At 46.4% G+C, this 57,671-nt stretch carries 53 protein-coding genes and 1 riboswitch (2 of these 54 running past the window's edge); of the genes, 30 read left to right on the top strand and 23 right to left on the bottom strand.

Annotated elements, in window-relative coordinates; all coding sequences use genetic code 11:
- The 4 genes from BTR1S_RS01955 to BTR1S_RS01940 all read left to right on the top strand — a co-directional run.
- Positions 1–466: the 3' portion of an ABC transporter permease gene (locus BTR1S_RS01955; RefSeq protein ID WP_006639639.1), read on the top strand. Its footprint begins 293 nt before the window's first position; only the last 466 of its 759 coding nucleotides appear in the window; its start codon lies beyond the left edge, outside the window; it ends in the stop codon at positions 464–466.
- Between the two features lie 11 nt (positions 467–477).
- Positions 478–1,215: an ABC transporter permease gene (locus tag BTR1S_RS01950; protein WP_081723765.1), complete on the top strand. Its 738-nt coding sequence runs from the start codon at positions 478–480 to the stop codon at positions 1,213–1,215.
- Between the two features lie 204 nt (positions 1,216–1,419).
- Positions 1,420–2,730 carry a PTS sugar transporter subunit IIC gene (locus BTR1S_RS01945; RefSeq protein WP_034326814.1) on the top strand — a complete coding sequence of 437 codons (1,311 nt, stop codon included), beginning with the start codon at positions 1,420–1,422 and terminating at the stop codon, positions 2,728–2,730.
- 36 nt (positions 2,731–2,766) lie between these two features.
- Positions 2,767–4,203 (top strand): glycoside hydrolase family 1 protein, encoded by a 1,437-nt coding sequence (locus BTR1S_RS01940; protein ID WP_006639636.1) that lies wholly within the window; start codon positions 2,767–2,769, stop codon positions 4,201–4,203.
- A gap of 66 nt (positions 4,204–4,269) precedes the next feature.
- Here the strand turns inward: BTR1S_RS01940 and BTR1S_RS01935 are convergent, their stop codons facing one another.
- The 6 genes from BTR1S_RS01935 to argR form a co-directional block, all read right to left on the bottom strand.
- A complete protein-coding gene (locus BTR1S_RS01935) occupies positions 4,270–4,947 on the bottom strand; it encodes a Crp/Fnr family transcriptional regulator (protein ID WP_006639635.1) in 678 nt (225 codons plus the stop codon).
- Between the two features lie 118 nt (positions 4,948–5,065).
- Positions 5,066–6,016: a carbamate kinase gene (gene arcC, locus BTR1S_RS01930; RefSeq protein ID WP_006639634.1), complete on the bottom strand. Its 951-nt coding sequence runs from the start codon at positions 6,014–6,016 to the stop codon at positions 5,066–5,068.
- Between the two features lie 30 nt (positions 6,017–6,046).
- Positions 6,047–7,456 carry an arginine-ornithine antiporter gene (gene arcD / locus BTR1S_RS01925; protein WP_006639633.1) on the bottom strand — a complete coding sequence of 470 codons (1,410 nt, stop codon included), beginning with the start codon at positions 7,454–7,456 and terminating at the stop codon, positions 6,047–6,049.
- 56 nt (positions 7,457–7,512) lie between these two features.
- A complete protein-coding gene (argF, locus tag BTR1S_RS01920) occupies positions 7,513–8,520 on the bottom strand; it encodes an ornithine carbamoyltransferase (RefSeq protein ID WP_006639632.1) in 1,008 nt (335 codons plus the stop codon).
- 28 nt (positions 8,521–8,548) lie between these two features.
- On the bottom strand, positions 8,549–9,784 hold the full coding sequence (gene arcA / locus BTR1S_RS01915) for an arginine deiminase (RefSeq protein WP_006639631.1): 1,236 nt from the start codon (positions 9,782–9,784) through the stop codon (positions 8,549–8,551).
- A 283-nt stretch (positions 9,785–10,067) separates the two neighbouring features.
- Complete coding sequence (gene argR, locus BTR1S_RS01905; RefSeq protein WP_006639629.1) at positions 10,068–10,508, bottom strand: arginine repressor; 441 nt, start codon at positions 10,506–10,508, stop codon at positions 10,068–10,070.
- Between the two features lie 162 nt (positions 10,509–10,670).
- Positions 10,671–10,776, top strand: a riboswitch (guanidine-I (ykkC/yxkD leader).
- A gap of 69 nt (positions 10,777–10,845) precedes the next feature.
- On the opposite strand from argR, the gene BTR1S_RS01900 reads away from it, so the two are divergent.
- The 9 genes from BTR1S_RS01900 to BTR1S_RS01860 all read left to right on the top strand — a co-directional run bounded on the left by BTR1S_RS01900 (position 10,846) and on the right by BTR1S_RS01860 (position 20,367).
- Positions 10,846–11,682 carry a YitT family protein gene (locus BTR1S_RS01900; protein WP_006639628.1) on the top strand — a complete coding sequence of 279 codons (837 nt, stop codon included), beginning with the start codon at positions 10,846–10,848 and terminating at the stop codon, positions 11,680–11,682.
- A gap of 347 nt (positions 11,683–12,029) precedes the next feature.
- Positions 12,030–12,575 carry a YfjD family protein gene (locus tag BTR1S_RS01895; RefSeq protein ID WP_006639627.1) on the top strand — a complete coding sequence of 182 codons (546 nt, stop codon included), beginning with the start codon at positions 12,030–12,032 and terminating at the stop codon, positions 12,573–12,575.
- 302 nt (positions 12,576–12,877) lie between these two features.
- Complete coding sequence (gene ltaS, locus BTR1S_RS01890; RefSeq protein ID WP_029419720.1) at positions 12,878–14,797, top strand: lipoteichoic acid synthase; 1,920 nt, start codon at positions 12,878–12,880, stop codon at positions 14,795–14,797.
- A 200-nt stretch (positions 14,798–14,997) separates the two neighbouring features.
- Complete coding sequence (locus BTR1S_RS01885; RefSeq protein WP_006639625.1) at positions 14,998–15,426, top strand: YwqH-like family protein; 429 nt, start codon at positions 14,998–15,000, stop codon at positions 15,424–15,426.
- A 51-nt stretch (positions 15,427–15,477) separates the two neighbouring features.
- On the top strand, positions 15,478–17,334 hold the full coding sequence (locus BTR1S_RS01880) for a ribonuclease YeeF family protein (protein WP_006639624.1): 1,857 nt from the start codon (positions 15,478–15,480) through the stop codon (positions 17,332–17,334).
- A gap of 21 nt (positions 17,335–17,355) precedes the next feature.
- Positions 17,356–18,147: a hypothetical protein gene (locus BTR1S_RS01875; RefSeq protein ID WP_006639623.1), complete on the top strand. Its 792-nt coding sequence runs from the start codon at positions 17,356–17,358 to the stop codon at positions 18,145–18,147.
- 238 nt (positions 18,148–18,385) lie between these two features.
- A complete protein-coding gene (locus tag BTR1S_RS01870; RefSeq protein WP_236834721.1) occupies positions 18,386–18,907 on the top strand; it encodes a hypothetical protein in 522 nt (173 codons plus the stop codon).
- A 166-nt stretch (positions 18,908–19,073) separates the two neighbouring features.
- On the top strand, positions 19,074–19,343 hold the full coding sequence (locus BTR1S_RS01865; RefSeq protein ID WP_006639621.1) for an excalibur calcium-binding domain-containing protein: 270 nt from the start codon (positions 19,074–19,076) through the stop codon (positions 19,341–19,343).
- A gap of 169 nt (positions 19,344–19,512) precedes the next feature.
- Complete coding sequence (locus tag BTR1S_RS01860; RefSeq protein WP_029419718.1) at positions 19,513–20,367, top strand: glycerophosphodiester phosphodiesterase; 855 nt, start codon at positions 19,513–19,515, stop codon at positions 20,365–20,367.
- Positions 20,368–20,406: 39 nt separating this feature from the next.
- Here BTR1S_RS01860 and cimH read toward each other — a convergent pair whose 3' ends face one another.
- Positions 20,407–21,759 (bottom strand): citrate/malate transporter CimH, encoded by a 1,353-nt coding sequence (gene cimH / locus BTR1S_RS01855; protein WP_006639619.1) that lies wholly within the window; start codon positions 21,757–21,759, stop codon positions 20,407–20,409.
- A 563-nt stretch (positions 21,760–22,322) separates the two neighbouring features.
- Here cimH and BTR1S_RS01850 point away from each other — a divergent pair.
- On the top strand, positions 22,323–22,508 hold the full coding sequence (locus BTR1S_RS01850) for a hypothetical protein (RefSeq protein WP_029419716.1): 186 nt from the start codon (positions 22,323–22,325) through the stop codon (positions 22,506–22,508).
- Between the two features lie 93 nt (positions 22,509–22,601).
- On the top strand, positions 22,602–22,742 hold the full coding sequence (locus BTR1S_RS22365; protein ID WP_006639618.1) for a hypothetical protein: 141 nt from the start codon (positions 22,602–22,604) through the stop codon (positions 22,740–22,742).
- Between the two features lie 126 nt (positions 22,743–22,868).
- On the opposite strand, the gene BTR1S_RS01845 is transcribed toward BTR1S_RS22365, so the two are convergent.
- Complete coding sequence (locus tag BTR1S_RS01845; RefSeq protein WP_029419715.1) at positions 22,869–23,417, bottom strand: pyridoxamine 5'-phosphate oxidase family protein; 549 nt, start codon at positions 23,415–23,417, stop codon at positions 22,869–22,871.
- 94 nt (positions 23,418–23,511) lie between these two features.
- Here BTR1S_RS01845 and pdxR point away from each other — a divergent pair, with 94 nt between their 5' ends.
- Positions 23,512–24,918: a MocR-like pyridoxine biosynthesis transcription factor PdxR gene (pdxR, locus tag BTR1S_RS01840; RefSeq protein WP_081723764.1), complete on the top strand. Its 1,407-nt coding sequence runs from the start codon at positions 23,512–23,514 to the stop codon at positions 24,916–24,918.
- A 94-nt stretch (positions 24,919–25,012) separates the two neighbouring features.
- Positions 25,013–25,828: a polysaccharide deacetylase family protein gene (locus BTR1S_RS01835; RefSeq protein ID WP_034326804.1), complete on the top strand. Its 816-nt coding sequence runs from the start codon at positions 25,013–25,015 to the stop codon at positions 25,826–25,828.
- A gap of 36 nt (positions 25,829–25,864) precedes the next feature.
- Here the strand turns inward: BTR1S_RS01835 and BTR1S_RS01830 are convergent, their stop codons facing one another.
- The 7 genes from BTR1S_RS01830 to BTR1S_RS01790 all read right to left on the bottom strand — a co-directional run bounded on the left by BTR1S_RS01830 (position 25,865) and on the right by BTR1S_RS01790 (position 32,068).
- The gene (locus BTR1S_RS01830; RefSeq protein ID WP_006639614.1) at positions 25,865–26,116 is read right to left on the bottom strand and encodes a hypothetical protein; all 252 of its coding nucleotides are present in this window, start codon (positions 26,114–26,116) and stop codon (positions 25,865–25,867) included.
- A 304-nt stretch (positions 26,117–26,420) separates the two neighbouring features.
- Positions 26,421–26,630 (bottom strand): hypothetical protein, encoded by a 210-nt coding sequence (locus tag BTR1S_RS01825; RefSeq protein WP_029419713.1) that lies wholly within the window; start codon positions 26,628–26,630, stop codon positions 26,421–26,423.
- Positions 26,631–26,745: 115 nt separating this feature from the next.
- Positions 26,746–27,099, bottom strand: a complete 354-nt coding sequence (locus tag BTR1S_RS01820; RefSeq protein WP_006639612.1) for a YxeA family protein — start codon at positions 27,097–27,099, stop codon at positions 26,746–26,748.
- 6 nt (positions 27,100–27,105) lie between these two features.
- Complete coding sequence (locus BTR1S_RS01815) at positions 27,106–28,983, bottom strand: FtsX-like permease family protein (RefSeq protein ID WP_029419712.1); 1,878 nt, start codon at positions 28,981–28,983, stop codon at positions 27,106–27,108.
- Positions 28,958–29,893, bottom strand: coding sequence for an ABC transporter ATP-binding protein (locus BTR1S_RS01810; RefSeq protein ID WP_081605406.1), 936 nt, complete (start codon positions 29,891–29,893; stop codon positions 28,958–28,960). Before BTR1S_RS01810 ends, BTR1S_RS01815 begins: the two co-directional genes overlap by 26 nt.
- Positions 29,894–30,401: 508 nt before the next feature.
- Positions 30,402–31,382, bottom strand: coding sequence for a sensor histidine kinase (locus BTR1S_RS01795; RefSeq protein ID WP_029419709.1), 981 nt, complete (start codon positions 31,380–31,382; stop codon positions 30,402–30,404).
- Positions 31,379–32,068 (bottom strand): response regulator transcription factor, encoded by a 690-nt coding sequence (locus BTR1S_RS01790; protein WP_006639608.1) that lies wholly within the window; start codon positions 32,066–32,068, stop codon positions 31,379–31,381. Before BTR1S_RS01790 ends, BTR1S_RS01795 begins: the two co-directional genes overlap by 4 nt.
- A 197-nt stretch (positions 32,069–32,265) precedes the next feature.
- Here BTR1S_RS01790 and BTR1S_RS01785 point away from each other — a divergent pair, with 197 nt between their 5' ends.
- Positions 32,266–33,312 carry a lactonase family protein gene (locus BTR1S_RS01785; protein ID WP_006639607.1) on the top strand — a complete coding sequence of 349 codons (1,047 nt, stop codon included), beginning with the start codon at positions 32,266–32,268 and terminating at the stop codon, positions 33,310–33,312.
- Between the two features lie 74 nt (positions 33,313–33,386).
- On the opposite strand, the gene BTR1S_RS01780 is transcribed toward BTR1S_RS01785, so the two are convergent.
- Positions 33,387–33,740 carry a helix-turn-helix domain-containing protein gene (locus tag BTR1S_RS01780; protein ID WP_006639606.1) on the bottom strand — a complete coding sequence of 118 codons (354 nt, stop codon included), beginning with the start codon at positions 33,738–33,740 and terminating at the stop codon, positions 33,387–33,389.
- Between the two features lie 203 nt (positions 33,741–33,943).
- Here BTR1S_RS01780 and BTR1S_RS01775 point away from each other — a divergent pair, with 203 nt between their 5' ends.
- The 4 genes from BTR1S_RS01775 to BTR1S_RS01760 all read left to right on the top strand — a co-directional run bounded on the left by BTR1S_RS01775 (position 33,944) and on the right by BTR1S_RS01760 (position 39,371).
- Complete coding sequence (locus BTR1S_RS01775) at positions 33,944–34,933, top strand: asparaginase (RefSeq protein WP_006639605.1); 990 nt, start codon at positions 33,944–33,946, stop codon at positions 34,931–34,933.
- Positions 34,934–34,953: 20 nt separating this feature from the next.
- Positions 34,954–36,378, top strand: a complete 1,425-nt coding sequence (gene aspA / locus BTR1S_RS01770; protein WP_029419708.1) for an aspartate ammonia-lyase — start codon at positions 34,954–34,956, stop codon at positions 36,376–36,378.
- 240 nt (positions 36,379–36,618) lie between these two features.
- Positions 36,619–38,016, top strand: a complete 1,398-nt coding sequence (gene nhaC, locus BTR1S_RS01765) for a Na+/H+ antiporter NhaC (RefSeq protein ID WP_006639603.1) — start codon at positions 36,619–36,621, stop codon at positions 38,014–38,016.
- A gap of 35 nt (positions 38,017–38,051) precedes the next feature.
- Positions 38,052–39,371, top strand: a complete 1,320-nt coding sequence (locus BTR1S_RS01760; RefSeq protein ID WP_006639602.1) for an NAD-dependent malic enzyme — start codon at positions 38,052–38,054, stop codon at positions 39,369–39,371.
- Between the two features lie 18 nt (positions 39,372–39,389).
- Here the strand turns inward: BTR1S_RS01760 and BTR1S_RS01755 are convergent, their stop codons facing one another.
- Entirely contained in the window at positions 39,390–39,779 is a 390-nt protein-coding gene (locus tag BTR1S_RS01755) for a DUF1259 domain-containing protein (protein WP_029419707.1), read from the bottom strand.
- An 84-nt stretch (positions 39,780–39,863) separates the two neighbouring features.
- Positions 39,864–40,652 (bottom strand): formate/nitrite transporter family protein, encoded by a 789-nt coding sequence (locus tag BTR1S_RS01750; RefSeq protein ID WP_006639600.1) that lies wholly within the window; start codon positions 40,650–40,652, stop codon positions 39,864–39,866.
- A gap of 208 nt (positions 40,653–40,860) precedes the next feature.
- Here BTR1S_RS01750 and BTR1S_RS01745 point away from each other — a divergent pair, with 208 nt between their 5' ends.
- The 7 genes from BTR1S_RS01745 (at position 40,861) to BTR1S_RS01715 (ending at position 50,267) form a co-directional block, all read left to right on the top strand.
- Entirely contained in the window at positions 40,861–41,730 is an 870-nt protein-coding gene (locus BTR1S_RS01745; protein WP_006639599.1) for a fructosamine kinase family protein, read from the top strand.
- Between the two features lie 374 nt (positions 41,731–42,104).
- A complete protein-coding gene (locus tag BTR1S_RS01740) occupies positions 42,105–43,511 on the top strand; it encodes a cytochrome ubiquinol oxidase subunit I (RefSeq protein ID WP_006639598.1) in 1,407 nt (468 codons plus the stop codon).
- Positions 43,498–44,514, top strand: coding sequence for a cytochrome d ubiquinol oxidase subunit II (cydB, locus tag BTR1S_RS01735; RefSeq protein WP_006639597.1), 1,017 nt, complete (start codon positions 43,498–43,500; stop codon positions 44,512–44,514). The genes BTR1S_RS01740 and cydB overlap by 14 nt, the downstream gene beginning before the upstream one ends.
- Positions 44,514–46,238, top strand: a complete 1,725-nt coding sequence (cydD, locus tag BTR1S_RS01730) for a thiol reductant ABC exporter subunit CydD (protein WP_029419705.1) — start codon at positions 44,514–44,516, stop codon at positions 46,236–46,238. The genes cydB and cydD overlap by 1 nt, the downstream gene beginning before the upstream one ends.
- Entirely contained in the window at positions 46,235–47,974 is a 1,740-nt protein-coding gene (cydC, locus tag BTR1S_RS01725) for a thiol reductant ABC exporter subunit CydC (protein ID WP_029419704.1), read from the top strand. Before cydD ends, cydC begins: the two co-directional genes overlap by 4 nt.
- Before the next feature lie 125 nt (positions 47,975–48,099).
- Positions 48,100–49,329, top strand: a complete 1,230-nt coding sequence (locus BTR1S_RS01720) for a DUF418 domain-containing protein (protein ID WP_006639594.1) — start codon at positions 48,100–48,102, stop codon at positions 49,327–49,329.
- Between the two features lie 95 nt (positions 49,330–49,424).
- Positions 49,425–50,267: an NAD(P)H-hydrate dehydratase gene (locus BTR1S_RS01715; RefSeq protein ID WP_006639593.1), complete on the top strand. Its 843-nt coding sequence runs from the start codon at positions 49,425–49,427 to the stop codon at positions 50,265–50,267.
- A 47-nt stretch (positions 50,268–50,314) separates the two neighbouring features.
- Here BTR1S_RS01715 and BTR1S_RS01710 read toward each other — a convergent pair whose 3' ends face one another.
- The 4 genes from BTR1S_RS01710 to katA all read right to left on the bottom strand — a co-directional run bounded on the left by BTR1S_RS01710 (position 50,315) and on the right by katA (position 54,689).
- Positions 50,315–51,340 carry a pectate lyase family protein gene (locus BTR1S_RS01710; RefSeq protein WP_006639592.1) on the bottom strand — a complete coding sequence of 342 codons (1,026 nt, stop codon included), beginning with the start codon at positions 51,338–51,340 and terminating at the stop codon, positions 50,315–50,317.
- A gap of 423 nt (positions 51,341–51,763) precedes the next feature.
- Positions 51,764–52,714 carry a ferrochelatase gene (hemH, locus tag BTR1S_RS01705; RefSeq protein WP_006639591.1) on the bottom strand — a complete coding sequence of 317 codons (951 nt, stop codon included), beginning with the start codon at positions 52,712–52,714 and terminating at the stop codon, positions 51,764–51,766.
- 7 nt (positions 52,715–52,721) lie between these two features.
- Positions 52,722–53,147 carry a Fur family transcriptional regulator gene (locus BTR1S_RS01700; protein ID WP_006639590.1) on the bottom strand — a complete coding sequence of 142 codons (426 nt, stop codon included), beginning with the start codon at positions 53,145–53,147 and terminating at the stop codon, positions 52,722–52,724.
- An 84-nt stretch (positions 53,148–53,231) separates the two neighbouring features.
- Positions 53,232–54,689 (bottom strand): catalase KatA, encoded by a 1,458-nt coding sequence (katA, locus tag BTR1S_RS01695; protein ID WP_006639589.1) that lies wholly within the window; start codon positions 54,687–54,689, stop codon positions 53,232–53,234.
- 193 nt (positions 54,690–54,882) lie between these two features.
- On the opposite strand from katA, the gene BTR1S_RS01690 reads away from it, so the two are divergent.
- Positions 54,883–56,481, top strand: a complete 1,599-nt coding sequence (locus tag BTR1S_RS01690; RefSeq protein WP_006639588.1) for a catalase — start codon at positions 54,883–54,885, stop codon at positions 56,479–56,481.
- Between the two features lie 91 nt (positions 56,482–56,572).
- Here the strand turns inward: BTR1S_RS01690 and BTR1S_RS01685 are convergent, their stop codons facing one another.
- Positions 56,573–57,671: the 3' portion of an MFS transporter gene (locus BTR1S_RS01685; RefSeq protein ID WP_029419701.1), read on the bottom strand. The gene runs 113 nt beyond the window's last position; only the last 1,099 of its 1,212 coding nucleotides appear in the window; the start codon falls outside the window, past its right edge — the gene reads right to left on this strand; the stop codon is at positions 56,573–56,575.

Raw genomic sequence — 57,671 nt, 5'->3', positions numbered from 1 at the left:
GCCGGTTTCAAGAATAAAGATTTACTTTAGTAAATTTATATGGCTGTTTAATAGTTTGCTTGTAACCGCAACTATCTTTGTAATTGGCATGGTCGCACTGGGAAAGGCGCTGGGATTTGAAGGACCGGTACCATGGGGGCTTTTAATCGGGGACAGTTATGTCATGCTGCTTACGGCTATGCCGATCATGTCATTGCAATTATGGCTGTCGATCACATATAAAAACCAGGCATTTTCGATTCTTATTGGTACGGTCAGTTCAATCGTCGGTCTGTTTTTGGCAGCCGGAACGGCGACGCGGTGGCTTCCGCTCGCTTATCCGAGCCAGTCATCGACCGTCATCTTGCAATATGACGGGCTGGGAATCAATCCGGATTTACCGGTTTTTATTGTGGCGAATGTTTTTGTCGGAATGCTGCTATTGATCATTGGCGCCTTTCATTTTAAAAAGCGGGACGTGCTGTAGGAGGATGTATCATGCTGAAAAATTTATTAGCTGCTGAAAGGTTGAAATTAAAGCGTTCGAACATGTGGGTATTGTATGTATCGGCTCCTTTTATCAGCGTCTTATTGGCTTACACGAACTTTCGGAACAATTATAAACAATTTGTACAGCCAGGTGACAACGAGTGGGTCGAAGCCTGGACACAGGTGGCCGTATTTATGGGTTCTTTTGTGCTGCCGATTCTTGTAGGCATTTATGCTGCATTTGTGTGCAGAGGCGAACATGCGGGCGGGGGATGGAAGCAATTGCTGGCCCTTCCGGTTTTGAGGTCTCGGGTTTTCTTTGCAAAAGCCGCCGTGGTTGTGATGATGGTTGCCGTGACAATGGGCAATTTATATACACTCTTTATTGTATTCGGATTCCTTAATGGGCTGAAAGGAGATCTGCCTTTTTTTGCGGTTTTAGGATACGTTGTTCAGGGTTCAATTGCCTGCCTTCCGCTTATCGTGCTGCAGTTGATCATTTCCGTCAGGCATCAAACATTCGGTCTACCGCTGGCGGTCAGCATAGGTTTTACCCTGCCGTCCATACTTGCCGCAAATACACCGTTAGGTCAAATCTATCCTTGGACTCTTCCCATGCTGGGGATGTCTCCTCCTGATGAGTCGCCAATTGATTCATATCCGCTCTTTTATAGTATATTGATGGTTTTGGGTACAGTGCTTACGGTATGGGGGATCAGGAGCTTTTCAAGACGGGATATGGTGTAGGAAGATCGCAGAAAAGAGAGAATCAGAGCATGTAAGGCTTTGATTCTTTTTTATGCTGAAGGCCGGTCCAAGCCGGTGAGAAGCCGAGATGTCAATTTAAAAATTTCCTCTCCCTAAGGAAAAAATATGCACCCAAAAGAAAGCGTTTTCAATATAAGGTGAAAACATATAAATATAAAAAGGGGGAGAGAACACGTGAGTAAGATGACGAAAGTGACGCAGGCCTTTGAACAGATAGCCTATAAAATTACAAGCTTCAAGTATATCATGGCCATTAAATCGGCGTTTGTCACATTGATGCCGGTCATCATTGCCGGAGCGTTTGCGGTTTTGATGCAGAATATGGTGATGAGTCCTGAAACGGGTCTAGCAAGCTTTCAACCTTTTAGGTTTTTGGCTTCATTGGAGCCGATCATGGCGTCCATCAATTATGCCACATTGAATTTTATCACGATCGGTGCGGTGTTTTTGATTGGAATAGAATTGGGGAAATTAAACGGGTATGATTCGTTTTTTCCGGGTGTCATGGCATTAATGTCTTATATCTCCGTCATTCCTTCGACAGTGCTGCTGGAAGTCAACGGTTCCATGCAGGAAGTGGTCAACGTTCTCGCTAAGGAATTTACGGACCCGAAATCATTGTTTTTAGGTATGTTTATTTCAATTGTTTCCGTTGAAATTTTCAGCAAGCTTGTAAACTCGGACCGGCTTAATATTAAAATGCCGGATAGCGTGCCGGCCAATGTCGCCGTATCATTCGGCTCCTTATTTCCATCCATTATTACCATTACCATCATCGCCAGCTTCGGGTTTGCTTTTCATAAGCTGACAGGTGTCTATCTGCATGAAGCCGTGTACAATATCGTGCAAAAACCGCTGGAAGGCGCCGTTCAAGGTCTTCCCGGCATCCTGCTTTTAGTGTTTGTCGCGCAGTTTTTCTGGGTGATCGGCATCCACGGCAACCAAATGGTGAAGCCGATAAGGGAGCCTTTGCTGCTGGCTTCCATCACCGTCAATATGAATGCATATTCAGCGGGAGAATCGATTCCCAATATTATTACGATGCCGTTCTGGGATGTGTATATGAGCATCGGCGGCTCAGGCGTTACCATCGGTTTGTTGATCGCGATTTTGATTGCGGGAAAACGGGAGGATATGCGCAGCATCACAAAGATTTCGTTTGGCCCTAGTGTTTTTAATATCAATGAACCGGTGATTTTTGGAGTCCCTGTCATGCTGAATCCGTTAATGGCGATTCCGTTTATTTTGACGCCGCTAGTAACGGGGACGATCGGCTATATTGCGACGGTGACCGGCTTTGCGGGAAAAGCCGTTGTCATGGTGCCCTGGACGACACCGCCGATTATCAATGCCTGGCTTTCGACAGGCGGCAGCCTCGGCGCCGTCCTGACGCAAATCGTTTGTATCATCGTGTCCGTCATCATTTACCTTCCGTTTGTGATTCTTTTGAATCGCAGCTACAGCATTAGTTCTGAAAAAAATGTTTCCGTATAATACCTTACTTTCAAAACAAAGAAGGAGGCCATCGAAATGAACAAGCAAACGTGGAAAATTCCCGGCGGCTTTATTTTGGGCGCCGCTGCGTCCGCCTGGCAGACGGAGGGATGGGACGGAAAGCGGCCGTCGCAGGACTCTTATTTGGATATGTGGTACAAGAATGATCCTCATGTATGGCATGAAGGATACGGGCCGGCGGTCGCCACCGACTTTTATAACCGCTACAAAGAAGATATACAATATATGAAAGAAATCGGGTTGACCCATTACCGCACGTCCATCAACTGGTCCCGTTTTTTGCTGGACTATGAAACAGCAGAGGTTGACGAAGTGTACGCAGGCTATCTCGACGACGTCATCAATGAGCTGATCAGATGCGGGGTAGAACCGATGATTTGCCTTGAACATTATGAAATTCCCGCTGTTTTATTTGAGAAGTACGGCGGGTGGGGTTCGAAAGATGTGATCGACTTATTTGCGGCATATGCGGAAAAAGCATTTGAACGGTACGGAGACCGGGTGAAATATTGGTTTACCTTTAATGAACCGATTGTTCCGCAGACGCGCATATACCTTGATGCGCTTCGTTATCCATATGAGCAAAACACGAAAAAATGGATGCAGTGGAATTTTAATAAAGCACTGGCGACGGCGCGTGTTATCAAGCTTTTTCAAGCCGGGAAGCATGTCTATAGAGAAGATGCAAAAATAGGCGTCATTTTGAATCAGGAGGTCGCGTATGCGAGATCAAGCGCGCCTCACGATCAACAGGCCGCCTTCATTTATGATTTGTTTTTCAACAGGGTATTTTTGGATCCCAGCATTAAAGGCGTCTATCCTGATGAATTAATGGAGCTTTTGATCAAGCACGACATCCTTTTCGACCATGATAAAGAGGAGCTGGACATCATCAGGAAGCACACAGTCGACTTTGTCGGGATCAATCTGTATCATCCCCAAAGAGTGAAAGCGCCGTCAAGACAATGGAATGAATCGACGCCTTTTCACCCGGCTTATTATTACGAACATTTTCAGCTTCCCGGCCGAAAGATGAATCCGTACAGGGGCTGGGAGATCTATCCGCGCATTGTGTATGATATGGGGATGAGGCTCAAAAATGAATACGGCAATATCGGATGGCTGATTGCTGAAAACGGTATGGGAGTAGAACAGGAAGAACGTTTTAAAAATGAAGAGGGAATCATTCAGGACGACTACAGAATCGCTTTTATTTCTTCACACTTGGCAGAAGCGATGAAAGCGATCGCCGCCGGCTCAAACTGCAAAGGCTATATGCTGTGGGCGTTTACAGACAACGTCTCTCCGATGAACGCCTTTAAAAACCGCTACGGCCTTGTCGAGATTCAATTGGAGGAAAACCGTAATCGCGTGCTGAAAAAATCGGCTGATTTCTATCGGAACATCATCGAAAACAGACAGTTTGAAACAGATGAATTCACGTATAAATAAAAGCCAGACGGCGGCGGGGGAATCATCCCGGTTGTAAACGGGATGATTTTGGCAGGGCTGAAATCATTACATAAAATACTCCGGCCGGTTGATCATGATCTGTTTGTTCATCTGGCTGATGACGCCCTCGCAGCGGAGCTTTTTCATGACGGCGCTGACGGTTTCCCGGGAAGTGCCGGAGATTTTGGCGATTTCAGCCGCTGTGATCGGGCAGCTGATGATGGTTGAATTTCTTTCTTTTTGGCCGAGGCTTTCAGTCAGGTAATAGATGGCTTGGGTTACCCGTTCGTGTGCATGGGAGAGTGTAATTCGTTTGAGCCTTTCTTCATGAAGGGCGAGTATATCGGATAATTGATTGAGAACATCAAAAAGCAGTGATTTATTTTCCCTTACGAGATCTTCAAATATGTTCATGGGAATATAGTAGAGTTCAATATCTGTCAAGGCTTCGGCGGAATAATGATAGTGTTCATCGCGAAACAAGCCGCCGAATGGAAAGAGCGTATGGGGGCGTACGTAGTCGGTATAAAACATTGATCCCGTTGCATTGGTTTTTTCGAGTTTAATAAAGCCGTCAAGGAGAAGATACATTCGTTCCCGGGGGTCATCTTCCATAAATAAAATCTGGCCTTTATGATACGTGCGCCAATAGATGAACTGTTTGATATTTTCCAGTTCCTTTTTATTCAGGGAAGCGAATAGAGAAAATTTTTTCAGATGATGTAAGATGTCTTTGTTTTTCATATGATACGACCACCCTTATCTATTTTACTTTTGATTGTGGCTTATATATTTTAAATTTTACTTGTTTTTGGCGATATACAAAAGGAAGAACCCTTTTCCGAGCCCTTCCTTCTGCCGTTTACGCCTGCTCGACGATGGTGCCGGCTTTGCCTTCCAGGGCTTCCTTGGCTAATTGGAGGGAGGTAATCACCGCTTTGTTTCCTTTATTGGCTTCGGCAAACTGGATGGCTGCTTTTACTTTTGGCAGCATGCTCCCTTCTGCAAATTGGTTTTCTTTTATATACGTTTTCAGTTCTTGGGTGGTGACGTGTTTAAGCGCCCGTTCAGTCGGTTTTAAATAATCGATGGCGACATTATCGACTCCGGTTAAAATAATCAGTTCGGTCGCTTGCACCAGTTCGGCTAATTTACAAGCGGCAAAATCTTTGTCAATCACGGCATCGATCCCGCATATAGATTGAGTGTCTTCGACGATAGGAACGCCTCCTCCGCCGGCTGCGATGACGATATGGCCTTTTTCAACCAAATCATTGATAACATCATGCTCAAGGATGGATACCGGCGTCGGAGACGGTACAACGCGGCGCCAGCCTCTTCCTGCATCTTCTTTAAAGACGATGTCTCCATTTTGGCTGTTCATCAGCTCTTTTGCTTCCTGTTCACTGTAAAATGGTCCGATCGGCTTCGTCGGATTGCGGAATGCTTCATCATCGCTGCGGACGGCGACACGGGTAATGATAGTTGCCGCATGCTTGTCCTTTCCTTTCGCCTGGAGCGCTTCATCGATGGCGTTTTGCATCCAGTAGCCGATCATTCCTTGTGTCATGGATACACAGGTTTCAAGCGGCATTGCCGGCGTTTTTGGAGAATCAGCTTCTTTTTGCTGAATCATCAGGTTCCCGACTTGCGGGCCGTTTCCATGTGTAATAATTAATTCGGTGCCGCTGTCGATCATATCAGCCAAATATGCGGCTGTTTCTTTCAAGGCCCGCTGCTGTGCTTCCGCGCTTGGGTCTCCGGTTTGAATCGCGTTCCCGCCTAGTGCGACAACGATTTTTCTTTTTTTCATAGTAAAACACCTCTGATTCAGTGAAGTTTGTTAAATGGAAATGCCTCCTGATGCCAGTTTCACAATGGCAACGACAGCCAAGACCAGGATGATGGCGGCTATGACAAGCTCTGCCCTGTTGAATACCGAACCTTCTTTTTTACCTTTCCGGACAGCCCGGAATACGAGAATGCCAGGCGCATATAAAATCATCGTCAACAGCAGGTAGTCAAGACCGGCAGCATACACAAGCCAAATACCGTAAATGCTTGCGATGATCCCGATGACCACGTTTTTGAACCGGTCAGGCTCCTTGTGAATCCAGCTGTATTTGAGCTGATAAAGTCCGGAAAATAAATACGGGATTAAGATTGCTGAAGATGCCAAGGAAAAAGCGAATTGGTAAGCCGCATCTGAGATGATAAACGTCAGCAGAAACAGCTGGATAATGGCGTTTGTCAATGTGAGCGCGTTTGAAGGCGCGCCGTTTTTATTTACTTTTCCGAACCACTTTGGAAAGACTCCTTCCCGCGCGGCAATCAGCGGCAGTTCCCCGGCGAATAATGTCCATGCCAGCCAGGCGCCCAATACAGAAATAATTAATCCCAAGTTGATCAGGACAGCGCCCCATTTGCCGACGATATGCTCCATGATCGCGGCCATTGAAGGGTTTGGAAGGCCGGCCAGGTTTTCCTGATTCATCACGCCGAGAGAGAGCATGGTAATCATCACATAAATCGCAAGCACGCTGATCAGACCGATAACGGTGGCTTTACCGACATCGCTCGATTTTTTGGCCCTGCTTGAAAAAAGCACGGCGCCTTCAATACCTGTAAACACCCAAACGGTGACAAGCATCGTGCTCTTGACCTGCGCCCCGATTGACCCGAGCGAAAGCCCTTTCCCCCAAAAATCCTGAGTAAATAAATCAAGATGAAAAACAAAGATGATGGCGACGATAAATGCAAAAATCGGCACCAGTTTTGAAATGGTCGTAATTAAGTTAATCATGGCAGCGGATTGGACTCCCCGCAGAATCAAGAAGTGTACGATCCAAAGAATCACGCTCGCCCCGATAATAGATGCGATATTTTGCCCGTTTCCAAACGCGGGGATGAAATATCCGACTGAGCTGAACAGCAGCGTCCCGTATGCGACGTTTCCGAGCAGGGCTGCGAACCAGTATCCCCAGCCGCTGTTAAAGCCCATGAAATGACCGAATCCTTCCCGTGCATACGTAAAAATGCCGCCGTCTAAATCAGGCCTTTTCGTCGTGAGATTTTGAAAAGAGAAAGCCAGGGCGATCATGCCGATTCCGGTAATGACCCAGCCGATCAAAATCGCTCCGGCCCCGGCTCCGGAAGCCATGTCGCTTGCGAGGTTGAATGCCCCGCCGCCGATCATCGATCCTATGACAAGCGCTATGAGCGCAAACAGACCCAGTTTTTTTTCTTCCGCCATTTTGGTCACCTCATTCGGTTTAAGGGTGGAAAAGGGAGAAAGGCTCCCTTTTTCCGTCAGTCAAGCTCGCCCAGTGTCGCCGCCATGACTGCTTTAATCGTGTGCATGCGGTTTTCCGCTTCATCAAATACTTTAGAATGTTTGCTGCGGAAGACTTCATCTGTTACTTCCATCTCTTTGAGGCCGTGCTCTTTATATACATTTTGTCCGTATGTTGTATGGAGATCGTGGAAAGCTGGCAGACAGTGAAGGAAGATGACCTCGTCATTTCCGGTTTTCTTGACCAGATCCATATTGACTTGATAAGGTTTCAGCAATTTAATGCGTTCAGCAAATTTGTCTTCTTCACCCATGGACACCCAGACATCTGTATACAGCGCGTCAGCTCCTGAGACCGCTTTATCTGTATCGCTTGTTACGGTCACCTTTCCTCCGGATTCTTTTGCGAAAGCCTCTGCCATTTCCACGATTTCTTGATCAGGGAAAAGGTCTTCAGGCGAGCAGATTCTGACATCCATGCCGACTTTCGCTCCGCCGATGAGCAGGCTGTTGGCAACATTGTTCCGGCCGTCGCCGATATAGGTCAGTTTGATGCCTTTCACACGTCCTGTGTGCTCCTTGATTGTCATGAAGTCGGCAAGCATTTGTGTTGGATGCCATAAATCGGTTAAGCCGTTCCATACCGGTACGCCTGAATGTTCGGCCAGCGACAGAACTTTTTCATGTTCAAAACCGCGGAATTCAATACCGTCAAACATCCGGCCGAGAACTTTTGCCGTATCTTCGATCGATTCTTTTTTGCCGAGCTGAATATCGTCTTTGCCAAGGTACTCAGGATGGGCGCCGAGGTCGATGCAGGCCGTTGTGAAGGCACAGCGCGTTCTGGTTGACGGTTTCTCAAATAACAAGGCGATGTTTTTGCCTTCTAAATAGCGATGTTTGATGCCTTGTGCTTTTTTGTCTTTTAATTCTTGGGCAAGATCGAGCAAATAAAGGATTTCCTCTTCTGAAAAGTCTTTTTCGGCTAAATAGCTTCTGCCTTTTAAATCGATTGTTTTCTCCATTTTGTTCTCTCTCCTTTTTCTAAAACGGCTATTTGATATCTTCACGGTAAAGCGGCATGCTCATGCAGCGCGGGCCTCCGCGTCCTCTTGAAAGCTCTCCGCTCGGGATTTCGATGACTTTGATGCCCTGCGCTCTCAAGCAGGCGTTGGAAATGTAATTTCGGTCATAAGTGACCACAACACCTGGAGCGATGGCGAGGGTATTGGAGCCGTCGTTCCACTGTTCGCGGGCTGAAGCGATTTCATCTCCGTCTCCGCAGAAAATCAGGTTCACATCTGAAAGGCCGAGCGTTTTTTTCAGGACCTCAAGCAGATTGTGCTCTTCAGTAATATGAATGTCTTCATCGGTTTCTCCTCGTTCAAGGATAAAGATCCGCATGTCTCCTTCAGGACCTTGAATTGCCGGATGGATCGTGAATTGATCGCGGTCAACCATCGTAAATACAGTATCTAAGTGCATAAAGGCTCTGGTTTTTGGAATTTCTACGGCCAGTACCCGGCGAATTTGGTTTTGGCGTTTCAATAAATTTCGGCCGAGGCGTTCAATTGCCTGGGCGGACGTACGTTCTGAGACGCCGATTGCCACCGTTTCCTCATTAAGTACAAGCTCGTCTCCGCCTTCGATATTGAAGCTGGAATCGCGATCAAGCCAGATCGGAATATCCAGGCCTTTAAATCGCGGATGGTGCTGCACGATATAGCGCATAAACAGCGACTCTCTCCGGCGGGCTGGTTCCTTCATTCTATTGATGGTTAGTCCGTTGCCGATTGCGGCTGCCGGGTCTCTTGTGAAATAAAGGTTTGGCATTGGATCGAGATAGAATGGATAAGGATCCTCCATCAACTCATGCAAGTTGGTGCGCGTCCCTTTTTCCAATTCATTTTTTCGAATGCCGCTCATGACATGTTCGATCATTGAACTGGTATCCATCGAAAGTAAGTATTCGTTTAATTTCTCATAAGCCCCGTGTATGTCTGCTTTGCTTTCAGACAAAAGATCGCTGATAAACTGCTTGCGGACGGCTGCGTCCTCCAGTGCTTCGGCTGTCAGCTGCTCTAAATAAAGAACCTCCACTCCTTGTTGTTTTAGTGCTTCTGCAAATTGGTCATGTTCCTGTTGAACGGCTGTCAAATAAGGAATATCGTCAAACAGAAGCCGTCCAAGATACTCGGGTGTGAGATTTTCCAATTCCCGCCCGGGCCGCTTCAGCATGACGGTTTTCAGATTGCCGATTTCTGAGTAAACGTGTATCGGTGTCGTCATGATCATCCCGCCTCCTAAGCTCTTTTTTACTACATGTTCAGCTTAAAGCAGCGGGAGAAGAAGCGCTGTGAGAGCGCTAACAGCAAGAATGAGAACTATTTCACATATTTTTTGATGAAGCAAAAGCAAAAATGAATAAATATGATAATTTGAAAATGAACGGCTGTCAGGACAATAAAAAAAACGTATAAATTCTGTATATTTTTTAAGGGGATTTATTTTTGAACAATGTTTGAACATGAAAAAGCCGGCCCTCCAGCGGGACCGGCTATTGCAAACGGCTTCAGCACAAATTCTCACAAAAGGACTGCGCCGTTTCGGGAGATTCAGAGATCACCAGACAGGTATCATTGCCGCAAATGCAGCCCAGCATCTCGGGCCGTCCAAGCTGATCAAGCAGAACCCCGATCGCATGGGCATTTCCGGGCATCGTCTTAATGATGACCATGTTTCCGGAGCGGGTGACCTGTAAGACGACATCTGACATTTTCTCCTTTAGTATTTTTGTGGTGTTAAGTGATAAAGTAGGGTTTGTAAGATAGACAAGTCTTCCATTTTCATTGCTTTGTTTGACAAGGCACATCTCTTTTATATCCCTTGAAATGGTAGATTGAGAAGCGGTTACACCGCGGCTCTTCAGCAGGCTGACTAATTGTTCCTGCGTTTCAACGGGATGTTCGAGTATGGTTTGTCTAATGATCCATTGCCGTTTCTGTTTATCCATCGGAGCGCCTCCCTCAGGCAAGCACGTATATTTTTATTATAGAACGTTTTTTTGTTTATACATGGAAGCTATTTTACAGAAAATCAAATCTTTTATGGGGTTGATAGGCTTCTGAAATTCACTTATAATGCTTGAAGATGACAAATTGATAGAACGAAAGAAAAAGTGGTTTTCTAGGGTTCCGCAGATGCCCCGCATTTGGCCTGGTCCGAGAGAAAACACATAACGATAAATCGTTATGACACGGTGGGATAAAAGCCCAGGAGTTTATGCTCTTTATAGAGCGCTCTCCTGGGTTTTTATTGTGATGATCAATCTTTGAAAAGGAGCTGGTGATATGAAAAAGAAAGTCATTGATATTGTTCTGATCATCGTAGGAGCATTTTTCTTTGCATTGGCTGTTAATCTGTTTGCGATACCGAATGATCTGGGAGAAGGGGGCGTTACCGGGATCACGCTCATTTTGTATTATCTGTTTGAATGGTCCCCAGGCATAACAAACTTTGTGCTGAACGGGATTCTTCTGATCATCGGCTATCGGTTTTTGGATAAAAAAACAACGGTGTATACGATCATCGCGGTAGCGGCCAATTCATTTTTTCTTCATGTGACGGAAGAGTGGGTCATCCCTTCTGAGGAAGTGATCATCAGCTCGATTTTTGCCGGCGTATTTGCCGGTGTCGGCATCGGCATGATCATCCGCGTCGGGGGAACGACCGCCGGTTCGGCGATCCTTGCCAGAATCGCGAATAAATACTTTGACTGGAACATCAGCTATGCTTTATTAATGATTGATTTGGTTGTCGTATTCAGTTCCTACTTTATCATTGGGGCCGAAAAGCTGATGTTTACGATCGTCATGCTTTACATTGCCACAAAGGTGATGGATTTTATCATTGAAGGGCTCAATACGAAAAAAGCGATTACGATTATTTCTGAGCATAAAAATGAAATCGCCGCGCAAGTGAACACGCTGATGGACAGGGGGGTTACGGTCTTATCGGGCCGCGGCCATTATACGGGCGATTCTAAAGAGATTTTATATATCGTCATCAATAAGCAGGAGCTGTCCATGCTGAAAAAGATTATTCGCAGCACAGACAAAAAAGCCTTTGTCATCATCCATGACGTCAGGGATGTGTTTGGCGAGGGGTTTGTTGATATATCGAAATAGCGGGGAGGGCTGCCGGATGTGACCGGCGGCCTTTTTGAATGGGGGCTTATCATATGGCGCAACCGATCCATTATATAGAAAGAAGTCAGGGGTTAGTGGCTTATCTTTCTTCTCCCTCACATTGTAAATTTAAGCAAAATTTAAGCTTGAAGGAGATAAAACTCATACTTTAGTAGGATTTGGCGCATTTTCTAGATGATTATAATGAATAAAAATGGCCTGTGTTAAGAAGTGAAAATAGTTGTGTGAAAGCGCTGAAGAAAAATAAAAGCAGCCGCCTATAAAGCAAGAATCAAAATGGCAAACCGCTATTCCGCTTCTTGAAAGGGGAAGGGAGGTCTTCACATTTGGATGGATTGATAGAAGTAAGGGGCAAAATGTTTTTCAGATGTTGGCTGTTTCTCGCTACATTTGGATTCGGGGCTGCAAGTCTGTGGCTGTTTTATATGGGAATGACATTTCAAACAAAATATTATCTTTTGGCCATACCTGCGGGCCTTTTTTTCAGCCTTTTTTTCTTCACCCTGTTTTTAATCGTTTTCCCCGCGTTCACGAAAAAAGGAAACGTTATCTTCAATATTATAGAAGGAGAAAACGGCCGGCTGTTCTCAGGCAAGAAATCGGTCGATATCAAGGACATGAAAAGCATCAGAATGGATTGGCACCGATACAGCCTGAAAGGCATCTTTTTAATGGATGTGCTGATCCGGACCAGGGAAAACCGGATGGTGCGCATTCCGACTTACAACATTCTTCCGGAACCGGCTTTTTATAAAGCGGTTGAGCTTCACATCCTCCCGCATATGACAGAAGAAGCCCGGCAGGATTGGATCGGCCAGTTTACGGATGCGCAGAGAAACGCTTATCTGAAAGAGTTTGATAAAGATAGATAGCTATCCCCCGGTTTGGCCGGGCCGCATCATATATTTCTATTCATAACGAAGTCGCCAAAGCATATCATAGAATCTGAAAATAAAAAGCCTTCATATAAAATGAAATGTCTTGTGAAACCTTTTGAGGAATAAATCCGTCATACTAATGGCAATGTAATGCGCCTGTATCAGGCCGGGAGCTGTAGCGTTTAAGAAAACAATGTTTGTTTTTCCTATTTTATGTTATTGTAGAACTAGTTTGCTTTGATGTGATCGCTTGCCGGAACAGAAAAAGACTAAAATGTTAAAAGGTAGAGGTTATCATGAAAAAAATATTCTCTCATAAGCTAAGCTTTTTTTTGTTAGCTGTTATTTTGGTATGGGCGAAAACCTATGCTTCTTACTTAATGGAATTTAACTTAGGCGTGAAGGGAACCACGCAGCAGATTCTCTTATTTATCAATCCATTCAGCTTTACCATTGTGTTTCTCGGTTTGGCTTTATTTGCAAAGGGAAGGCGCGCGGCGATATGGATTATTGTCCTTGACGCCGTGATGACGTTTGTATTATATGCAAACATTTTGTTCTACCGTTTCTTTGATGACTTTTTGACTTTTGCAAACCTGAAACAAGCCGGAAACCTTGGCAATATGTCGGACGGCGTGTTTGCCATCATGTCTTTTCACGACATCATCTATGTCATTGACTTGATTATTCTGATTGCGCTGTGTGTGCGCATGCCGGAACTGAAGGCTTCACAACTGAAGAAAAGATGGGCCGCTGTCGTCGTTCTGGCGGGTGTTCTTTTGTTTTATATCAACCTGTCAGTCGCTGAAAAAGACCGTCCGGAGCTGCTGACAAGAACGTTTGACCGCAACTATATCGTCAAATATTTAGGGCCTTACAATTACACGATCTATGACGGCGTTCAGGCGGCTCAGAATGCGACGCAAAAGGCGTATGCAAGCAGCGATGATTTGACGAGCGTCATCAACTACACAAACTCCCATTACGCGAAGCCGAATGACGAGTACTTCGGCGCCGCGAAAGGAAAGAATATTATTAAGATCCATTTGGAAAGCTTCCAGTCGTTTTTGATAGATTACAAGCTGAATGGAAAAGAAGTAACGCCGTTTTTGAATAAATTGGCGCATGGCGAAGAAGACACGATGTACTTCGACAACTTTTTCCATCAGACTGGACAGGGCAAAACGGCTGATGCCGAGCTGATGATGGATAATAGTCTTTTCGGGCTTCCGGAAGGTACGGCATTCGTAACAAAAGGACAAAATACGTATCAGTCCCTGCCGGCGATTCTAAACCAAAAAGAAGGCTATACGAGCGCCGTCCTGCACGGCGATTATAAATCTTTCTGGAACAGGGATCAGGTGTACAAGCAGATCGGCTATGATAAGTTCTTCGACGCCAGCTCTTATGACATGTCTGAAGACAACCTTGTCAACCTCGGTTTGAAAGATAAGCCGTTCTTTGAAGAGTCCATCCCGATGCTGAAATCGCTGAAACAGCCGTTTTATGCGCATTTGCTTACGCTGACGAACCATTATCCGTTCATCCTGGATGAAAAAGACGCCACCCTTGAAAAAGGGACGACCGGAGATGATACGGTTGACGGCTACTTCCAAACGGCCCGCTATCTTGATGAAGCACTGGAACAGTTCTTCAAAGACTTGAAAAAAGCGGGGCTGTATGATGATTCAGTAATCGTAATATACGGGGATCACAACGGAATTTCCGAAAACCACAACCGTGCGATGAAAGAAGTTTTGGGCAAAGAGATTACACCATATCAAAACGCAATGAATCAGCGGGTGCCGCTTATGATTCGCGTGCCTGGTAAAAAAGGCGGAGTCAATCATACGTTTGGCGGAGAAACCGACGTCATGCCGACACTGCTTCACCTCCAAGGAATCGATAACAAAAACTATATCAACTTTGGAACAGATCTCTTTTCAAAAGATCATGACCAAACGGTCGCTTTCAGAAACGGCAACTATGTAACGCCGAAATACACAGTGATCGACTCGACGGTGTATGATACAAAAACAGGTAAAGAATTAAAACCGAACAAAGAAACAGAAAACCTGAAAAAACAGGTGTCTGAACAGCTGAACCTGTCTGACCAGGTTCTCTACAAAGATTTGCTGCGCTTCCATAAGCTTTCGGACTTTAGGCCTGTTGATCCGTCAAAATATCATTATGGAAAAGAAAAAGCCAACGAATAAACCAGACAACGCCTGACGCTTTATTAGCCGTCAGGCGTTTTTTAAGTTTTGGTTTTAAAAAGAGTATATTTTCCTATTCATCTCTGTTACTTTCAGACTTATAATTTAAATTATGGAAAAAGGCCTACGGATGCATTTTTTGGAATTTTCGAAATTATCCTTTTGTCTCTCATTTTGAATAATCAAGAGGTGACGGTTCAATGAGCTATTCAGATATGTTAGATCGAATACATTCGGCTATTTCCAGTCAATCAGCCGATCTGGAAGAAAAGATATCAAGGCTCAAGCGGGCGAAAAGCAAAATAGAAGCGGAACAAAATACATCGATGGAGGAAATCAAAAACATTAAGAAACCTGAGCTGGGTTCTTCATGGAAAGGAAGCCGCTCGGAGAAATTTAATGATGCCAGAGATGAAGCATACAATGAGATGGAAAACATCATAGCGGATGATTATGAAAGCTATAAATCCAGAATCCAGTCCAAGATCGTGCTGCTGGAAATAGAGCAGGGCGCTTTATCGGCCGCGAAGGGCCTCGCGCATACCGCAGACCAGCTGCTGGCCAAAGGAGAGGAAGCCCTCGACGAATTAGGCAGCACGATCGGCGATCTAACGCGCCGCTTGTTTTAGGGCCAGTGTGCATATTTTAATAGAAAAAATTAAAGAAAGGGCTTATGGCCGATGAAGATCTATGAAGCAAAAACCTTGATCTCCGCAATGGAAGAACGCTCAAAACAATATCAAAGTTTAAAAGAGCAAATCACTGATTTAAAAAAGCAGTTTCACGCTGTTGTGAATCTGGGAGGCGATTTCCAGGGGGAAGGCGCGGAAGCCATTAAAGATTTTTATCAGGCTCAGGCTGATGTTGCAGATGCGTGGATAGGCTTGATTGACAAGCAGATTGCATTTTTAGACGGAATTTCCGGCGCAACGGAAGATGTCGATCTTTCCGGGGATACGGTCGTCAAGGTTGACTTTTTGGAGAATGACCTGTCAAACGCTTATACCACATCAAAATCAATCGTCTCTGAACAAAAAAAAGAACTGCAAAACATCTTTCGTGAGATCGATGACATTATGACGCTGGAAGCATTTTCTTCAGAAGCTTTCGAAAACCACCTTGATAAAGCAAAAAAAGAACGTGAAGAAACGGTTGACAAAGTGAATCAGTTTGATAACGATCTGGAATCAGAATACGCCTTATCGGAAACGGAAGAGAGCTTTGTTCTCGGACTGTACGGAGCGCTTACCCAAGCTACACAGAAGGGAAAAGAAGCGTCTCCCGTCTACTTTGACGCCAAGGCTTATCATAGCAGCGACATCTACAAGCTCAAAGATGAAGTGGAAAAGGGGACGGCCGAATACCTGACAATCAAAAAGGAGCAGGAAGAAGCAAGAAGAATCGCGAAAGAACAAGAGGAGCAGGCGAACAGGCCGTGGTATAAAAAAGCCTGGGATGCGACTTGCACCTTTACCGGAGAAGTGACGGGCTATTATGATTATAAGAGGGCGAAAGACGGTATCGATCCTGTAACGGGAGAAAAGCTCTCCGCATCAGAGCGGGTTACAGCGGGCGCCATGGCGGCAGCCGGATTCATTCCTGTCGTCGGCTGGGCGGGCCGTGCATTTAAAGGCGGAAAAGCCATTTATAAAACGGCCAAAGGCTTGAATGCAGCGGAACATGCCCTTGACGCTTACAAGTCCGCCAAATCGCTCGACTATTTGAAAAAAGCCGAATTTGGAATTTACGGTTTGACGGCGGCGAACGGTTTTGGGGAAGCGGCGACAGGAAGGGATATGTTCGGAAACAAATTATCCGATGAACAGCGGAAGCAAAGTCTGTTCAATGCGTTTGCCATCACAGGCGTCGGAGCGGCAGCCCGCTACGCAGATAAACTGCCGGTTAAAAAACTTCCTTACAATACCCACAGCAGCAAATGGATCAATGATAAGCTGGGCAGTGCACGAAACACCATCGACAAAGTGAAACAAAACATCGGCCGCTTTGAAGTGCCGGTCGGCATTCGCGTCGAACAGCTGGCCACACATGCAGGGCCGATGGCCGGCAGAATCGGTTTGGAGAAAAAACCGCTGAGCGACCTGCTGGCATTTTCAGTGAAGGATGGAGGAAGACGGTCAAAACCGCATTGGGATCCAAAGCCTGAGGGCATGTCGCAAAAAGATTATGTAGCCCACAACGGCAATAACTACAGCAAGGAAAAAAGAAGAGAATTATACGAGAAGCTCAATAAGAGCAACCGTAGCTATGTGAAAGAAAAACGGGTGCCGCAGGACCATGAAACATTTCTCAGCGGAGATGATTTTAAGAGAACAAAAATCAGGGTGAAGGGCGCCACAGTCTACGCAAAAGACGGTCTGTACTACTACCGTGACACGCTTCATGTAGGAGAAGCGGCCCATATCGAAGTGTTTGATCATACAGGGAAAAAACATCTGGGGGAAGCGGATCCGATCAGCGGTGTCTTGGACGAAAGCAAAGCAGATGGAAATAAATCGATTTCCAAGTTTATAAAATAGCCGTGTTGAAAGGAAAAAACGATGAAATTACTTGAATTAAACCAATTCCGTATGGATAAAGATGTCTATTTTATGGAAGTGTTTCCGGGAAAAATCGTCATTAATGACGATTATGAAGGAATCATGGTGCTTGATGATCAATTGAATGTCATCGAAACGATTGGTGTAGAGGACATTGTCATTGATGCGTCTTTTAAAAACGCTGCAACGAAAGAATTGGCCGTGTTCTTCCACGATGATAAGCGGTTGTTTTATTTCAATTTTGACAGCATGACCTGTCAGGAATGCAATGTAAAAGAAGACATTCCCGTCTTGTCCAAATATTATGTGTGGGGAAGCGATGAGGTTATTTTCGCCACATATGACGAAGATTTTTACAGATACAGCATGAAGGAAAATAAGTTCGCGAAGATTGAACAAACATATGTAAAGGATCAGTATGAATCATTCTATTTGTTTTGGTCGGAGACTAAGGATTTGCCGGTTGTCCGCTATGACATGGATCAATTGGAAATCATCGTGAATACCAGAAATAATAGATACTATGCTTACCAGTCTGACCAGGATAAAGTATATCTGAAATCCAATTATAAGCCGCATGATGTTGAGTATTCCGGCGAGGCGGCAATGTTCATCCAAGAAAACATCATCGAATTAACGGCTGAATCAAATCAAATGACACTGGAGCCGGGGGATCAAATGACATTCTTAAGAGGAAGATTTTTGTCGCCTGACAAAATAGCCGTTTTAAGCAGTCATAACGACGACCTACTCAGTCAAATCAACATCTATCAGCTGACAGACGAAACTTGAAGACCGCGATCTTCAAGTTTTTTTTGCGTCTGTTCTAAAAACGAAGCTCCCGCATAGGCTTGTATGTGAGAAGGCAGGAGGAGAAACTGGACAATCAGCGGCCTTATTCTATGACTGGGAAGTGAGCGGATTGACGATATGGCATTATTTTTTTAAATTGCATCCTCTGAAAATGAGGGCTGGCTGGAAGGTGAAAGAAAACCACTTATATCAAAAGCCGATTCGGGAGAACCGCCAAATGTTGTTGATATTGGAAAATGGAGCGGAAAATAAAATCGTACAAGTTGAGAATGCGGGGGATCTTCGTTATGATATCAGGATTTTCAATATTGAACAGGAGCCTGTCGGCGGGATGATTGATATTCCGCATGATCAGCTGGTTGAAAGATTGGAAAAAGTGATTTGGAAAGAGGAAGGCGGATCAGGCGGTCCCCGCAATCTGCTGAGGCTTCGCGTTCCGAGCGGCTGGACGGTTTCGCATCATGCATTAACAGATGCAAATCCCGGCGAATTAGCGCCTGACAGCGAGGTGTGGCAGTCTGATTTCAAACGGGACCTCCTGCAGCTTCAGCATGAAGAGGATCGTTTGCTGCTGGATGTCGAGTGGTATCCGGAAAGCGATCCGGCAGGCCATTATGCAGTGAAGCTGATTAAAAACGGCGACTGGAGCCGGCCCCTTGAAGATATGCTATGCATCCATCCGAAGGAGCTCGCCTATGAATTGGACTCTGTCTTAAAAAAAGCGGGGGAGCGCAGCTGAACGCGCCGGCTGATGCCGGCGTTTTCAACAGGGGAAAAAGTCCTGTGTCGATTTGAGACTTTTTGTTCGATAAAATGTAATTTTTTTCTTGAGGGAAGAGGCCGAATCACTTATCATAAATAGAGAAATACATAAACATTCCAATTCAAGAAAGGGGTAGTGGCAAGTGAAAAAATTATTCGCCGCATTGCTGTCTTTAGGCCTGATCATTGGCTTTTCGTTTAGTGCCGGAGGGGTCGTTGAAGCAAAACCGAAGGTGAAAACGTATAAAAACTGCAAAGCGCTGAACAAGGTCTATAAAGGCGGTGTGGCCCGCGCAAAATCCGTGAAGAACAAAGGAGGAAAAACAAAGTACAAGCCTTATGTTTCAAAAGCATTATATGACGCCAATAAAAAGCTTGACCGTGATAAAGATAAAATTGCCTGCGAGCGGTAGCATGCTGAAGATCTCCCGAACGGGAGATCTTTTATGTTTTTAGAAATGGATAGGAACAATCCCCTATTTCTGAATGCGCGATGAAAATTAAAATGGCTGCAACATAATCTTTACAGTACGAAGCTATACTGTTGTACCGAACGGCAAAGAGAAAAGGGGAGTGGATATTGTGTCAGGGTTGAAAAAGCTGGTATTGCCCTTATTGATCGGTTTTTTGGCAGGCTCATTTTTGTTAACATCCCACACACTGGCGGCAGAGCCGCAGGCAAAAGCGCGGAAAGTGGATGTCATTGCGCACAGAGGAGCCTCCGGTTATGCACCTGAAAACACGATCGCCGCATTTGACAAAGCGCGCAAAATGATGGCCGATTATATTGAGCTTGATGTTCAAATGTCAAAAGACGGCAAGCTTGTCGTCATTCATGACACAACAGTGAACCGTACGACCGACATTGATTCTGAGGCGCCCGTCAATGTGAAGGATCTGACGCTTGCTGAGCTGCGCAAGCTTGATGCCGGGAGCTATTTTGGACAGCAGTTCGCTGGTGAACGGATTCCGACGTTCGAAGAAGTGCTTGATCGGTATAAAGGGAAAATCGGACTCTTGATTGAGTTAAAAGAACCTGCCCGCTACCCGGGAATTGAAGAAAAAGTAGCGGCTGCCCTGAAAAAACGGAAACTGGATAGGCCTAAAAGAAAAGTGGTTGTCCAATCATTTGACTTTGCATCTGTCCGCAAAATACACGAATTGCTGCCGGCCGTGCCGACAGGAGTTTTAACTTCCCGCTTCTCAGATCTGACGGATGCCAAACTGAACGACTTTGCAGGATATGCAAACTATGTCAACGCGCATCTCGGAAATGTAGCCGCAGATCCGACGCTGGTGCCGCGGATTCACAAACTCGGGATGAAAATTACACCATGGACCGTCCGCAACCGTGATGAGGTTCCTCTGCTTTTGCAGGCGGGAGTCGACGGCATTGTCACAGATTACCCGGATTATGTTCCCAAAAAAGTGCGTTAAAAACAAAAAGCCTGCAGCATATTCTGCAGGCTTATTTCATCAATAAAACTGAGCCAGGAGCAGCAGTGTAAGCGTAACGGTGATGGCGCCGCCGATTCGTGTAGACACTTGGGCAAACGGCATAAGCTCAAGCCGCTCTGCGGCACTGAGGATGGCAATGTCGCCTGTACCGCCTTGGCCGGAATGGCAGGCATTAATGATGGCGATTTCGATCGGATACATGTTCAGCCATTTTCCGGTGAAAAAGCCGACGGTTATCATGGTGATGACGACGGAGATAATCGTAATAATATTGGCAAGGTTAAAAGCGGCGATCAGCTTGTCCCACGGCGTCATAGAAACACCGATCGCAAATAGCAGCGGGTATGTAACCGCGGTTGAAAAAAAGCGCGACACGCCGTAGGCTCCGCTTTCGATATTGGCGGGAGCCAGGCGGAACAATTTAATCGCGACTGCCAATAACAGCATCATGACCGGCGCCGGCAAGCCGAATAGGTCATGAAGAAGCATGCCGACTAAATACAGTGAAACAGCGAGTATTCCGCCTGATGCAAAATCCGACAGATTAAAAACGCTTTCTTTTTTCTTATCCTGAGCTTCAAGTGCAGGAGCGCTTTCACCCTCTGAACGGTCAACTTTTCCATTTCCCGTCCATTCCGGATTTTTCTTTCCAATGACATTAAGGACGCCTGATAAAATGACAGCGCTTAAGCTTCCGAACATAATCGATGGAATGACCAGCGCAAAAGCCTCCCCCTGCGACATATGCATAATTTCAGAATAGCCGATGGACAGCGGGATCGCTCCCTCACCGACTCCTCCCGCCATGATGGGAATGACAATATACAGCAATGTATGCTGAAAGCCGAGGCCGAGCATGGTGCCAACCGCTAAGCCGACCGCAGCAGCAGCGATTGATCCGGCAATCATAGGAACAAAAATTTTAATAAATGCCCTGACGAGCGTTTCTCTGTTCATTCCCAAAATACTTCCAACTACAATGGTAGAAATAAATAGATAAAGAAAGTTTGAGTTTTCTGTAAATTCAGTTGTCGATTGAATGATGTCTTCCGGAATCAAATGGTAATACACGATAGCAGACGGAATAAATGTAGCGAGGATTGCAGCTCCCCCGACAGATCGGACAAATGGAATAGACTTTCCGATTTGTGCAAAGGTAAAGCCGAAAAAACCCGTTACAGCAATAGAGGTTAAGATATCGCTTTTGAGATTATGCATATTTACAAACGTGACAATTAAAGCAAACAGCAGTAAATATACAGGCAGCGGAATAATGCCGATTTTTATATTCATCATTCTTGCAATAAAATGATCATCCTTTTCTTTTATTGGTTGAAAAGGAATACTTTGTATCTCTGTTTTTGGTTCCATCATCTTTCCCCCATTCGTTTGAAAACCCCTTGCTGTGTTAATTAACTAAATTAAGTATACTAAAAAAAACAAAATTCAGACAAGTGCGAAAGAAGACCTACACGTATTGCTGACAGGCTTTCGTCATCCGCCGGCCAATCATTGATCATGAGCTGATGAACAGAAAATCGCGCCATACATCATTTTTTTCGAAACATAAAAAGGTGCAATCACGCCGGTTTTTCCCGTTTTTCCGTTTTCTTCAAAAAAATCGACACAAAAAGGCTGTGAATCCGTCAAAAATAAATCAAATATTTAGGCATCCAGCCTTTTTTTCTCGGGAAAAACCGTTTGATAGGCTGCTTTCATCCATTCAAAGAAACAGAAGCTTATGACCAATGATTCAAGAGAGAATTCGAATAAATATCGCCGGTGGTCCTTTTGTTGTTTTAGTAATAGAGTCTAAGGTCATGTATGAAAGTTATATTTTTTAAATTTCCTAACCGCAAAGTAGTAATTTGCTAAAGAAGGCGGATGAAAAGTAATTTTCCATCCGTATACAACAATTGCATAGGAGAAAGAAGATGAATCAAGTTTTATATCGTTATCCGCTCGTGATGATCGTTCTCATATTGATTGGGTTTTTCAGCTGCAACGCGAACCCGCGCTTTAAAAAGCCTTTAATCGTCATGTGTTTTGCAGCAAACGGCATTTATATCATCTGGAGACTCGGGTTTACTTTGCAAGCTCCGGGACTGATGATGCGGTAATGGGTGTGATCCTGGCTGCCACCGAATGCATCGGCTTTTTTCGGTTTGTCATCTTTTATACGCTTGAATGGAAGGAAAAGCAGCGGAGTCCTCTTGTTAGATGAGCATGATCAGCGGCCGACGGTCGATGTCTTTATCGCCGCTTACAACAAAGACCGGCATGTGCTAAAACCGGATGCCAAATTGAAACGGCAGCCCCCTGGAAGACGGCGGAAACGTTTTGGCATCAATTGATGGCAAGCAGGCCGGACAAAGGCCAGCAGTCGTTTGCTGGACAAAAAAGAAAACGGTGTGCGGCCGGCCAGAAGTTTCTGGATGGAGACTCAGCCTAAACATGCCTCTGCCTGCGGGCCTTTTTTGTTACAGGTCTTCGCGGACGGTTCGGCCCTGTTCGTACTTCATGCTCTGATTCAGCTCGTTTTCTTTAGCGGTTATAACATCGGGGCGGATTTTGATTACAACCGTTCTGCTGCCCAAAGAAGACCGGTATTTTTCCACATGGGTTTTGGAAAGCGGGGAACTGTAGTAGCCCGGCACGTATTTTGTCAGAAGGGCCTGCATGGCGGCTGTCGCCTCATCCAAGTCTGAGATGATTTCCGCTTTGCCGAAAAGGATGACGCTCATATAAGCTGTGTCTGTTTTTGCAGGAATCGGATGGACCATCGTTCCGTAATGTTCGCTGACCGTGAAGCATACTTGCTGATTTTCGCGAAGCATATCGATTTTTCGGCCTTCAGCTGCACCGTGGACATAAATGAAGCCGTTTGTCCAAACGAAATTTAAAGGTACGACATAAGGGACCCCGTCCGTTGACAAGCCGAGGTACCCGGTTGGCGCTTTGGTCAACAAGCGGTCAATCTTCTCCTTATCTGTGCATTCCAGTTTGTGATTGCGAATCGTATGAGTCATAGTGAATCTCTCCTTTCGGTGTATGATCATGATTTTAGGTTGTCATTGTCCCTTTAAAAAGAGACAATGATATAAAACTTGATGAGGTCAGATGATGATAGAATTAACTCCTTTACTTAACAAAAAGCTCGGCATTCCCCTCTATATTCAGCTTTATGAATATATAAAAAAAGACATTGAAGAAGGCAGCATACCTCAGGGGGCAGTGCTGCCCTCAATCCGCTATTTGTCCGAGCATTTAAAGGTGAGTAAAAATACCGTTGAGAACGCCTACGGGCAGCTGGCGGCGGAAGGGTATACAGAAAGTAAACCGAGAAGCGGCATAAAGGTGCTTCCGTTGGAAAAACCGCTGCTGCCGCTCACTCAATATAACGACGTTGCGCGTTCCGGGCGTTGTGATTCTGGGCAAAAGCCTGCCGCACCCTATGATTTTACATATGGCGATATCGATTTGAACCATTTCCCATACAAAGTCTGGAAGCGGTGTTTGCAAGATGTGCTGACAAGCGGGGAGCCCGATTTATTTTTATATGGTGCGCATCAGGGCGATCTGGGCCTTCGCCAAGAGTTGGCCAAGTATTTATTTCAAGCAAGGGGTGTACGCTGTTCACCCGAGCAAATTGTGATCTGTTCAGGTACGCAGCATGCTGTCAGTCTGCTGTGCCAGCTGCTCTCGAATCGCGGCCGGCGGGTCGCGGCGGAAAATCCCGGTTATGACGGGGTTCGCTCTGTTTTTCTAAATCACGGATGGGAGGTTCGGCCAATCGGTCTGGAAGCGGATGGGATCGATTTGAAGCAGCTGGCCGAAAGCCGGGCAAAATTGACTTACGTCACACCTTCCCATCAGTTCCCATACGGGATGGTTCTCCCTATCCAAAAAAGGCTGAAATTGCTCGAGTGGGCTCATCATCATGGCGCCTACATCATTGAGGATGATTATGACAGTGAATTTCGCTATCAGGGACGGCCCATTCCATCTTTAAAAGCGCTTGATACGAAGGAAAACGTTATTTATTTAGGGACATTTTCAAAATCGTTTCTGCCGTCGGCCAGGCTCAGCTATATCGTCCTGCCCGAGGAGCTGACAGGCCCATTCTGTGAAAAATTCCGCCGTTACAGCCAGCCCTCCTCTCCTATCATTCAACGAGCGATGTATTTGTTTATGAAAGAGGGGCATTTTGAACGGCACATCCGAAAAATGAAAAAAGTGTACCAGGAAAAACATAAAACATTGCTTTCAGCCATCGACAAATACTTCGGGGATCAGGTGCAGATCATTGGCCAAAAAGCAGGCCTCCATATTGTAATAAAGGCAAACAAACATGCTGGTGACGTCATAAGCAAAGCGGAGAAGCAAGGTGTAAAGGTCTACCCCGTATCCGATTTTTGGATTGATCCCGAAGACAGCCCATCTTCAATGGTGATGGCGGGATTCGGGGGTCTTTCCGAAATGGAAATCGAGGAGGGAATCAAGCGGCTGCAAAAAGCATGGTCTTCCTAATTTTGCATAAATGATGAAAAAAGCTGCCGGCAATCCGATATTAAAAAAGTAATCTATTGAAAAGAAAGCAGGAAAAAGTGTGAAAAACGTGAGGATGCTTCTTCTCCTGTTTTTAGCCGCGGCACTATATGGGTGCTCAAGCCATGAAGCAAACGGAGAGGAAAAGGAAATGCCGCCAAAAGCGGCTGTACCATCAAAAAAAGAATCCCGTCAAAAACAAACAGATACAGCGGATTGGATAAGCGTAAAGAGCCCCGCCCGCATTCCGATTTTGATGTATCACAGCATATCGTCGGGAAACAGCCTGCGGGTGCCTGAAGCGGAGTTCCGCGGACATATGAAATGGCTGAAAGAAAACGGTTATTATACACTGACGCCTGAAGAAGCCTATACCGTTTTGACAGAGGATAAAATGCCGCGGAAAAAATCCGTGCTGATTACGTTTGATGACGGTTATACGGACAACTATACAAAAGCGTATCCGATTTTAAAAGAATACGGAATGAAGGCGACGATTTTCATGATCGGAAAATCGGTGAACGGCAGCCATCATCTGACAGCTAAACAAATGAAAGAGATGAGCCAAAACGGCATTTCGATTGAAAGCCATACGATCAGTCACGTCGAGCTGAACGGGCTGACGCCGGAGCGGCAGCTGAGCGAGATGACGCGTTCCAAGAAACAGTTCGACGCCATGTTCGGGCAAAACACCGTGATGCTGAGCTATCCGGTCGGACGCTATAATGAGACGACGCTGAAATTGGCAAAACAAGCAGGCTACCAAATGGCTGTCACAACAGAGCCTGGGGCAGCTTCGCGAAAACAGGGAATGCATGCGCTGCACCGCGTCCGCATTTCGCCCGGTATGACGCCGGAAGCGTTTGGAAGAACGGTGGAACACAACAGATAATAAGAAAAGCGGCATTCACCATGTATGCCGCTTTTCTTATTTTTTTTCGTTTTGGTGCGCCGGGTTCATAACAAGCCGCAGATTCGGACGCATACCTTCAGAGGTGCGGCGGTTTGCCGTCTGTCCGGGTGCGGTTTCGATGACCCTCAAAAACACGGGCGGCGCCGCCGGCTGGCGGACCAATGTTTTGCTTTTCGCCGCTGCTTGTTTATACGGTCTTTTGTTGTTGCTGTCAAAAAAGAATGAATACAAAATAAACAGAGCAAATAAAACTAGTAAAAACATCATCTGGAAAATCCCCTCCTTGTCATGAACGTCTTCTTTTAATATCGAACAAGCGGGCGTAAAGTTTTATATATTCTGTCTCGAAATCGATTTTTTGTGACTATTGTATCGGTTGAAGAGTGAGGATCTGTTGTCTTTACATCATTCCCAATCGGAAGTCCGGTTAAACAACTGAATTGATTGTTTGGAGTAAATGGAGAACGTATGAAGGGAAATGGCCGGAACATGCCCGGCTGACTGCAGCAGAACTGCATCCAGCCTAAAGATCCGAGCAGGAGCAGAAGATGGAGAAAGGCCGCCGCAGGTCTTAACAGCCGCCATCGCCGCCCCCGCCGCAATCACCGCCGCCCCCGTCTCCGAATGAATCGCCTCCGGAGAGATGGCGGCCGTGGGATGAATCAGGACCTCCAACGAAAAAAGTTGAAGAGCCGCCGCCTTTGTTTTTTCCACCGGAAGGCATTGTGGAGGCGTAGAGGAGGAGAAGCACCAATATGAAACCGATTATTCCAACCATCATATGAAAACCCCCTTCACAATATGACTTTTGTTTTTATACGAACAGCCAGCCAAAAAGTTTCAGAAGTTTGTAAAAAAATAGTGTTTCATAGAAAAAACGGCTTAGACGCCGTTTTTCACTGCTTTATCAATTTCGCCCGGACCGCACTCGGCATGTCATCGGGGTGTACCTCTTCCCATGTCTCCACATATTTTCCCTTCGCTGATACCTTTAGGTAGGCGTTTTTTCGAAGAAGGCCGCCGGCAAAGAATGTCACTTCTTTTTCTTCCCCGGCGCCATTATATCCTTCCAGTGTATACTCATAGCCGCCCGCGCTTAGGTGCTTCCCGTCTTTATTGATTTGGACATACACGCTCTCTTTCGGCACGAGCGGATTAAACCTGTCTGTCACATCATTATGAATCAAAAGAAATGCGCCGATACATACAATAGCCAAGCCGGCTGCAAGAAGAGAAATTATTTTTTTCATGCCTTATCACCTTAAAAATCCTTTTAATTTTTTTAAATAGCTTTGTCGAATCACCATAAAGAATAATAGTTGGAAGGTGAGAAATCCTCCTATTGTCATGAGCAGCACAGCAGGGGAATGACCAAAACTCTGCGACTCAAGCGTCTTCATCGCGAAACAAGTATGAACCGTGGCGAGAGCGAATGGAAAGAAGAACAAGATCGCCAATTGAATCGTCACGCTCTGCGACATTTCTTCTTCGCTAAGGCCGATTTTCGCAAGCGACCGGTAGCGCTGCTGATCTTCCTCAAGATCGGTAAACAGGCGGAAGTAGAGAAAGCTTCCTGATGCCGCAAAAAAGAGAATTGCGATAAAGAGTCCGATAAATAAGCTCAGGCTTGGAAGCTGAACATTATCAAAATAAGAGATGGCCTTTGCGTTAAATTGAAAATGGATATTGGTATAGTTTCCGTAAAGACTGTTTTTCAGCGATTGGCTGATATCGAGACTGTCTTTCCAGCGGTCGTACTTGTAGCCGTACAATGTGACAGCTTCGCCTTGTTTTTTCAGCTTGTCAAAGGTTTTTCCGTTTACGACAACGATGCTGTCTAACGTAATCAGCGGTTTTTCAATGTGTTTGACCTTGAGCTGCTCATTTGCCGGCTTCAGATCTTTGGTTAACATGTGCAAGGTTTTGGGAATTTCCCGATTGTCTATCGCATCATAGGTGCTCGGGTAATACAGCGCTTCACCGTCTTTCAGTTCACTCGCATCTGCCTTAAAGTGCTTTTGGAATTCGGCTTCTGAGATCAAGAGCACCGGTGGAACGAGATCTCCCTGCCTATAGCTGATATAGGCTCCTTTTGTCTTTTCCTTTGTATACGAAAAATCTCCATCCCTCAGCTTTTGTTCAATCAGCCTAATGTGCGCTTGTTCTTTGGGATTATCGCTGTTTGATGAGTATTCTATCTCATACCGGGAATCTATTTTTCCGATAGCCGTCTTGTATATCGCCAATACGCCCGTGGCGGAAAAGGCAACCGCTGAAATGATGCAGACGAGAAAGAACAGGCGGGCGTTATCTTTCAGCCGGTAGACAAGATCTGATACCCAAAGCACGTTTTTCCCGCGCAAATAAAATGATTTCCGCTTTTTTAAGATCCGCAGCAGCCAAATGCTGCTTTGGCTGAAGAAAAAGTAGGTCCCGATGATGGTCAGGATTAAAATCATAACGGCTTGAGGGAAATGGATTTCATTAGATGATGCAAGACAGTATCCGCCGCCGAGGAACCCAATGCCGATGATCGAAAGGAAAACGGACGGTTTTGGCTCAGGTTTTACTTTTTCAGTCCCTTTGATCAGCTTGATCACGGTTTTTGATTTAATAAAGAAAATCGTAAATTGCGACAGCAGTATAAACAGTAAAAGGAAACAAGCGACTGTCAGAGCAAGCGCCTTCCAAGGCAGATACAGCGGCAAAGCATCCATCTCCAGAATGTAGGCGCCGGCCGTAAAGATGGCTTTTGCAAAGATCAGCCCGCCGATGATGCCTGAAACAATCGAAAGTACTCCGATGATGATATTTTCGGCGGTAATCAGTTTTCTTAATTGGCCTGGCGAAATCCCCTGAATGGTCAGAATTCCAAATTCTTTATTTCTCGACTTGAGAAAAGCATTGACCGAGTACAGCACAAACAGGATGGAAAATACGAAAATCATCCATTCAGCTGCAGCTAATCCCCGTTTTGCAATGTTGTTTAAATAGCCTTTCTCCAAAGCGGGGTGGAACAATAGCATCGCAAAGGTGAAAAAAATCATCACTGAAAATGCGCTGCTTAAAAAGAAGGCAAGATAAGCTCTTTTGTTGCGAATCACATTTTTATAAGCGAACTGAAGAAAGGTCATTGGCGTTTCCTCCCAGCATTGACAGCACATTCAGGATCTCTTCGTAAAACACTTGGCGATTGGCGCCCCGATGAATTTCATTGAACAATGTTCCGTCTTTAATAAAAATGACGCGCCGGCAATAGCTTGCAGCAACGGGGTCGTGTGTGACCATCAATGTAGTGACATTGTCGTTTTCGTTGAGATGCTGCATCGTCTCCATCACGTCTTTTGAGGCCTTGGAATCGAGATTTCCTGTCGGTTCGTCGGCAAGGATGAGAGCCGGTTTGTGAATGACGGCTCGGGCGATGGCTGCACGCTGCCTTTGTCCCCCGGATACTTCAAAGGTCCGTTTATTCAGAAGGGACTCGATGCCGAGCCTTTCAGCAATCGCCTGAAGCTTTTCCTCCATAATAGAAGGCCGTTCATTCTCAAGCGTTAACGGCAGCATGATATTTTCGCCGATTGTCAGAGTATCCAGCAAATTAAAATCCTGGAAGACGAATCCGAGCTGTTTGCGGCGAAATTGGGCGAGCTTCGCCCTTTTTAAATGATGCGGATCTTCCCCGCGGATCAAAATGTCTCCGGAATCCGGGCGGTCAATCGTCGAAATGATATTGAGAAGCGTCGTTTTTCCGGAGCCGGACGGCCCCATAATCGCCGTGAATTCACCTTCCTCGACATTGAATGAAATATTTTTTAGCGCCTGATGGGACACTTGTCCTTTATATGTTTTATTGATGTTTTTCACGATCAGCATGTAATCCATGATATCCTCCTTTTGCGATGTACGGTGTTCGCTTCCGATATGTCGCGATTCCAGCGGGCCCATCCTGAACGCTTTCAGCCAATATGTGCTGATGAAAGCTTGAATGGCCAGTGTGCAGATGCAAAGGATGACGGCCTGTGCATGGGTGATGTGTCCATACATTCCTGCCCAGGCGAAGAAAAGCGGTCATGATCAGCGTTTGTCCGATATAGTTGATTAAAGACATTCTGCCCATAGATTAAAGGGGCTTTAGCATTTTCTTAAAACGGCACCTGCGGTATTTAAATGACGGCCGATACATATAGGGTTCCCATGACAAGTCCCGGCAGGGCGGTCAACCGGCCAAAATATTCAGTGGTGTGACATTTGTATTGCAAATGTATAGCCGCGGGCATGGCGATGAGCGAAATGATGCCGATCCGCCGCAAACTGTGTAAATGACGGACAGATTCTCAAATATACGGGTTTTCCCGCCCATAACCCGAGCAAAAACATTGCCGGCACATCTATATTCATAAAAGATTGGCGCATAATGCGAATCCTTTTATATAGTCGAGTGTGTCGATTATCTGGGGTTGCATATGAAAAATCCTCCTTTCTACGTTTGTTTTTGTAAACAAATCATAGCAAGGAGGATGGGGGGGAGCTATGCGGTTTTCTTAAAGAACCCTTACATTTTTGTAAGAAACGAAAATTGAACAGTCGTCCCTGTTCCGGCTTCGGAAGTGATGCGTACGTCATGATCGAGCTTTTCGGAAATCTCTTTTACAAGATAGAGTCCGATGCCCGTCGATTCCGGAAAGCGGCGTCCGTTTTCCCCGGTGTAGTAAGGCTCGAATACCCGCTTCAAGTCTTGTGCAGGAATCCCGACGCCGTAATCTTTGATTTCCAGCACGATACGTTCACCTTGGCGGACGATCGTCATATCGATGCGGTCGCTTTTTCCCGCTGAATACTTCACAGCGTTTGTGATGACCTGGCCGATGGCAAATCTGAGCCATTTGCGGTCGGTGTAAATAACGGCATCTTCAGCGGGAACATGTTTATTTGGATAGACACGATGCTGTATAAAATAGCGTTTATAGTGCTGAATCAGCGAATTAAGCAGCTCGCCCAGGGACACGGCCTCAATTTTAAAATCGCGTTCAAACAGGTCGAGCCTTGATGAATAGAGGAGCGTCTCCAATCCGAATTCAATCTGCTGGACTTCTTTTTTGATCTGTTTAAAAATAGGTTCATCTTCTTCCTGAATAATCAAATTGATGACCGAAAGCGGCGTTTTCACTTGATGCACCCATTGGTTCATATAAGCCACCCGGTCTTCCAGCTTGGCTTCAATTTCATGAATCTTGCGGTGCTGCAGCCGGCTCAGTTCCATTTGCTTTTCATACAGATCCACACAAAAATCCGATGTTCCCAGGAAAGGTACGTCCGTATCTTCCTGTTCCGAGCCGAGCCATTGATAGATTCTGCGCTCTTGCAGCCATTTGTAAGCAAGATAAACCGAGAGCGCCAGAAGCTGGACGCCAAGGATGTAAAAAAGGTGGGTAAAAGCCTGCAGGCCGGCAAACCAATAATAAAAAAATACGAATACCCCCTGGAGAAAGAAAAGCAGAATTAAGACAAAGTGATTTTTTAAAAACAGCTTCATGATTTCACCCTTAGCTGATACCCTTCGCCCCGTACTGATTCAATCGAAAAGGGCACGTCCATGCTCCGCAGTTTTTTGCGCAGCCTCGTAATATAAACATTTAACGTATTTTCGTCAACAAATGTATCGGTTTCCCATGTTTTCTCCATTAACCGGTCTCTGCTTGTTACTTTTTCCCCTCTGTCGAGCAGCACTTCGAGCAGTTTGCTTTCCTTCTTTGAAAGCTCGTGTTTCTCATCTTTGTAGCGCAGTTCAAATCGCTCCACAAACAGCTGGACGCCTTCATATTCGATCACTTTTTCTCCTTGTCTGGCAGCGTATTCTCCATACGCCCTGCGAATGTGGCCCTTAATTTTGGCCAGCACCACTTCATAGGAAAAAGGCTTCTCTATATAATCATCGCCGCCGTTTTCAATCGCCATGACCTGATCCATTTCCCCGCTTCTGGCTGAAATGAAAATAATCGGACAAGTCGAGTGCTGACGGATTTGACGGCACCAGTAGTACCCGTCGTATGACGGCAGATTGATGTCAAGCAAAACCAGCTCGGGATTCTCTCGCTCAAACATGGCGAGGACAGAGCTAAAATCAGTCGTTGCAACGGTATCATATCCGTATTTTTCTAAATGATTGCGCAAAAGCTTCCGAATATCTTCGCTGTCTTCAACAATCATGATTTTCGTCATTTCGAACACTCCTATAAACAAATCTCCGCTGCCGGAACAGAGCGATTCCGTCATCAAAGGTCTTTTATGTTAAGAATATCATAAAAAGGTTTTTTTCATGTGAGCGTTTAAGGTTTTTACACACCAGATCATGATTATTCAGCTTCTGTGAGTTAAAATAGGAATGGACGACCGTTATCTGAAAAGGAGAGGATCAAATGGCAACATACAGAGGTTATATCGGGACATATACAAAAGCAGACAGTGAAGGGATCTATACATTTGAGCTTGATACCGGCAAAAAAGAGCTGAGTACGCCAAAGCCTGCGGCAAAGCTGGGCAGCCCGACATATCTCAATCTCGCCAAAGATAATAAAATGCTCTATGCGGTGATTAATGATGGCAGCCAGGGCGGTGTTGCGGCCTATCAGATTGACGAAAAAACAGGGGATCTGCATTTCATCAACAAACAAACCGCTGAAGGCCCTTCGCCATGCCACGTCAGCGTGGACAATGAGAATCGGTACGTTCTATCCGCCAATTATCACAGCGGAACGATCATATCTTATCCTTTACATGAAAACCGCGGGTTGAATGCTCCGGCTTCAGAGGTGCACCATAAAGGATCCGGCCCGCATGAGAGGCAGGAGAAAGCGCATACCCATTACTCCGGTTTTACACCTGATGAAAACTATGCGGTGGCCGTTGACCTGGGGACTGACCGGATCATCACCTATCAATTGAACGAAGGAAAGCTTGAGGAAGTGAACAGCCATGCGGTTGCACCTGGTTCAGGACCGAGGCATATTGAATTTCATCCGAAAGAAAAGTATGCCTATGTAATGACAGAGCTGAGCAATGAAGTCATTGTGCTGGAATATAACGACGGTCTTGGGGAATTCCGCGAGATCCAGGTCATTTCTGCTTTGCCTGAAGATTTTGACGGGGCGAGCCAGGGCGGCGCGATTCACGTCACGCGTGACGGCAAATTTGTATACGTTTCAAACCGCGGCCATGACAGCATCGCCGTCTTTGCCGTAAATGAATATTCAGGCGAACTGTCCCTGGTGGAGCATGTCTCTACAGAAGGAGAATGGCCGCGCGATTTTATGCTAGATCCTTCAGAGCGATTTTTGATCGCTGCCAACCAGGAAACAGGAACGCTGACATTGTTTGAGAGAAATGAATCAACAGGAACGCTGACGCTGCTGCAGTCTGAAGTGCCTGCACCGGAAGCGGTCTGCGTGAAGTTTTTAAATCATTAAGAAATAAAAAAACTTGATTGGCGTAAAAGGCCAATCAAGTTTTTTTTATTTATATACATACAGGTAAAACGCTGTCATTCCGAACCTGTGTCAAGCTGCTGTTTGACTTTGATAAACGCGACCATCTGTTTTACTTCTTCTTCAGAAAGAAGCGTTCCGTCAACCGCCAGTTTGTGCTGATCCCAATTCGTCAGTTCAATGGGGTCGTTTTTGCTTTTCCCATCACGGGGATCGTCAATTCTGCCCAGCAGATAGTCGGTTGAGGTTCCGAATAAATCAGCGATTTCGATAAGCGCCTCCAATGAAGGGCGGCGATAGCCGGACTCGTACCCCGCATAGGTGCTTTTCGCAATACCGAGGCGGTCGGCTGTATATTGCAATGACCATTTTTTATTTTTTCTCAGTGTTGTTAATCGATCTAAATTCATTTTTTACGCTCCTTTTGATTCACAGTGATTATAGCACATTATGAGCAAAGATGTACGCGAAATGAATAATGTTTCTTGATTATTTCACATTTGAGGTCTATAATTGCAATGAAGGTACGCATAAAGCGTATACAATGCTGATGTATCAGCGTTCTTATTCTACATTATGATGTTTAAAACTACTTCTTAAAGAGGTGTAGCATATGAAAAAATTACTGCTGTTAACCACCGGCGGTACAATTGCTTCAGTAGAAGGAGAAAATGGACTGGCCCCGGGGGTTAAAGCGGAGGAGCTTCTCAGCTATTTATCTGACGAAAACAAAAATTATACGATAGATTGCCAATCTTTAATGGATATAGACAGTACAAACATGCAGCCCGAACATTGGGTGAAAATGGCTGAAGCGGTTTATGAGAATTACGGCCGGTATGACGGATTTGTCATCACCCATGGGACAGATACGATGGCGTACACGTCGGCAGCGCTTTCCTATATGCTGCAAAACGTGGACAAGCCGATCGTGATTACGGGCTCCCAGGTGCCGATTACGTTTAAGAAAACCGATGCGAAGAAAAATATTAAAGATGCGGTCCGCTTCGCCTGCGACGGGATCGGGGGCGTGTACGTCGTCTTTGACGGACGCGTTATCTTGGGAACGAGAGCGATCAAATTAAGAACGAAAAGCTATGATGCGTTTGAAAGCATCAATTATCCTTATATCGCGTTCATCCATGATACGGAAATCGAATACAACAAACATGTTCCAGAGGTCAAAAACAAGACGCTGAAGCTTGACACCTCCTTAAATACCGATGTTTGTCTTTTGAAGCTTCATCCCGGTTTGAAGCCGGAGTTTTTGGATTGCCTGAAAGATTCATATAAAGGCGTTGTCATTGAGAGCTATGGCAGCGGCGGTATTCCGTTTGAGAAACGAAACATTTTGGAAAAAGTCAATGAATTGATCGATTCCGGAATCGTCGTCGCCATCACAACGCAGTGTCTTGAGGAAGGAGAGGATATGAGCATTTATGAGGTCGGCCGAAAAGTCAACCAGGATGCCATCATCCGCTCCAGAAACATGAACACCGAAGCAATCGTGCCTAAGCTGATGTGGGCTTTAGGGCAAACAGGGGAACCGGCCGAAGTTAAAAAAATTATGGAAATGCCGATTGCAGACGATATCATCATTTAAACAGAAAGCAGGGTTAGCAAATGAATCAGACTTCATATCGGACAGAAAAGGATTTTCTCGGAGAGAAGAACATTCCGGCTGATGTCTACTATGGGATTCAAACATTACGGGCAGCAGAAAACTTTCCAATTACCGGATATAAAATTCACGAAGAAATGATCAAGGCATTGGCCGTGGTGAAAAAAGCGGCTGCGCTTGCCAATATGGAAACGAAGCGCCTTTATAAAGGACTTGGAGAAGCTATTGTCCAAGCGGCTGACGAAATCATTGAAGGCAAGCTGCATGATCAGTTTATCGTTGATCCGATCCAGGGCGGCGCAGGAACGTCGATGAACATGAATGCGAACGAAGTCATCGGAAACCGCGCGCTCGAACTGCTCGGCCATCAAAAAGGGGAATACATTCACTTAAGTCCAAATACGCACGTCAACATGTCACAGTCGACAAATGACGTGTTCCCGACGGCCATTCACATTTCAACGCTGAAATTGCTTGAAAAACTGCTCGATACAATGGATTACATGCTGGACGCCTTTAGGAAAAAAGCACAGGAATTTGACCATGTCATCAAAATGGGGCGCACCCATCTCCAGGATGCCGTTCCGATTCGCCTCGGGCAGGAATTTGAAGCTTACAGCCGCGTGATCGAGCGCGATATCAAGCGGATTAAACAATCACGCCAGCATCTGTATGAAGTCAATATGGGCGCAACCGCGGTAGGAACAGGATTGAACGCCGATCCGCGCTATATTGAAAATGTCGTCAAGCATTTGGCGGATATCAGCGGCCTTCCGCTCGTCGGCGCTGACCATCTCGTCGATGCGACGCAAAATACAGACGCCTATACTGAAGTTTCGGCAGCATTAAAAGTCTGCATGATGAACATGTCGAAAATCGCGAACGATTTAAGATTGATGGCATCAGGTCCGCGCGCAGGACTTGCGGAGATTTCCCTGCCGGCCAGACAGCCGGGTTCATCGATTATGCCGGGGAAAGTCAATCCGGTCATGGCCGAGCTGATCAACCAGATCGCCTTCCAGGTCATTGGGAACGATCATACAATTTGCCTGGCTTCTGAAGCAGGACAGCTCGAACTGAACGTCATGGAACCTGTGCTTGTGTTTAACCTGCTCCAATCCATCAGCATCATGAATAACGGATTCCGTTCATTTACGGACCATTGCGTGACAGGCATTGAAGCAAATGAAAAACGGTTAAAAGCATATGTAGAAAAAAGCGCCGGCGTCATCACGGCTGTAAACCCGCACCTTGGCTATGAAGCGGCCGCAAGAATTGCGAGAGAAGCGATTTTAACGGGCCAATCCGTGCGTGATTTATGTCTTCAAAATGACGTGCTGACAGAAGAAGAACTCGATTTGATTTTGAATCCTTATGAAATGACAAAACCGGGTATTGCCGGGGCTGAACTGTTAAACAGGGATTAACGGCAAGCATGCGAAAACACTCTGAAACAAATTTTACCGGGATAGAAAAACAGAGTGTTTTCGCTCCCTCTAAAAACTTTAGGGAGAGAAAGATTAACAGCGGTGAAGTGCTACCATAATAATTAATTTCGTGGTATACTACTTTCAAGTTAGTTAAATTTTTAAGAAAAACTTGAACTAGATTTCATTATTTTTATGTAGCTTTTTTTGTAAGCGTTTCATTTATAAGGGGGATTTAGGTTGAAAAACGCACGGTTGCCATCAATGTTAGAAATCATTTGTGTATTAGGGGCTTTTTTAGCAATAGTTTGTTCTTTTACCGTTAAGTTTCATTTGCCGATTCAGCTGGCATTGTTCATTTCATGGTTTTTGGTGATTTTGCTCGGGCTGCGTCTCGGCCACCGATATGAAGATTTGCAAAAATCGATTACAACAGGCATTTCCAACGGACTTGAAGCGATATTGATCCTGATCGCCGTCGGCGCTCTGATCGGAACGTGGATAGCCGGCGGAGTAGTGCCGACTTTGATTTACTATGGACTTGAGTTTATTCATCCAAGCATATTCTTGCTTGCCACGCTTATTATTTGTTCGATCACATCTGTTGCAACAGGGACATCGTGGGGAACGGTTGGAACGGCCGGGATTGCGATGATGGCGATAGGGGAAGGCCTTGGAATGCCCCTTCCGCTTGTAGCCGGCGCTGTTTTATCAGGTGCGTATTTTGGGGACAAACTGTCTCCGCTGTCAGACAGCACAGTGCTTGCTTCATCTTTATCAAAAGTCGAAGTCATCACCCATGTAAGGGCGATGCTGTATTTATCGCTTCCCGCTTATGTGATCACCGCGGTGCTGTTTACCATTACGGGATTTATTTACGGGGGCAAAAATGTTGATTTGGAAAAAGTCGAGTTTTTGAAAAGTTCGCTGCGGGACACGTTTGATATTCAGATTTGGATGCTCATTCCGGCGATCATCGTCATCGCTTTATTGGCGATGCGAAAGCCTTCCATACCGACGATTGCGATCGGTGCTCTTTTGGGTGCCATCTGGGCCGCAGTATTTCAGGGGATGAATTTCGCCGATGCGATCGCTACAGCGTACAGCGGTTTTTCAATTGACACAGGCATCCAATTTATGGACAAGCTTCTGAACCGTGGAGGCATCGAGGGAATGCTCGGTTCTGTCACCGTCATTATCCTCGGACTCGGATTTGGAGGGCTCCTGGAGCATTTAGGCGTTCTCAAAGTGATTGTGTCAAAATTCCAAAAAAAGCTGACATCTGCAGGCAATGTGACGTTTTCGACCCTCATTGTCGCCTTCCTGGCTAATGTTTTTGGCTGCGCCATGTATGTCTCACTGATTTTAACGCCGAAAATCATGGAGAAAAGCTATGATAAGCTGCACATCGACCGGAGGGTGCTGTCAAGAAACGCGGAGGTTGGAGGCACGATGACATCCGGAATGGTGCCTTGGTCAGACAACGGGATTTATATGGCCGGAATTTTGGGCGTCTCTACCTTTGCTTACTTGCCGTTCATGTGGATGAGCTTTGTTTCGATCGGACTCGCAATTCTGTACGGATATACCGGAAAATTCATTTGGTACACGGATAAAAAGAAGACGCCGGCGCAGTAGCTGATATTGATTAAATCATGGGGGGGGATTCTGTGATGAATGGCAAAAATATTATTCGAAATTTGATGCTGGAAATTCCTTCAGCACCAGGAAACCTTGGAAAGGTGACCACCGCGATCGGCCTTGCCGGCGGAGATATCGGCGAGATTGAGACGATCAAGGTTGGGCCGCACTATACGATGAGAAACATCACCGTTCAAGTCGAGCATGAAGAACAGCTGACCGAGATTCTTGAAGTGATTCGCAATCTAAAGGAAGGCATTCATCTTCATACTGTTTCCGATGACGTGCTTTCCGCGCATGAGGGCGGGAAGATCCATATGAAAAGCAAAATGCCGATCCGGTCGCTCGCTGACCTGAGACGGGTATATACACCAGGGGTCGCCAACGTATGCGAAATTATTAAGGAAGAGCCGCAAAAAGCAAAAATCTACACCGGAATCGGCAATACGGTCGCCATCGTGACGGATGGAACCGCCATTCTCGGCTTGGGAGATATCGGTCCGGTTGCCGGAATGCCGGTTATGGAAGGGAAAGCCGCACTGTTTGATCAGCTGGCCGGAATCAGCGGCATCCCGATTCTGCTTGATACGAAAAATCCCGACGAAATCGTCCAAACGGTGAAGAACATCGCACCCGGATTTAATGGTATTCTACTCGAAGATATCGGCTCTCCGCATTGCTTTGAAATCGAGGAGCGCCTGAAAGAGCAGCTGAATATCCCGGTGATGCATGATGATCAGCATGGTACTGCCGTTGTTACACTGGCGGCGGCGATTTCAGCCGCAAAAAGCGCAGGTGTCGACCTGAAGCAGGCCCATGTCGGCCAAATCGGTCTTGGCGCTGCCGGCGTCGCCATCTGCCGAATGTTTATGGCTTACGGAGTAAAACGGGTAATCGGAACGGATAAATCAATGGAAGCGATGGCCCGCTTGGAGAATTACGGCGGTCATGCCGCTGAAAACATTGAGGAGCTCATGGAAAGCTGTGATATTATCATTGCGACGACAGGCGTGCCCGGACTGATCAATAAAAAATGGGTCCGCTCAGGCCAGGTGATTTTGGCACTGTCCAATCCGAAGCCTGAGATTGAGCCTGAAGAAGCGCTTCAGGCAGGTGCCGCCTATGCCGCGGACGGCCGGTCTGTCAACAATGTTCTTGGATTCCCCGGCATTTTCAGAGGCGCCTTACATGCAGGGGCTGAATCGATCACCCATCCGATGCTTGTTGCCGCAGCCGAGGCAATTGCCTCCTGTACAAAGCAGGGCGATCTGGTACCTGATCCGCTGAATCCAGATGTTCATGCGATCGTCGCTGAAGCTGTGGAAAGAGCCGCGCTTTCAAGTAAGAAATAAATGCAAACGGCTGCCGCTTTATCGCAATACAGATAAGGCAGCAGCCGTTTTTCTTGCAAATTGTAATGGCGGTTCAACAGATTGAAAATGAATATACAGCAGATTCGGTTTGGTAAAAATCCAATGATTGTGCAATGCGCTGATGATCAGGCCTTGATCGGCGAGCTTTTTCGTGAAAAGCGGAATTTCTTCCGGCAAGATGGCGATTTCCGCCATATTTAAGGCGACGCCGTTTTGATCAAGCGACTCAAACATGACCTCTTCCATCCCGACTCCCCGGCTCGGCCTCCCCTGAATGGTGACGTTTAAATTCCGGTTTACACTGACGGAACAAACGCCGTGTTCCACTTTCGCCTCTCCATTCAATATTTGTCCAAATTGCCGGCAAAGCGTTTGAAAACTTTGCATATCATACAGCCTCCATTTTAAAAGTAGTATGATTTTATGAACCGCGTCATCTTTTCATGATACTTTTATAAATGGAAGCAGGCGCTATTTGATGATTTCTTTCGCGCCGGGCTCGTTCGCATAGTAATACATAAAGCCCATCATAAATCCGCCGCCGACCAGATTTCCCAATGTTACGGGAATTAAATTGTGAACAGCGCCGTAAATAGAGATGGTGTCCGGATGTTCGGTCACCAAAGCGACGGCGAAAGTGGCCATGTTGGCGATGCTGTGCTCATATCCGGAAATAAAGAAACAAAAAACAAACAGCATCATGGAGAACATTTTTGCACCGTCGCCTTTTTGAGACATCGGAATAAAAAAGGCAAGACAGACGAGCCAATTGCAAAGAATCGCTCTGAAAAACAATTCCGGCATCGGCGTATTCATTTTATGATCGGCTGCATTCAGCAGAAAGCTGTTGACGGACGGGTCTTTAAATAAGCCGGTTGAAAAAATAAGACCTGCGAACAAGACGGCTCCCATTATATTTCCCGCATAACTGAAGATCCACAGCCTTAAAACATCAAACCAGCGCATCTTTTTGCGAAGCGCCGCAAATGTATAATAAAATGTATTTCCCGTGAATAAATCTCCCCCGCCATAAACAATAAGAATAATGGCTCCCCCAAAAGTGACCGCTGCGATTGGATATGTGAACGGAGACTGTTCAAGATAAAAAAAGTTCCCCGTTTTAAATGCGACAATAACGCCAAATCCGATGAACATGCTTGCCAGCATAGACCGCAAAAGATAGCGGAGCGGACTTTGCATAAAGATGCTGCGCTTTTTCAATGCGAGCTCTTCTACTAAAATGAGTGATTTGGTTTCCATGTTTTTCACCACCATCAAGAAAGGATCTATGATTACGGAATAAGTATAGCAGGGTATTGTGAAATATTTCACAAGATGTGTGGCTTTTATGTGAACAAAGATAAGGAAATATCATCCATAGGTATGAGAATCGTTTTGATTTCGGGGCCTATTGAACGCTTTTCATTTCTGCGGCTTTTTTGTATAAAGTGAGGGAGGGGGTGATGGAATGGATCTGCAGAAAATCATTGATCAAGCGGTGGAATCATCAACCGGGAATTTGGCGGTTCGAAGAATAAAAGAAGTGGGAGGCGGCGACATCAACCGCTCTTTCCTTGTAGAAACAGATGAAACCCGCTTGTTCATCAAAGTCAATCATGGAGTGCCGGCCGATTTTTTTGAAAAAGAGGCCATGGGACTTGCAGAGCTGAAACAAACAAACGCCGTGAAGGTGCCGGAAGTGTTGGCGTACAACGGAAAAAGCGATGCCGGGCGTTTTCTGGTTCTCTCCTATATCAAAAGCACACTCTCTTTTCAGGCTGAGGAAAAGCTTGGCGTCCAGCTGGCCGGCATGCACCGGACGAAAAAGCCGTATTACGGTTTGGCGCATAATAATTATATCGGTACATTCCAGCAGGAAAACGGCAGATATGACAGCTGGAATACCTATTACCGGGAGAAAAGGCTGCTTACGCAAATCAAACTCGCTTGTGAAAAAGGTTTTTTGAATGAAAGACAGGCGGAGAAGCATATCAGGCTTGCAGAGTCGATCGGACGCTGGCTTCCGGACAACCCCCGCTCATCCGTGCTGCATGGAGATCTTTGGGGAGGCAATTGGATGACAGGCGGGGACGGTTCCCCATATCTTATCGACCCGGCCGTATTATATGGGGACTGCCAGATGGATTTGGCGATGACCGCATTGTTCGGCGGTTTTACTGAACGGTTTTACCGCGCTTATGAGGAAGCGTCGGGAGAAGCGCTCAATCGCGACATCTGGCCTTTATATCAGCTGTTTTATGTTTATATGCATTTGAATTCCTTTGGTGAGAGCTATTTGGCTCATACCGAAAGAATTGTCAAACAGTATATCGGATAAGTGACAGTCCAAAGGCAAAAATATCGATTTTGTGACAGAACAAACACCCTTTCAAGGGTGTTTTTTAGTTGATGGAACGGGCTTTTGCTCAACGTCATGGTAAATAAAACCTATTTGTTGTCAAAAAAAGTTTGGTTTTTAGTCAAGGTTTGGTCACAAAATGATCCATTTTTTAGGTAATTAGATCTTTTTTTCTATAATCAAACGGTGTAAATTACTTATATAAGTAGTCTTTATGTTGTTTTATAAGTCTATTGTATTATTTTGAGAGCAGACGGCTTTGGGCATCTCAAAGCGTCACCTGTAAGAGCATTATTGTGAAGTGCTGAACAAATGGAGAAGCATGATTTTTGATCAAATGGAGGTAGCAGGGAATGAACGAATTAATCTTAGCCCGGTTTCAATTCGCTTCAACAACAATCTTTCACTTTATCTTTGTTCCGATGTCAATCGGACTTGTCTTTATGGTTGCTTTGATGGAAACCCTTTACGTTGTAAAGAAAAAAGACGTTTACCGGACGATGGCGAAATTTTGGGGGCACTTATTCTTAATTAACTTTGCCGTCGGTGTCGTCACCGGGATTTTACAGGAGTTTCAGTTTGGGATGAACTGGTCTGAATATTCGCGCTTTGTCGGCGACGTATTCGGAGCCCCGCTGGCTGTTGAGGCCCTTTTGGCCTTTTTTATGGAATCGACCTTCATCGGTTTATGGATATTCGGCTGGGACCGCCTTCCGAAGAAGGTTCATTTGCTCTCCATCTGGCTTGTGTCGATCGGTACGATGCTGTCTGCATTTTGGATTTTAGCCGCCAACTCGTTTATGCAGGAGCCTGTCGGCTTTGCGATTAAAAACGGCCGGGCGGAGATGACCGATTTCTTTGCGATTATTAAAAACCCGCAGCTGTGGGTGGAATTTCCGCACGTCATTTTCGGCGCGCTTGCCACGGGGGCGTTTTTTATCGCCGGTGTGAGTGCGTACAAAATGCTGAAAAAGCAGGAAATGGCCTTTTTTAAAAAGTCTTTTCAGATCGCCATGATTGTAGCGCTCGTTTCAGGAATCGGCGTTGCCTTCAGCGGTCATGAACAGGCACAGCATCTGATGAAGAGCCAGCCGATGAAAATGGCTGCAAGCGAAGCGCTTTGGGATGACAGCGGAGACCCTGCCGCATGGACGATGCTTGCCAATATTGACTCGGACAAGCAGGAAAACAAGTCTGAAATCAGCATTCCTTATGCGCTGAGCTATCTGGCTTATAAAAAATTCAGCGGCGATGTTCCGGGGATGAAAACATTGCAAAAACAATATGAAAAAAAATATGGGGAAGGAAACTATATTCCGCCGGTAAAAACGACATTTTGGAGCTTCAGGATTATGGCAGGCGCGGGAATCCTCATGATCATTGCGGCTTTGACCGGACTTTTCCTCAGCTTCCGCAAAAAGCTTGAGACTAGCAAATGGTTTTTGCGGGTGATGGTCGGACTGATCGCATTTCCGTTCATCGCCAACACGGCGGGATGGATTATGACAGAGATCGGACGGCAGCCGTGGACGGTTTTTGGAATATTGACAACCGCTCAATCTGTTTCACCGAATGTTTCAGCGGGAATGCTTCTGTTCTCGGTGATTGCGTTCACTGCGATTTATCTCATTTTGGCGCTGGTCCTTGTCTATCTGTTTGTCCGTGAGATTAAAAAAGGGGCTGGGCATCATGACCATCATCATGAGGCGCCCGTTTCGACAGACCCGTTTGATCAGGAGGTTTACCATGGTATCTCTTAATGAGCTCTGGTTTATATTAGTCGCGGTGTTGTTCATAGGTTTTTTCTTTCTCGAAGGCTTCGATTTCGGAGTCGGAATGGCGACCCGGTTTCTCGGGCGGAATGAGCTTGAACGGCGGGTGATGATCAATACGATCGGCCCTTTCTGGGATGCGAATGAAGTCTGGCTGCTGACCGGCGGCGGGGCGATTTTCGCCGCTTTTCCAAATTGGTATGCGACGATGTTCAGCGGATATTATATCCCGTTCGTGTTTGTGCTGCTTGCCTTGATTGGACGGGGTGTCGCTTTTGAGTTCAGAGGAAAAGTGGAAACGGCGAAATGGACGAAGACGTGGGATTGGGTCGTGTTTTTCGGAAGCCTTTTGCCGCCGTTTTTGTTCGGCGTTTTATTCACCAGCATTTTACGGGGGATGCCGATAGACGCCGAGATGAATATTCACGCCGGCTTCACAGATTATGTGAATGTCTATTCGGTCACCGGCGGGGTCACAGTCACGCTTTTATGCCTGCTGCACGGCCTGATATTCATTACCCTTAGAACGGAGGCGGACTTGCGTGACCGTGCGAGACAGCTGGCCGGAAAAGTTATTTTCGCCGTTTTGGCCGCGCTCGCTGCTTTTGTTGCGCTGTCCATTTTTGAAACCGATCTGTTCACAGGCCGCGGCCAGGTGACGATTCCGCTTGCCGCTTTGATTGTCGTCTGCTATGTGCTTGCCATCATGTTTATGAAACAAAAACGCGACGGCTGGACGTTTGCCATGACGGGAGCGGGGATCGCACTCACAGTGGGCACGATTTTTACGGCGCTGTTTCCGCGCGTCATGATCAGCTCTGTGAAAAGCGCATATGACTTGACGATCTATAATGCTTCCTCAGGCGACTATTCGTTAAAAGTCATGACGATTGTCGCGCTGACATTGCTGCCATTTGTGCTGGGCTACCAAATCTGGAGCTACTATGTGTTCCGGAAACGCGTCAGCAGTAAGGAGCCTATGATTTATTAATGGGAAAAGATCTCTTTCAATATAAAGGAATGAAACGGATTCTCGCGGTGCTGACCATGCTGACCTTGATGCAGGGCGCCGCGATCATCATGCAGGCGGAGTGGCTTGCGGAGGCGGTGACCCGCCTTTTTAACGGCGAACGAATCGATGCGCTGTATTCGTTGCTCACCTTCTTTCTTGCGGCGTTTCTGCTTCGCCATGCGATCACGCTTGTAAAGCAGCGGGCGGTTTATCATTACGCCGCAAAGACCGGGGCTGATATGCGGAAAAGCTTTCTGGAAAAGCTTTTTCAATCCGGACCGCTGCTTGCAAGACAAAAGGGGACAGGGCATGTGGTCACGCTCGCCATGGAAGGCATTGCCCAGTTCCGCCGCTATCTGGAGCTGTTTCTTCCGAAGATGGTCAGCATGGCTGTAATCCCGGCTGCAATTGTATGTTATGTCTTTTTCAAAGACAAATCGTCGGCAACGGTCTTAATTGTGACGATGCCGATTTTGATTGCGTTTATGATTCTGCTCGGGTATGCCGCTAAAAGAAAAGCCGACCGGCAGTGGAAAAGCTACCAGGTGCTATCCAATCATTTTACAGACTCGCTTCGCGGACTGGAAACATTGAAGTTTTTAGGTTTAAGCCGTTCACATGAGAACAATATTTTTAAGGTGAGCGAAAGATATCGGAAGGCGACGATGAGTACGCTCAAAATCGCTTTTCTGTCATCGTTTGCCCTTGATTTTTTTACGATGCTGTCCGTTGCGACTGTGGCTGTGTTTCTCGGATTGGGACTTGTAGAAGGGCATATAACACTCGGCCCGGCTCTTACGATACTCATTTTGGCTCCCGAGTTTTTTCTGCCTGTGCGCGAGGTCGGCAACGATTATCATGCAACATTGAACGGACAGGAAGCGGGAAAAGCGATCAAGAACATTTTGGATGCACCCGCTTTTCAAGAGGAGGAGCCGCTTGAGCTTGGTGTATGGTCTGATGAGGATCAACTGCAATTAAAAAACGTCTCTGTACAGCATGAGGAAGGGGAAAGCCAATCCTTAACAGATATCTCGCTTTCGTTTAAAGGAAAGAAAAAAATCGGCATCATCGGTGAAAGCGGAGCAGGGAAGTCTACGCTGATCGATGTGCTGGGCGGCTTTTTGCAAACGGCCGGCGGAACGATCGAAGTCGGCGGGGCGGAAAGAACCCACCTGCAGGCGGAGAGCTGGCAGCGGCAGCTTATCTATATTCCGCAGCATCCGTATATTTTTCCAGACACACTGAGCGCCAATATCCGTTTTTATCATCCTGATGCATCTTCAGAAGAAGTGGCACAGGCAGCAGCGGCAGCCGGACTGACGCAGCTGATTGCTGAACTTCCGTCCGGCGTTGATGAACGGATAGGCGAAGGCGGAAGAGCGCTGAGCGGCGGGCAGGCGCAGCGGACTGCCATAGCCAGGGCTTTCCTCGGAAACCGTCCGATTCTTCTGTTGGATGAACCGACGGCACACCTGGATATTGAAACAGAATACGAAATAAAAGAAACGATGCTGGAGCTGTTTGAGGACAAGCTTGTCTTTATCGCGACCCACCGGCTGCACTGGATGCCGGATATGGATGAAATCATCGTGCTGAAGGATGGGAAAGTGGCGGAAACCGGAACGCATCAACAATTGATCGAAAAACGCGGCGTCTACTACGGCCTTGTTGAGGCGCAGTCGTTTGGAGGTGCATCATGAAAAAGGAACAGTGGATACTGCCGTATATGAAGAAAAATAGAAAACTGTTGATCATTGTGGTTTTACTTGGCGGACTGACGGTATGTTCCGCCGCTTTTCTTATGTATACATCAGGCTATTTGATTTCAAAAGCGGCAACGCGGCCGGAGAATGTTTTAATGATCTATGTGCCGATCGTGGCGGTCCGCACCTTTGGTATACTGCGGGCTGTGGCAAGGTATGTCGAGCGGCTGACAGGCCATCACATGATTTTGAACATTTTATCCGATATGCGTGTCAGGCTGTACCGGCTGCTTGAACCGCAGGCTCTGAAATTGCGTTCGCGCTTTCGTACGGGCGATATGCTGGGGATATTGGCCGATGATATCGAGCATTTGCAGGATATGTATTTGAAAACGGTTTTTCCGGGCATTTCGGCGCTGCTTTTGTATATCATCTTTATCGCTGCCCTTGGCTGCTTTTCATGGCCTTTTGCCGGACTCGTCGCGATCTATGCCGCTGTTCTCGTTTTTCTTGTTCCGCTTGTTTCCCTGCTTGTCACAAGGGCGAAAAACATCGAGTTAAAAAGAGGGCGCAGCCGGCTTTACCGCCAGCTGACAGATGCTGTCATGGGTGTGAGCGACTGGATTTTCAGCGGCCGGCAAAACGACTTTATCCGCACTTATGAAGAGGCTGAAGACACATGGCTTCAAATTGAAAGAAAACGTCAGCGTTTCATCCGCTGGAGGGATTTCGCCGTCCAGTGCTTAACAGCCGGGCTCGTATTGATGATGCTGATTTGGGCCGGCGGACAAAGCGCAGAAGGCGCGTTGCCCCACACGTTCATTGCGGCGTTTGTCCTTGTGGTGTTTCCGCTGACGGAAGCGTTCTTTCCGCTTTCTGATGCAGCAGCGGCGATTCCGCAATACGAGGATTCGCTACAGCGTATGGAAGGGCTTAGGCCGGAACAGGAAAAAGATCATCCCGTTCCGTCAGAAAAGGCCGAGGCGGTCGGCTTACAAGATGTTACGCTCCGTTTTGAGGATGTTTCATTTTCATATGAATATGGACAGCCGGTATTGCAGGGTGTTTCTTTTACGGTAAGGCAAGGAGAAAAAATTGCGCTTTTAGGACCAAGCGGTGCCGGAAAGTCAACGATTTTGACCATGATTGAGGGGGCGCTTGCTCCGGATGCGGGGCATGTCATGTTTAACGGAGTCGCTGCCGCAGCCCTTCAAGATGACATTTCCCGGGTTGTCGGTGTTTTGAATCAAAAGCCGCATCTGTTTGATACGACGATTTTAAATAATATTCGGCTCGGCAATCCAGAAGCCAGTGATGAAGATGTGTACTGGGCGGCGCGACAGGTAAAGCTTCATGACTTGATTGAATCGCTCCCTGACGGATATCATACATCCGTGCAGGAAACGGGCAGCCGTTTTTCGGGAGGAGAGCGCCAGCGGATCGCATTGGCGCGCATCCTTTTACAGGGGGCACCCGTGATCGTTTTGGACGAACCGACCGTTGGACTTGATCCGATAACGGAGAGGGAGCTGCTTGTGACGATGTTTGAAGCGCTTGAAGGAAAGACCGTTCTTTGGATCACCCACCACTTGGCGGGAGCGGAAGCGGCTGACCGGATTCTTTTTCTCGAGAATGGAAGGATCGAAATGGAAGGAAGCCATCTGGAATTGTTGCAAGAAAATCAGCGCTATCAGCGGCTGTATAAGCTGGATGCGCCTGCGGTACGGCTATAGCATTCAAGGCAGCTTCAGTTGTGAAGCTGCCTTTATTTTCAGCAATATTTAAGGCGCCGGTTATCTGGGGTTAAGCTCGAACTGATACAATCAATTCATACTAAAGGCGAGGGAGAGAGAAACGATTGGACACTCAGCGGCTGCAGGTCGATAGAATGATTTGGTTGGATCAAGCGAGGGGAATCGCCCTTTTTGGCATCCTGCTTGCGAATATGCTTTTGTTTCAATATGGGATGTGGGAGGATTTAGCCTTTAAACCGCTGGCTTCTTATGATCATTGGGCTTATGAATGGACGAGGATTTTTGCTGTCGGCAGCTTTATGCCCCTGTTTGCTTTTCTATTTGGATACGGCATGGTATTAATGAGAGACAGGTTGGAACAAAGAGGAATGGTGAAATACCGTCGTGTATTCATGCGGCGCTTTCTGCTGCTGGCCGTTTTCGGCTATCTGCACAGCTACTTTATTTGGGATGGAGACATTTTGCTCAGCTACGGAATCGTCGGAATCGTCCTGCTGTTCCTGTTTATCAATCGACAACCGAAGACCATTTTGATATGGGCCGTCAGTTTATTTGCGGTTTATGTTTTGATGTGTTTTGGAAGCGGGGGAGTGGAGCCTGACTCGGAGTTAACGGCGTTTAATGAGCGGACAGCTGAGGTGATGCAAGGCGGGAGCTATTGGGAAATCGTTTCCCACCGGGCGAACGATGTCGTTCCATTATTTGATTTTGACGATTCGCTTCCAGAATGGATGGCAGGAGGATTATCCTTTTTGCTTCTTATGGTGCTTGCTCCTTTTTTTACTCTTCCACCATTCCTTATCGGTTTATATGCGGCAAAGAAAAAATGGCTCCATCAGCCCCGGCTTCATGTAAAGGGAATCCGGAGGGCTTTCTTTGCGGCGCTGACGATCGGCGCTCCATTAAAAGCACTGCCGCTTGTTTGGAGTGACCCAGCCGTTTATATGCTGAGTGAAGGCGTCGGACCGCTGGTGCTGACATGCTGCTATGTGACGGGAATCATGCTATTGACCCGGTCCGCATGGGGACAGCGCGTTTTAAAGCCTTTCGGAGCGGTTGGCAGATTGTCGCTGACAAACTATCTGATGCAAAGCATTGTGATGACCTCTGTTTTTTACGGATACGGCTTGGGGTTGTATGGAAAGCTTGGCGTATTGGCCGGCATCGGTATTGCCGTCTTGCTTTTCCTCTGTCAGATGGCCGCCAGCATGTGGTGGATCAAGAGGTTCCGGATCGGACCGTTTGAATGGCTGTGGCGGTTGGGAACATATTTGAAACCGCCGGCTTTTATCAAGAGGAACATGACAGCTAAGGGGCATTCTGTGGCAAAATAAATATATACCAAGCTTTTGTCAGTGTATGTACGAAGAAACAGGGTATATTCAGGTAGAGCTTAAATAAACGTTTGTTTAAAAGGGTGTGAAGTTAGATGGCTGAAGAAAAGCTGCCGATTTGGACGAAAGAGCGGGTAAAAGCTTCGCTGCCGAAAAGGGGAAGTGACAGCCATAAAGGAACATACGGCACAGGGTTATTGCTTGCCGGAAGCGATGATATGCCGGGGGCGGCTCTGATTGCGGGTTACGGCGCTATGAGAAGCGGCATTGGAAAGCTTGTTATTGGCACATCAGAAAGTGCTGTTCCTCTGATCGTTCCCGTTCTCCCTGAGGCAACCTATTGGCGGGATGGACTGGAAAAAGCGGCAAGGGGAGACGTTGAAGAGCATTATCGGGCGATTGCGATTGGACCGGGGCTGCTTCCTTCTGAAACGACGGAATTGGCCGTGCGCAGGGTATTGCAGGAAGAATGCCCGGTTGTGCTTGACGCCGGGGCATTGTCAAAACGGCTGTATCCCGATCGCAAAGCACCGATTATTGTGACGCCCCATCCCGGGGAATTTTCAAGAATCACCGGTCTGTCGATTCAAGAGGTGCAGACCCGACGGGCATCTCTTGCCAAAGAATGGGCGGTAAAACTCGGAGTAACCATCGTTTTGAAAGGAAATGAAACGGTCATCGCGTTTCCAGACGGAGAGTGCTGGAGAAATCAGACCGGCAATGGCGCTCTTGCGAAGGGAGGAACAGGCGATACGTTAACAGGCATGCTTCTCGGCATGCTCTGCTGCCACGAAAATCCGAAAGAAGCGGTGCTGAACGCTGTCCATCTGCATGGCGCCTGTGCAGACGCATGGATCAGCACCCGCTCGGCGCATACTTTGCTTGCACATGAGCTTTCTCATTGGCTGCCGGAGGTATGGAAGGATTATGAGGAATAAACATCGTGAAACGTCCGGGGGGAACCCGGACGTTTCCACTGACCTTTTTAAGGATTGATTTTGCCGACCCCGGCGTTTTGTGTGACGACCGCTTTGACATTGTCCACGCTGTCGAGCGAGTATTTGTAAGGCGGCTGATAGGTCGTTGTTGAGGAAGTCGGCATGCTGCCTGTCGAGTTTACAAATTTATTGTTGGACACGTCCCAATAGCCAGGTTTATCGCTGTACCAGGAGACGATCGGATCTTTGGCATTTTCAAAGAGATTGTTTTCGATTTTGATGCGTGCACCCATTCTTGAGTTGATGCCGCTTTCGATGATGTTGCTGTAGTAGTTGTTATAAATGTGGCCTTCACCGAATCTGAATGCAGGAACACGGGAATTCAAGTTTTCAAACCAATTATGGTGGAATGTAATGGTCCGATTGTTATTGTCGCTGTCAGAGTTGCCCATCAGCATCGATTTCCATGCATCATGTACATAGTTCCAAGAGAAAGTGATGTATTGGGAGTCTTTTTTGGCGTCGAATAATCCGTCATAGTGGTCTTTGTCAACATCTAAACTGTGGTAAAGCTCATTATGATCGACCCATATGTTTTTGGAAGGACCTTCAATGCTGATCGCGTCTTTATCGCCTGCGGCGACTTCATGAATTTTCAAATTGCGGATAATGATGTTGTTTGCCCGCCACACTTTAATGCCGACGCCCTTGAGTTCGCCTTTTGTCCCGGAGCCGAGAATCGATACATTAGAGACGTCTTTTACATTAATTTTTGATTCAGAGGTATTGGAGGTTGTAATTGTACCATTGACGTAAATTTTCAAAGGTGTATTCGAATTTTTGTTTTTCAAGGCGGCGTTCAGCTGGTCTCCGGTCGTGACGGTAACCGTCTGTCCGCCTTCACCGCCGGTTGTTCCCCCATTTAAAGAAGCAAAGCCGGTTAAACTGAAATCGGCAAGCGGACTGGCTTTTGGCGAATGGAGCACAGAAGCGGCTTCCGCAGAAACTGCCCCTGTTAAAGAGCCGATCAACCCGATGACAAAAATGAACATCACGCTTATTATTTTCTTCATTGTTTTCCTCCTCATTGTTTTTTTAAAACCCCTTAGAAAACGCTTACAACGGATTAAGGCGGCTGGCGGCAAATGCTCATCTCTCGACCTCCCTTTTATTGGAATTATGGAGAGCATAGCACAATGGACAGAATTATCTGAATAATCATGAAATGAGTTCAATTCGCGTATAAGCTGTTGATTATGACAAAAGACACAATTCTGAGGCAAAGCGTATGGAAGGGGAGATCTTTTGTCATATCAATCTGCAAAAAAAAAGCAACTATGGAAATGACATTCCATAGTTGCCGGGTTCCTATATTTTGTCGGATCAACGATTCACCTGTCCTCAGCATTGTGGCGGGCATAGGCTTTTTCGATTTGCCTGGGTGCGGTCAAGGGTGCAAACGATAAAGATTTTAAAAAGCAAAACCGGAGCGGCATTCATGTCAGCTCCGGTTTTGCTTGGCCGTTGACCTTTTGCAAGACGACGTCTGCAAGCACTTCAATCAAACGGGGATCGGTGTTGGGCATCGGCGGACGGTAATAGTTGGCGCCAAGCTCATCCGTTATCACTCTGCATTCATAGTCGTTATCATAAAGAACTTCCAGGTGGTCAGCCACAAAGCCGACTGGCGTATATATAAAGGATCTGTAGCCTTCCCGGAAAAGCTCCCGCGTTACATCCTGAACATCAGGCCCAAGCCATGGATCCGGTGTGTTCCCTTCGCTTTGCCAGGCGACTGTCACCTGATTAAATGGAAGGCGTTCAGAGATGAGCTGTGCTGTTTCCGCAAGCTGCTTCGGATAGGGATCGCCATGTTCGAGAATCTTTTCAGGCAAACTGTGGGCGGAGCAAATAACCATCGTGTTTTGCAGCTCATTCTGCGGCATCTGTCTTAATATCCTGCCGATTTCTTCCGCCCAATAGCTGATAAAGCCTTCTTCTTGATACCATTCACGAATGGAGGTGATCCGGGGACCGCCGATGTCCTGCGCCGCTTTTTTCGCCCGCCGGTTGTACACCTCTGTGCTAAAGGTAGAGTAGTGGGGGGCCAAGACGATGGAAACCGCTTCCTCGATCTGATCCTGCTTCATTTGTTCAACCGCATCCTCAATAAATGGAGAGATGTGTTTTAACCCGATATACATGATAAATTCAACATCATCTTGCCGGGCGTTCAACGCTTCTTCCAATTTTTTTGCTTGAGAGGCTGTAATTTCTGCAAGCGGAGAAATTCCGCCGATATGCTGATAGCGTTTTTTTAAATCTTCAATCATGCTGTCGCTCGGTCTCTTTCCATGGCGGATATGCGTATAATACGGGATGATATCCTCCTCCTTGTAAGGAGTGCCGTAAGCCATGACGAGTAGGCCGATTTTTTTTCTTGCCATGTTATCTTCACCTCTGCTGCTGGTCTTGGCATGCCGTACATGTTCCGTAAATCTCTAAATCATGCGTGTGAATCTTATAATTCGTTAACTGTGCAGCTGCGTGCTCGACCTCTTTTAGAAGGGGGTAGTCGAGATCAACGATTTTCCCGCACGACTTGCAGATCACATGATAATGGTGCCGTTTAACAAGCTCATACTTGCTTTTTCCGCTTCCATAGGGGAGTTCCTGTATCACTCCGAGCTTTACAAACAACTTGAGATTGCCGTATATTGTCGGCAAACTCATAAATGGAAGCTCCTGGTGGATATCCTCTGCTGATGGATGGCCATTGATCGCAATCATCGTTTTTAAGATCTGCAATCTTTGAGTTGTCACACGTAATCCGCTCTTTTTCAAAAGCGGGATGAGTTCTGTCATTTTTTCATCTTCCATAGTAAATCCCCCGCCAATGTGGATGAATGAACAGGCATCCGTATGAAACGAATGCCTTGTAATTGAGAAATGAAAGGTTGCCGTTTAAACTTCCTGTGGCACTGACAAGTTGAGCCCTTGTGCAACGCGTGTGCCATAATCAGGATCTGCTTTGTAAAAATGCTTGATCTGACGCAGTTTGATCTCGTCTTTTGTCACTTGTTTCATCGAGCCGACGATATTGCTGATCAGTCGTGAACGTTCATCTTCGCTTAACAGGCGGTACAGGTCGCCGGCCTGCGTATAATGGTCGTTGTGATCGTAGGCGACGCTGTCTGCAGACCCTGAAACAGGGTAAGCCGTTGTTTTATGTTCCGGTGTTTCCGCCGGGCCTCCGAAGCTGTTCGGTTCATAGTAGACGGAGCCGCCGCCGTTATTGTCAAAGCGCATTTGACCGTCGCGCTGATAGTTATGGACGTCAGTCTTCGGACGGTTGATCGGCAGGCTGTTGTGGTTGGCTCCGACACGATAGCGATGGGCATCGGCATATGCGAACAGCCGTCCCTGAAGCATTTTGTCAGGTGAAGGTTCGATCCCCGGCACAAGCGTTCCAGGAGAGAACGTCGCTTGCTCAACCTCAGCGAAATAGTTTTCCGGATTGCGGTTTAATACCATGCGGCCCACTTCAATCAAAGGATAATCCTTTTGAGACCATACCTTTGTGACATCAAACGGATCAAAACGGTACGTATCCGCGTCTTCTAAAGGCATGATTTGTACGTACAGTTTCCATGCCGGGAAGTCGCCCTTTTCAATGGCCTCATATAAATCTTGCGTGTGGTAATCCGGATTTTCGCCTGCAATCCGTGTGGCCACTTCTTCAGTCAAATTTTTAATGCCCTGTTCGGTTTTAAAGTGGTACTTAACCCATACGCCGTCACCTTCTGCGTTCACCCATTTGAATGTATGGCTGCCGAAGCCGTGCATGTGACGGTATGTGGCCGGAATCCCGCGGTCAGACATGAGGATTGTGACTTGATGCAGTGATTCAGGGGATAAAGACCAAAAATCCCATACGGCATCAGGGTTTTTCAAATGTGTTACCGGATGGCGCTTTTGTGTATGAATAAAATCAGGGAATTTAATCGCATCGCGAATAAAGAAAACCGGTGTGTTGTTGCCAACCAGGTCGTAATTCCCTTCCTCTGTATAAAATTTAACAGCGAATCCGCGAGGGTCGCGAACGGAATCTGCTGAACCGTTTTCGCCTGCTACAGTGGAAAAACGGACAAATAAAGGTGTGCGTTTTCCTGTTTCAGATAAAAATTTGGCTTTTGTATATTTGGAAACATCATTTGTGACTTCAAAATAACCATGTGCACCGGCGCCTTTTGCATGCACAACCCGTTCAGGCACACGCTCTCTGTTGAAGTGGGCAAGTTTTTCAAGGAGGTGGACGTCTTGAATCAGAGTCGGTCCCCGGGAACCTGCCGTCATTGAGTTTTGATTATCTCCAACCGGAGCGCCCCAGCTGGTTGTAAGGTTGTTTTTGCTTGTCGTCATAAAAGGATCACCTCGCGTAAAATTTGATTACAAAAATAATGATAACATTTCTCAAGAAAAAAACAATATTTATTTATAATAATTATAAATAAAAAATTGGAATCTTTTTTAATGATTATTAATTAGGGTTCATCTGTATATATTTTCCTCTTTGGGATAAGTTAAAGATTATTCCAAATAAAGGAGGATTCATATGGGGTATCAAGAGCATCAGAAAAAATCGGATATGGAAACGGACGATACCTTAACCAATCGGCAAGGACATCCAATAACGAACAATCAGAGCATCAGAACCGTCGGAAACAGAGGTCCTTCAACATTGGAGAACTATGATTTTTTGGAGAAGATCAGCCACTTTGACAGGGAGAGGGTTCCGGAGCGGGTCGTTCATGCCAGGGGAGCCGGAGCGCACGGCTATTTCGAAGCTTATGGGACTGCAGGCGATGAGCCGGTCTCAAAGTATACGAGAGCAAAGCTGTTTCAGGAAAAAGGAAAAAAGACACCCGTATTTGTCCGTTTTTCAACGGTTACGCACGGAATATCCTCTCCTGAAACGCTCCGCGATCCTCGCGGTTTTGCTGTGAAATTTTATACGGAAGACGGAAACTGGGATCTGGTCGGAAATAATCTGAAGATCTTCTTTATCCGTGATGCGGTGAAGTTTCCTGATTTAATCCATGCATTTAAGCCGGACCCTGTTACGAATTTGCAGGACGGCGAAAGAATTTTTGATTTCATTTCCAACACGCCTGAAGCCATGCACATGATCACATTTTTGTTTTCGCCTTGGGGCATTCCGGCGAACTACCGGCAGATGCAGGGGTCCGGTGTCAACACGTACAAGTGGGTGAACCAAGAAGGAAAAGCCGTCCTTGTGAAATATCACTGGGAACCGAAGCAGGGAATCAAAAACTTAACGCAAAAAGAGGCGGAAGAGATTCAGGCGAAAAACTTCAATCACGCCACACAAGATTTATATGAAGCGATTGAGCGGGGAGATTTTCCGGAGTGGGAGCTGTTCGTTCAAATCATGAGTGATGATGAGCACCCTGAACTCGATTTTGACCCGCTTGACGACACAAAGCTGTGGCCTGAGGATCAATTTCCTTGGCTGCCTGTCGGCAAAATGGTATTAAACAAAAATCCGGAAGACTATTTTACAGAAGTCGAACAGGCGGCGTTTGGAACAGGAGTGCTGGTCGACGGTCTTGATTTTTCCGATGACAAAATGCTTCAGGGACGTACGTTTTCCTACTCCGATACACAGCGCTACAGAGTGGGAGCCAACTATCTGCAGCTGCCGATTAATGCGCCGAAAAAAAGGGTGGCAACCAATCAGCGGGGAGGCCAGATGCAGTACAAGGTCGATTTAGGCAAAAATCAAAGCCCGCACATCAACTATGAACCTTCAACCATCAACGGGCTGAAAGAAGCGAAGCAGGACGGCAAAGAATACACGCCGCATGTGGAAGGAAATCTGGTCCGCGAAAGTATCGACAGGCAGAATAACTTCAAGCAGGCCGGGGACACTTACAGGCATTTCGATGACTGGGAAAAGGACGAGCTGATCACGAATCTGGTCAATACTCTTGCGCCATGTGACAAAAGAATCCAAACGAAAATGATCGAGATGCTGAAGCAATGCGACAAGGAATATGGAAGCAGGGTCGAGGAAGGTTTGAAAAACGACTCAAGCCAAAATACATCCAGCCGGGAGCCGATTGGGGCAGAAGGCGCTGAAGATGCGCCAAAGCAAGCGGAAGAAAAAGGCCATTCTCAAGACCCGTATTAAAGCGGAAAACAGCGATGATCCCCGGGATTCATCGCTGTTTCACTTACAGCGGGGCTGACAGGTCCTTTGGCGGTTGAACGATTTTAAGGATTTACCCCCGTCTTCCTGCTGCAAATATACGAAACTGTTTTGAAAAGAGCATGATACATGCAGCGGCTAATGACAAAGCCGCCGCAAACCAAAATACTTCCCGCAGCCCGAATTGTTCAGCCATCTTTCCCGCCGCAATCGGGCCGAGAAAAAAACCGAGCGCATAAAAAGATTGATAGAAACCCATCACAGACATTTTGAGCTGAGGCGTACCAAGCTGAACGACTTTGCTGACCAAAAGCGGAAAAATAAATCCCAATGTCAATCCTGTCACAGTGTGGATCAAACACACCGCGAAAAGGGACTCGGCAAACGGCAGCAAGCAAAGGAAAACAGCCGTTATCACATAAGATATCCATATCAGTGCATCTGCGGCCTTTACTTTGTAAAAGATGCACCATACGGAAGCCAGCGTTTGCGGAACAAAAAAAGCGCACATGACCCAAAGCAGCTGTTTCTCATCGATTCCGACCGTCTCCGCGTAAATCGGCGTGAAGCCGAACACGGTCATAAATAACACGGCGTGGGCTAAAAACGATAATGTTGTAATCGCTTTTAAATCAGGGAGGCGCACAGTCTGTTTGACATAGTCTGACAAAGCCATCCCTTTGGCCGTATGGCGGGGCCCGTTATCTTTAATGTAAAATGACAGAACCAGTCCGATGCATGATACGGCAACACCGATCCAAAACGGAAACATCCAGCCGAACAAGTGGACGAGGTATCCGCTGACAGCCATGCTGATAAATTGGGGGAGAACCGTTAAAAACTGCAGGATGCCCATCGCTTTTGACGATTGGTCTTTTGTGAAATACTGCGAGTATAATACGGTTGCCATCACCCACATCGCCGCAGTCATACCGGCAAGCAGCCTGGCCGTGATCACCATGATAAACGAATCGAATAACAGAAATATAAAGCAGCTCAACAAGGACATTGCAAAGCCGCTGATCAACAGCTGTTTTCTAAGCGGTGAAAGAACATCTGACAGGATGCCGAACGGAAACCGCAGTAATATCTGCGTGACACCGTAGCTTCCCAGCACGATTCCTATCGCTGAGTAAGAAAATCCGATGCTGTCCAAATATAATCCGAAAACC

This window comes from Bacillus sonorensis NBRC 101234 = KCTC 13918 (assembly GCF_001592005.1).
Taxonomy (GTDB): Bacteria; Bacillota; Bacilli; order Bacillales; family Bacillaceae; genus Bacillus; species Bacillus sonorensis.
This window is presented reverse-complemented; position numbering and strand designations above follow the sequence as displayed.

Coding starts and splice junctions, on each gene's coding strand:
- arcC (WP_006639634.1), bottom strand. CDS start 6,016: ATGAAAAAAAGAAAAATCGTTGTCGCACTAGGCGGGAACGCGATTCAA.
- hemH (WP_006639591.1), bottom strand. CDS start 52,714: ATGGCAAGAAAAAAAATCGGCCTACTCGTCATGGCTTACGGCACTCCT.
- cydB (WP_006639597.1), top strand. CDS start 43,498: ATGGTATCTCTTAATGAGCTCTGGTTTATATTAGTCGCGGTGTTGTTC.
- BTR1S_RS01760 (WP_006639602.1), top strand. CDS start 38,052: ATGAATGGCAAAAATATTATTCGAAATTTGATGCTGGAAATTCCTTCA.
- pdxR (WP_081723764.1), top strand. CDS start 23,512: ATGATAGAATTAACTCCTTTACTTAACAAAAAGCTCGGCATTCCCCTC.
- BTR1S_RS01885 (WP_006639625.1), top strand. CDS start 14,998: ATGAGCTATTCAGATATGTTAGATCGAATACATTCGGCTATTTCCAGT.
- BTR1S_RS01830 (WP_006639614.1), bottom strand. CDS start 26,116: ATGATGTTTTTACTAGTTTTATTTGCTCTGTTTATTTTGTATTCATTC.
- BTR1S_RS01740 (WP_006639598.1), top strand. CDS start 42,105: ATGAACGAATTAATCTTAGCCCGGTTTCAATTCGCTTCAACAACAATC.
- BTR1S_RS01875 (WP_006639623.1), top strand. CDS start 17,356: ATGAAATTACTTGAATTAAACCAATTCCGTATGGATAAAGATGTCTAT.
- BTR1S_RS01750 (WP_006639600.1), bottom strand. CDS start 40,652: ATGGAAACCAAATCACTCATTTTAGTAGAAGAGCTCGCATTGAAAAAG.
- BTR1S_RS01775 (WP_006639605.1), top strand. CDS start 33,944: ATGAAAAAATTACTGCTGTTAACCACCGGCGGTACAATTGCTTCAGTA.
- BTR1S_RS01710 (WP_006639592.1), bottom strand. CDS start 51,340: ATGAAGAAAATAATAAGCGTGATGTTCATTTTTGTCATCGGGTTGATC.
- BTR1S_RS01845 (WP_029419715.1), bottom strand. CDS start 23,417: ATGACTCATACGATTCGCAATCACAAACTGGAATGCACAGATAAGGAG.
- cydD (WP_029419705.1), top strand. CDS start 44,514: ATGGGAAAAGATCTCTTTCAATATAAAGGAATGAAACGGATTCTCGCG.
- BTR1S_RS01850 (WP_029419716.1), top strand. CDS start 22,323: ATGAATCAAGTTTTATATCGTTATCCGCTCGTGATGATCGTTCTCATA.
- BTR1S_RS01700 (WP_006639590.1), bottom strand. CDS start 53,147: ATGGAAGATGAAAAAATGACAGAACTCATCCCGCTTTTGAAAAAGAGC.
- BTR1S_RS01755 (WP_029419707.1), bottom strand. CDS start 39,779: ATGCAAAGTTTTCAAACGCTTTGCCGGCAATTTGGACAAATATTGAAT.
- BTR1S_RS01835 (WP_034326804.1), top strand. CDS start 25,013: ATGCTTCTTCTCCTGTTTTTAGCCGCGGCACTATATGGGTGCTCAAGC.
- katA (WP_006639589.1), bottom strand. CDS start 54,689: ATGACGACAAGCAAAAACAACCTTACAACCAGCTGGGGCGCTCCGGTT.
- ltaS (WP_029419720.1), top strand. CDS start 12,878: ATGAAAAAAATATTCTCTCATAAGCTAAGCTTTTTTTTGTTAGCTGTT.
- BTR1S_RS01820 (WP_006639612.1), bottom strand. CDS start 27,099: ATGAAAAAAATAATTTCTCTTCTTGCAGCCGGCTTGGCTATTGTATGT.
- BTR1S_RS01950 (WP_081723765.1), top strand. CDS start 478: ATGCTGAAAAATTTATTAGCTGCTGAAAGGTTGAAATTAAAGCGTTCG.
- BTR1S_RS01900 (WP_006639628.1), top strand. CDS start 10,846: ATGAAAAAGAAAGTCATTGATATTGTTCTGATCATCGTAGGAGCATTT.
- BTR1S_RS01935 (WP_006639635.1), bottom strand. CDS start 4,947: ATGAAAAACAAAGACATCTTACATCATCTGAAAAAATTTTCTCTATTC.
- BTR1S_RS01790 (WP_006639608.1), bottom strand. CDS start 32,068: ATGACGAAAATCATGATTGTTGAAGACAGCGAAGATATTCGGAAGCTT.
- arcD (WP_006639633.1), bottom strand. CDS start 7,456: ATGGCGGAAGAAAAAAAACTGGGTCTGTTTGCGCTCATAGCGCTTGTC.
- BTR1S_RS01810 (WP_081605406.1), bottom strand. CDS start 29,893: ATGTATGGACACATCACCCATGCACAGGCCGTCATCCTTTGCATCTGC.
- BTR1S_RS01785 (WP_006639607.1), top strand. CDS start 32,266: ATGGCAACATACAGAGGTTATATCGGGACATATACAAAAGCAGACAGT.
- cimH (WP_006639619.1), bottom strand. CDS start 21,759: ATGGAACCAAAAACAGAGATACAAAGTATTCCTTTTCAACCAATAAAA.
- argR (WP_006639629.1), bottom strand. CDS start 10,508: ATGGATAAACAGAAACGGCAATGGATCATTAGACAAACCATACTCGAA.
- BTR1S_RS01715 (WP_006639593.1), top strand. CDS start 49,425: ATGGCTGAAGAAAAGCTGCCGATTTGGACGAAAGAGCGGGTAAAAGCT.
- BTR1S_RS01870 (WP_236834721.1), top strand. CDS start 18,386: ATGTTGTTGATATTGGAAAATGGAGCGGAAAATAAAATCGTACAAGTT.
- BTR1S_RS01945 (WP_034326814.1), top strand. CDS start 1,420: ATGACGAAAGTGACGCAGGCCTTTGAACAGATAGCCTATAAAATTACA.
- BTR1S_RS01745 (WP_006639599.1), top strand. CDS start 40,861: ATGGATCTGCAGAAAATCATTGATCAAGCGGTGGAATCATCAACCGGG.
- BTR1S_RS01825 (WP_029419713.1), bottom strand. CDS start 26,630: ATGATGGTTGGAATAATCGGTTTCATATTGGTGCTTCTCCTCCTCTAC.
- BTR1S_RS01940 (WP_006639636.1), top strand. CDS start 2,767: ATGAACAAGCAAACGTGGAAAATTCCCGGCGGCTTTATTTTGGGCGCC.
- BTR1S_RS01690 (WP_006639588.1), top strand. CDS start 54,883: ATGGGGTATCAAGAGCATCAGAAAAAATCGGATATGGAAACGGACGAT.
- BTR1S_RS01880 (WP_006639624.1), top strand. CDS start 15,478: ATGAAGATCTATGAAGCAAAAACCTTGATCTCCGCAATGGAAGAACGC.
- BTR1S_RS01780 (WP_006639606.1), bottom strand. CDS start 33,740: ATGAATTTAGATCGATTAACAACACTGAGAAAAAATAAAAAATGGTCA.
- aspA (WP_029419708.1), top strand. CDS start 34,954: ATGAATCAGACTTCATATCGGACAGAAAAGGATTTTCTCGGAGAGAAG.
- arcA (WP_006639631.1), bottom strand. CDS start 9,784: ATGACGACACCGATACACGTTTACTCAGAAATCGGCAATCTGAAAACC.
- cydC (WP_029419704.1), top strand. CDS start 46,235: ATGAAAAAGGAACAGTGGATACTGCCGTATATGAAGAAAAATAGAAAA.
- argF (WP_006639632.1), bottom strand. CDS start 8,520: ATGGAGAAAACAATCGATTTAAAAGGCAGAAGCTATTTAGCCGAAAAA.
- BTR1S_RS01815 (WP_029419712.1), bottom strand. CDS start 28,983: ATGACCTTTCTTCAGTTCGCTTATAAAAATGTGATTCGCAACAAAAGA.
- BTR1S_RS01795 (WP_029419709.1), bottom strand. CDS start 31,382: ATGAAGCTGTTTTTAAAAAATCACTTTGTCTTAATTCTGCTTTTCTTT.